Annotated in this window: 51 protein-coding genes and 2 pseudogenes; 16 read left to right on the forward strand and 37 right to left on the reverse strand. The window is 70.7% G+C overall.

Annotated elements, in window-relative coordinates; all coding sequences use genetic code 11:
• Nucleotides 1-584 (forward strand): annotated as a pseudogene (locus RMT89_RS27510) (PP2C family protein-serine/threonine phosphatase); the annotation flags it as partial.
• A 3-nt stretch (nucleotides 585-587) separates the two neighbouring features.
• On the opposite strand, the gene RMT89_RS27515 reads toward RMT89_RS27510, so the two are convergent.
• From RMT89_RS27515 to RMT89_RS27565, 11 genes are all read right to left on the reverse strand, one after another.
• The gene (locus RMT89_RS27515) at nucleotides 588-1403 is read right to left on the reverse strand and encodes an MEDS domain-containing protein (RefSeq protein ID WP_315886474.1); all 816 of its coding nucleotides are present in this window, start codon (nucleotides 1401-1403) and stop codon (nucleotides 588-590) included.
• Between the two features lie 85 nt (nucleotides 1404-1488).
• Nucleotides 1489-2094 (reverse strand): hypothetical protein, encoded by a 606-nt coding sequence (locus RMT89_RS27520; protein WP_315886475.1) that lies wholly within the window; start codon nucleotides 2092-2094, stop codon nucleotides 1489-1491.
• The gene (locus RMT89_RS27525) at nucleotides 1994-2887 is read right to left on the reverse strand and encodes an FkbM family methyltransferase (protein WP_315886476.1); all 894 of its coding nucleotides are present in this window, start codon (nucleotides 2885-2887) and stop codon (nucleotides 1994-1996) included. The genes RMT89_RS27520 and RMT89_RS27525 overlap by 101 nt, the downstream gene beginning before the upstream one ends.
• Complete coding sequence (locus RMT89_RS27530; RefSeq protein WP_315886477.1) at nucleotides 2884-3111, reverse strand: Trm112 family protein; 228 nt, start codon at nucleotides 3109-3111, stop codon at nucleotides 2884-2886. The genes RMT89_RS27525 and RMT89_RS27530 overlap by 4 nt, the downstream gene beginning before the upstream one ends.
• Nucleotides 3108-4019, reverse strand: a complete 912-nt coding sequence (locus RMT89_RS27535; protein WP_315886533.1) for a hypothetical protein — start codon at nucleotides 4017-4019, stop codon at nucleotides 3108-3110. Before RMT89_RS27535 ends, RMT89_RS27530 begins: the two co-directional genes overlap by 4 nt.
• 27 nt (nucleotides 4020-4046) lie before the next feature.
• Nucleotides 4047-4790 (reverse strand): class I SAM-dependent methyltransferase, encoded by a 744-nt coding sequence (locus RMT89_RS27540; protein WP_315886478.1) that lies wholly within the window; start codon nucleotides 4788-4790, stop codon nucleotides 4047-4049.
• Nucleotides 4787-6151 carry a condensation protein gene (locus RMT89_RS27545; protein WP_315886479.1) on the reverse strand — a complete coding sequence of 455 codons (1365 nt, stop codon included), beginning with the start codon at nucleotides 6149-6151 and terminating at the stop codon, nucleotides 4787-4789. Before RMT89_RS27545 ends, RMT89_RS27540 begins: the two co-directional genes overlap by 4 nt.
• The gene (locus tag RMT89_RS27550; protein WP_315886480.1) at nucleotides 6148-10428 is read right to left on the reverse strand and encodes an alpha-(1->3)-arabinofuranosyltransferase family protein; all 4281 of its coding nucleotides are present in this window, start codon (nucleotides 10426-10428) and stop codon (nucleotides 6148-6150) included. The genes RMT89_RS27545 and RMT89_RS27550 overlap by 4 nt, the downstream gene beginning before the upstream one ends.
• Entirely contained in the window at nucleotides 10425-11102 is a 678-nt protein-coding gene (locus RMT89_RS27555) for a class I SAM-dependent methyltransferase (RefSeq protein WP_315886481.1), read from the reverse strand. The genes RMT89_RS27550 and RMT89_RS27555 overlap by 4 nt, the downstream gene beginning before the upstream one ends.
• A 53-nt stretch (nucleotides 11103-11155) precedes the next feature.
• Nucleotides 11156-12307: a glycosyltransferase family 4 protein gene (locus RMT89_RS27560; protein WP_315886482.1), complete on the reverse strand. Its 1152-nt coding sequence runs from the start codon at nucleotides 12305-12307 to the stop codon at nucleotides 11156-11158.
• Nucleotides 12308-12532: 225 nt separating this feature from the next.
• The gene (locus tag RMT89_RS27565) at nucleotides 12533-13510 is read right to left on the reverse strand and encodes a DUF3068 domain-containing protein (protein WP_315886483.1); all 978 of its coding nucleotides are present in this window, start codon (nucleotides 13508-13510) and stop codon (nucleotides 12533-12535) included.
• 247 nt (nucleotides 13511-13757) lie between these two features.
• Between RMT89_RS27565 and RMT89_RS27570 the strand changes: the two genes are divergently transcribed.
• Nucleotides 13758-13910 carry a hypothetical protein gene (locus RMT89_RS27570; RefSeq protein WP_015660618.1) on the forward strand — a complete coding sequence of 51 codons (153 nt, stop codon included), beginning with the start codon at nucleotides 13758-13760 and terminating at the stop codon, nucleotides 13908-13910.
• 3 nt (nucleotides 13911-13913) lie between these two features.
• Nucleotides 13914-15161: a helix-turn-helix domain-containing protein gene (locus tag RMT89_RS27575; protein WP_315886484.1), complete on the forward strand. Its 1248-nt coding sequence runs from the start codon at nucleotides 13914-13916 to the stop codon at nucleotides 15159-15161.
• A 65-nt stretch (nucleotides 15162-15226) separates the two neighbouring features.
• Here RMT89_RS27575 and RMT89_RS27580 read toward each other — a convergent pair whose 3' ends face one another.
• The 12 genes from RMT89_RS27580 to RMT89_RS27635 form a co-directional block, all read right to left on the reverse strand.
• Nucleotides 15227-16336: an MBL fold metallo-hydrolase gene (locus RMT89_RS27580; RefSeq protein WP_315886485.1), complete on the reverse strand. Its 1110-nt coding sequence runs from the start codon at nucleotides 16334-16336 to the stop codon at nucleotides 15227-15229.
• Nucleotides 16337-16498: 162 nt separating this feature from the next.
• The gene (locus RMT89_RS27585) at nucleotides 16499-17788 is read right to left on the reverse strand and encodes a helix-turn-helix domain-containing protein (RefSeq protein WP_315886486.1); all 1290 of its coding nucleotides are present in this window, start codon (nucleotides 17786-17788) and stop codon (nucleotides 16499-16501) included.
• A gap of 31 nt (nucleotides 17789-17819) precedes the next feature.
• A complete protein-coding gene (locus RMT89_RS27590; protein ID WP_315886487.1) occupies nucleotides 17820-18719 on the reverse strand; it encodes an ABC transporter permease in 900 nt (299 codons plus the stop codon).
• Nucleotides 18706-19494: an ABC transporter ATP-binding protein gene (locus RMT89_RS27595; protein ID WP_315886488.1), complete on the reverse strand. Its 789-nt coding sequence runs from the start codon at nucleotides 19492-19494 to the stop codon at nucleotides 18706-18708. The genes RMT89_RS27590 and RMT89_RS27595 overlap by 14 nt, the downstream gene beginning before the upstream one ends.
• 18 nt (nucleotides 19495-19512) lie before the next feature.
• A complete protein-coding gene (locus RMT89_RS27600) occupies nucleotides 19513-20646 on the reverse strand; it encodes an ABC transporter substrate-binding protein (RefSeq protein WP_315886489.1) in 1134 nt (377 codons plus the stop codon).
• Nucleotides 20633-21886: a GTP-binding protein gene (locus RMT89_RS27605; protein WP_315886534.1), complete on the reverse strand. Its 1254-nt coding sequence runs from the start codon at nucleotides 21884-21886 to the stop codon at nucleotides 20633-20635. The genes RMT89_RS27600 and RMT89_RS27605 overlap by 14 nt, the downstream gene beginning before the upstream one ends.
• A 133-nt stretch (nucleotides 21887-22019) precedes the next feature.
• A complete protein-coding gene (cysD, locus tag RMT89_RS27610) occupies nucleotides 22020-22928 on the reverse strand; it encodes a sulfate adenylyltransferase subunit CysD (protein ID WP_315886490.1) in 909 nt (302 codons plus the stop codon).
• Entirely contained in the window at nucleotides 22925-23473 is a 549-nt protein-coding gene (gene cysC / locus RMT89_RS27615; RefSeq protein WP_315886491.1) for an adenylyl-sulfate kinase, read from the reverse strand. The genes cysD and cysC overlap by 4 nt, the downstream gene beginning before the upstream one ends.
• Complete coding sequence (locus tag RMT89_RS27620) at nucleotides 23470-24582, reverse strand: sulfotransferase (RefSeq protein ID WP_315886492.1); 1113 nt, start codon at nucleotides 24580-24582, stop codon at nucleotides 23470-23472. The genes cysC and RMT89_RS27620 overlap by 4 nt, the downstream gene beginning before the upstream one ends.
• A 107-nt stretch (nucleotides 24583-24689) precedes the next feature.
• Nucleotides 24690-25775, reverse strand: coding sequence for a 3-oxoacyl-[acyl-carrier-protein] synthase III C-terminal domain-containing protein (locus RMT89_RS27625; protein ID WP_315886493.1), 1086 nt, complete (start codon nucleotides 25773-25775; stop codon nucleotides 24690-24692).
• A 351-nt stretch (nucleotides 25776-26126) separates the two neighbouring features.
• Nucleotides 26127-28508 (reverse strand): MMPL family transporter, encoded by a 2382-nt coding sequence (locus tag RMT89_RS27630; RefSeq protein WP_315886494.1) that lies wholly within the window; start codon nucleotides 28506-28508, stop codon nucleotides 26127-26129.
• 116 nt (nucleotides 28509-28624) lie between these two features.
• Complete coding sequence (locus tag RMT89_RS27635; RefSeq protein ID WP_315886495.1) at nucleotides 28625-29350, reverse strand: DUF2993 domain-containing protein; 726 nt, start codon at nucleotides 29348-29350, stop codon at nucleotides 28625-28627.
• Between the two features lie 74 nt (nucleotides 29351-29424).
• Here RMT89_RS27635 and RMT89_RS27640 point away from each other — a divergent pair, with 74 nt between their 5' ends.
• The 3 genes from RMT89_RS27640 (at nucleotide 29425) to RMT89_RS27650 (ending at nucleotide 31797) form a co-directional block, all read left to right on the forward strand.
• Nucleotides 29425-30045: a TetR family transcriptional regulator gene (locus RMT89_RS27640; protein ID WP_315886496.1), complete on the forward strand. Its 621-nt coding sequence runs from the start codon at nucleotides 29425-29427 to the stop codon at nucleotides 30043-30045.
• A gap of 139 nt (nucleotides 30046-30184) precedes the next feature.
• Nucleotides 30185-30958 carry an IclR family transcriptional regulator gene (locus RMT89_RS27645; RefSeq protein ID WP_315886497.1) on the forward strand — a complete coding sequence of 258 codons (774 nt, stop codon included), beginning with the start codon at nucleotides 30185-30187 and terminating at the stop codon, nucleotides 30956-30958.
• Entirely contained in the window at nucleotides 30955-31797 is an 843-nt protein-coding gene (locus RMT89_RS27650; protein ID WP_315886498.1) for an SMP-30/gluconolactonase/LRE family protein, read from the forward strand. The genes RMT89_RS27645 and RMT89_RS27650 overlap by 4 nt, the downstream gene beginning before the upstream one ends.
• 84 nt (nucleotides 31798-31881) lie before the next feature.
• Here RMT89_RS27650 and RMT89_RS27655 read toward each other — a convergent pair whose 3' ends face one another.
• The 3 genes from RMT89_RS27655 to RMT89_RS27665 are packed head-to-tail and all read right to left on the reverse strand — an operon-like array spanning nucleotide 31882 to nucleotide 35103.
• A complete protein-coding gene (locus RMT89_RS27655) occupies nucleotides 31882-33285 on the reverse strand; it encodes an FAD-dependent oxidoreductase (protein ID WP_315886499.1) in 1404 nt (467 codons plus the stop codon).
• Nucleotides 33278-34507, reverse strand: coding sequence for an MAB_1171c family putative transporter (locus RMT89_RS27660; protein ID WP_315886500.1), 1230 nt, complete (start codon nucleotides 34505-34507; stop codon nucleotides 33278-33280). The genes RMT89_RS27655 and RMT89_RS27660 overlap by 8 nt, the downstream gene beginning before the upstream one ends.
• The gene (locus tag RMT89_RS27665; RefSeq protein ID WP_315886501.1) at nucleotides 34504-35103 is read right to left on the reverse strand and encodes a toxin-antitoxin system, toxin component family protein; all 600 of its coding nucleotides are present in this window, start codon (nucleotides 35101-35103) and stop codon (nucleotides 34504-34506) included. The genes RMT89_RS27660 and RMT89_RS27665 overlap by 4 nt, the downstream gene beginning before the upstream one ends.
• Nucleotides 35104-35339: 236 nt before the next feature.
• Between RMT89_RS27665 and RMT89_RS27670 the strand changes: the two genes are divergently transcribed.
• The 7 genes from RMT89_RS27670 (at nucleotide 35340) to RMT89_RS27700 (ending at nucleotide 42022) form a co-directional block, all read left to right on the forward strand.
• A complete protein-coding gene (locus tag RMT89_RS27670; protein ID WP_315886502.1) occupies nucleotides 35340-36689 on the forward strand; it encodes an extracellular solute-binding protein in 1350 nt (449 codons plus the stop codon).
• Complete coding sequence (locus RMT89_RS27675; protein ID WP_315886503.1) at nucleotides 36686-37627, forward strand: sugar ABC transporter permease; 942 nt, start codon at nucleotides 36686-36688, stop codon at nucleotides 37625-37627. The genes RMT89_RS27670 and RMT89_RS27675 overlap by 4 nt, the downstream gene beginning before the upstream one ends.
• Nucleotides 37624-38481: a carbohydrate ABC transporter permease gene (locus RMT89_RS27680; RefSeq protein ID WP_315886504.1), complete on the forward strand. Its 858-nt coding sequence runs from the start codon at nucleotides 37624-37626 to the stop codon at nucleotides 38479-38481. Before RMT89_RS27675 ends, RMT89_RS27680 begins: the two co-directional genes overlap by 4 nt.
• The gene (locus RMT89_RS27685; protein ID WP_315886505.1) at nucleotides 38478-39449 is read left to right on the forward strand and encodes an arabinan endo-1,5-alpha-L-arabinosidase; all 972 of its coding nucleotides are present in this window, start codon (nucleotides 38478-38480) and stop codon (nucleotides 39447-39449) included. The genes RMT89_RS27680 and RMT89_RS27685 overlap by 4 nt, the downstream gene beginning before the upstream one ends.
• Before the next feature lie 105 nt (nucleotides 39450-39554).
• A complete protein-coding gene (locus RMT89_RS27690) occupies nucleotides 39555-41069 on the forward strand; it encodes an alpha-N-arabinofuranosidase (RefSeq protein ID WP_315886506.1) in 1515 nt (504 codons plus the stop codon).
• Between the two features lie 10 nt (nucleotides 41070-41079).
• Nucleotides 41080-41538 (forward strand): Rrf2 family transcriptional regulator, encoded by a 459-nt coding sequence (locus RMT89_RS27695; RefSeq protein ID WP_315886507.1) that lies wholly within the window; start codon nucleotides 41080-41082, stop codon nucleotides 41536-41538.
• A 265-nt stretch (nucleotides 41539-41803) separates the two neighbouring features.
• Nucleotides 41804-42022, forward strand: a complete 219-nt coding sequence (locus RMT89_RS27700) for a TSUP family transporter (RefSeq protein ID WP_315886508.1) — start codon at nucleotides 41804-41806, stop codon at nucleotides 42020-42022.
• Here RMT89_RS27700 and RMT89_RS27705 read toward each other — a convergent pair.
• The 3 genes and pseudogenes from RMT89_RS27705 to RMT89_RS27715 form a co-directional block, all read right to left on the reverse strand.
• Complete coding sequence (locus RMT89_RS27705) at nucleotides 41989-42252, reverse strand: DUF397 domain-containing protein (protein WP_315886509.1); 264 nt, start codon at nucleotides 42250-42252, stop codon at nucleotides 41989-41991. The two genes, RMT89_RS27700 and RMT89_RS27705, sit on opposite strands and share 34 nt — an antisense overlap.
• Nucleotides 42249-42383, reverse strand: a pseudogene (locus tag RMT89_RS27710) (transcriptional regulator); the annotation flags it as partial. The gene RMT89_RS27705 and the pseudogene RMT89_RS27710, both read right to left, overlap by 4 nt.
• A gap of 170 nt (nucleotides 42384-42553) precedes the next feature.
• Nucleotides 42554-43288: a helix-turn-helix transcriptional regulator gene (locus RMT89_RS27715; RefSeq protein ID WP_315886510.1), complete on the reverse strand. Its 735-nt coding sequence runs from the start codon at nucleotides 43286-43288 to the stop codon at nucleotides 42554-42556.
• 131 nt (nucleotides 43289-43419) lie between these two features.
• Between RMT89_RS27715 and RMT89_RS27720 the strand changes: the two genes are divergently transcribed.
• Together RMT89_RS27720 and RMT89_RS27725 are read left to right on the forward strand one after the other, a co-directional pair.
• Nucleotides 43420-43887, forward strand: a complete 468-nt coding sequence (locus tag RMT89_RS27720) for an ATP-binding protein (protein WP_315886511.1) — start codon at nucleotides 43420-43422, stop codon at nucleotides 43885-43887.
• Between the two features lie 187 nt (nucleotides 43888-44074).
• On the forward strand, nucleotides 44075-45073 hold the full coding sequence (locus RMT89_RS27725) for an arabinan endo-1,5-alpha-L-arabinosidase (protein ID WP_315886512.1): 999 nt from the start codon (nucleotides 44075-44077) through the stop codon (nucleotides 45071-45073).
• 55 nt (nucleotides 45074-45128) lie between these two features.
• Here RMT89_RS27725 and RMT89_RS27730 read toward each other — a convergent pair whose 3' ends face one another.
• The 8 genes from RMT89_RS27730 to RMT89_RS27765 form a co-directional block, all read right to left on the reverse strand.
• Nucleotides 45129-46595, reverse strand: a complete 1467-nt coding sequence (locus RMT89_RS27730; RefSeq protein ID WP_315886513.1) for a histidinol-phosphate transaminase — start codon at nucleotides 46593-46595, stop codon at nucleotides 45129-45131.
• A gap of 126 nt (nucleotides 46596-46721) precedes the next feature.
• Nucleotides 46722-47867, reverse strand: a complete 1146-nt coding sequence (locus tag RMT89_RS27735) for an aldose epimerase family protein (protein WP_315886514.1) — start codon at nucleotides 47865-47867, stop codon at nucleotides 46722-46724.
• A 56-nt stretch (nucleotides 47868-47923) separates the two neighbouring features.
• Complete coding sequence (gene mmsB / locus RMT89_RS27740; RefSeq protein ID WP_315886515.1) at nucleotides 47924-49168, reverse strand: multiple monosaccharide ABC transporter permease; 1245 nt, start codon at nucleotides 49166-49168, stop codon at nucleotides 47924-47926.
• Nucleotides 49165-50715 (reverse strand): multiple monosaccharide ABC transporter ATP-binding protein, encoded by a 1551-nt coding sequence (mmsA, locus tag RMT89_RS27745; RefSeq protein ID WP_315886516.1) that lies wholly within the window; start codon nucleotides 50713-50715, stop codon nucleotides 49165-49167. Before mmsA ends, mmsB begins: the two co-directional genes overlap by 4 nt.
• A gap of 32 nt (nucleotides 50716-50747) precedes the next feature.
• Complete coding sequence (gene chvE, locus RMT89_RS27750) at nucleotides 50748-51866, reverse strand: multiple monosaccharide ABC transporter substrate-binding protein (RefSeq protein ID WP_315886517.1); 1119 nt, start codon at nucleotides 51864-51866, stop codon at nucleotides 50748-50750.
• Nucleotides 51867-51956: 90 nt separating this feature from the next.
• Complete coding sequence (locus RMT89_RS27755; RefSeq protein WP_315886518.1) at nucleotides 51957-52919, reverse strand: hypothetical protein; 963 nt, start codon at nucleotides 52917-52919, stop codon at nucleotides 51957-51959.
• Nucleotides 52920-53243: 324 nt separating this feature from the next.
• Nucleotides 53244-54278: an alcohol dehydrogenase catalytic domain-containing protein gene (locus RMT89_RS27760; RefSeq protein WP_315886519.1), complete on the reverse strand. Its 1035-nt coding sequence runs from the start codon at nucleotides 54276-54278 to the stop codon at nucleotides 53244-53246.
• Complete coding sequence (locus tag RMT89_RS27765; protein WP_315886520.1) at nucleotides 54275-55438, reverse strand: mandelate racemase/muconate lactonizing enzyme family protein; 1164 nt, start codon at nucleotides 55436-55438, stop codon at nucleotides 54275-54277. The genes RMT89_RS27760 and RMT89_RS27765 overlap by 4 nt, the downstream gene beginning before the upstream one ends.
• Nucleotides 55439-55729: 291 nt before the next feature.
• Between RMT89_RS27765 and RMT89_RS27770 the strand changes: the two genes are divergently transcribed.
• Nucleotides 55730-56527 carry a hypothetical protein gene (locus RMT89_RS27770; RefSeq protein ID WP_315886521.1) on the forward strand — a complete coding sequence of 266 codons (798 nt, stop codon included), beginning with the start codon at nucleotides 55730-55732 and terminating at the stop codon, nucleotides 56525-56527.
• Nucleotides 56528-56548: the final 21 nt, after the last annotated feature.

Genomic DNA, 56548 nt, shown 5'->3' on the forward strand with positions numbered 1-56548 from the left:
CCAGGAGGCCGCGCACGGCATGAGGGAGGACGCCGGTACGACCCTGACGGCCCTGCTGTGGACGGGCTCCGGTCTTGCCCTCGTCAACCTCCTGGAGGAGGCGCTCCAGGAGGCCGCGCACGGCATGAGGGAGGACGCCGGTACGACCCTGACGGCCCTGCTGTGGACGGGCTCCGGTCTTGTCCTCGTCCACATCGGCGACTCGCGGGCGTATCTGCTGCGTCACGGGGGCCTGTTCCGGATCACCCACGATCACACGGTGGTGCAGTCCCTGATCGACGAGGGCCGTCTGACCCCGGAGGAGGCCGTGACCCACCCGCAGCGCGCCCTGCTCCTGAAGTCCCTCTCCCCGGCGGCGGAGCGCCCGGATCTCCGCCTCCAGGACGCCGCACCTGGGGACCGGCTACCTGCTCTGCTCCGACGGCCTCTCCACGGTGGTCCCCGACGCCCGTATCCGCGACATCCTCACCACGGCCCCCGACCCGGACACCGGGGCCCGGTCCCTGATCGCCGCGGCGAACGAGGCGGGCGGCCCGGACAACGTCAGCTGTGTGGTGGCGGATGCGGTGGAGACGGGGGTCTGACGCTCACCTCACCGCCTCCTCCACCACGTCCAGCACCATCTGCGGCACCCCCTCCGCACCGAGCTGCCGCAGGACCAGCGCCAGCAGTTCCCCGCAGCGGACGGTGACCTCGCTGCCGGGTGGGAGGGAGCCGGCGAGGGCGATCAGCTGCCAGGCGCAGGAGGCTTCCATGAAGCACAGGTCGCGCAGGTCGAGGACGGTACGGGTGTCCTTGCGGGACACGGCCGCACGCAGGATCTCGACGAAGTCCGTGCGGGTGGCCGGGCCGTCCGTGACCCGGAGGGGATGCACCCGGGCCATGTCGTCCAGCAGGGTTCGGCCGAAGCGCTGTCGGTCGTACCAGCAGATCGCGGTGAACAGCGGGTCCGCGAAGAGCGGGGCAACCGAGGCCTCGTAGTCCAGCAGGATGTCGTCGTCGAGGCCCGTCTTCGGTGCCCAGCTCATGTCGGCCGCCACCCGCAGCCCGGCCCAGCCCTCCTGGTGGGCGCGTTCGACCTCGGCCCGGTAGGCCTCGATCGTGCGCTCCTTCTGGAAGCGGCCGTCGGGGAGGTACATCTGCGGGGTGCGCTTCAGTGAGAGCTGGCCGTTCGCGCGTGCTTGCGTGGCCTCGATCCCGCCCTGGTCCAGGAGGGCGACCACCTCGTCGTCCTGGAGGTCGTCCGGGTCCATGACCAGCAGGACCTTCTCCTGGCGGGCGAGGCTGGTACGGGTGTAGGCGGTGAACACCGCCCACGACGACTCGCCGTCACCCACCTCCAGACAGGCGTGGTCGCCCAGTTGCAGCCGCTCGACGGGGACGGTCCGCTCGGGAAGCTCCATACGGCGACATTAGGCACAGCCCGGGCGTGGCCTCCCGGATGATCGGCGATGTTCGGGTCGGGGGTGCCTTTCGGATGAGGTGAAGTCAGGGCTGATCAGTTGCGTTCGTATCCATACGGTGATCGACCGCCACCCGTTGCAGCAGCCCCCACGAGAACTCCGCCACGCACGCGTGCCGTGCACCGTCCGCGTCCGGGGCCGTGAACGCCAGGCCCCAGCGCGTGGGCGCCGAGCCCTCCAGCGGGCGGGCGGGAGCGAAGGCGCGGGCCGCCTCGTCGACCGTGCAGGACCAGGGGGTCAGATCGTCCAGGGTGCGCAGGAGCGGGGGCTCGGCGCCGGGGGCCCGGACCAGCCATGCGTTCCATACGGCGCCGTTCGGGGCCAGCAGCACCTCGAAGCGCAGGGTGGGCCAGAGCGGGAGCGGCCACAGCAAGGCCTCGCACTCCAGGTCGCCCACCTTCCGTGTGATCACCGACTCGGGTGTGCCGAGGACCGAGCGGTAGCGTGAGGCCGCGCGGGAGCGGGGCGAGCGGACCATGGCCTGCCACTTCTTGTTCGCCTCCCGCATGTCGGTGATCGAGACGCCCAGTTCACGACGGGCGTCCTCCACCAGGTCCGGGTTGTGGTCGGCCATACGGCGCAGCAGGACGAGCTGGAAGTGGAGCGGGCCGAAGGGGTTGGTGGACGGCATGCGATCCATGGTCGCGCACCGGTCCGCCGGGGCGGCGGCCGTCCGGCAGGAACAGGACCGAGTTGACGTACCGCGGGCCGCCGCCGGGCAGGACGCGGCGCAGCAGGCCCCGGGAGACGACGTGCTGGGCCTCGGCCTGGTGGGCCTTGAGCGGGAAGCCGGCCAGCGGGACCCAGCTGTCGCCGGGCAGCACCCAGCCGGTGTAGCGCAGCAGGGAGAGGTAGGTGACCACCGGGGCGATCGGCTGGATGCGGCACTCCAGTTCGACGAACAGGGCCGGGCGGTCGCGGGCCAGGATGCCGGTCGCGCCGCGCAGGACCGCCAGTTCGCTGCCGTCCACGTCGATCTTGATGAAGCCGACGTCCCGCAGCCCGAGTTCGTCGAGGGTGACACAGCCGACGTCCAGGGCGCGGCCGTGGATGTCCCGGCGGACCAGCGAGGACACACCCCGGTCGCCCCCGTCGCCGGACGGCAGCCAGAGGCGGGCGGTGCCGGGGCGGTCGGAGGCGGCGGCCTGGATCACCCGGACGTTCGGCGGGGCGCCGGAGGCGAGGAGCTTGGCCAGGCGGGGGACCGGTTCGACGGTCACCACCTGGCGGGCGCGCCGTGAAAGACGCCGCGTCCACGGGCCGTACCAGCCGCCGACGTCCACCGCCGTGCCGCAGGACGGCGGGCAGAGCTCGGCGAGCCGGGCCAGCTCGGGTTCGAAGCGGGGGTAGACGGCCCGGGCGGTCGCGGCGACGAGCCGGACCGGAAGGAACGGGGCCAGGCGGGCCGCGAGGGTCGTGGTCATGTCACCATCCGTTTGAGGAGCGCCTCGTGCTCGTCGTCGCCGACCTGCTCCCCGGAGGACGGCAGCAGTTGCGGGATGCCGTCGATGACCGGGTAGCGGCGGCGCAGTCTCGGGTTGTAGAGCGCCTCGCCCGGATCGGCGGGACCGTCCGGCGGGAGCAGATGCAGCGGGCCCTTGTCGAGCGGGCAGGCCAGGATCCGCAGCAGTGGGTCGTCGGGGTTCATGGCGGGGTCAACTCCTTGGTGCCGATGGGGGGTTGGGTGCGCGCCGGCTGGTCGTGCCGGGGCATGGACAGCAGTACGGCGATGGCGAGCGCGATGCCCGCGATGCGCAGCGTGAGCCGCAGCGGGTCCTCCGGCAGCGCCTCGCCGAACGAGAGCGTGCCGAGCACCGCCGTATAGAGGCAGGTCACGGTCGTGCACACCGGCACGATCAGCGAGGCCCGGCAGCGCTGCAGCGCCGCCTGCGACATCACCAGGCCGAACGCGCCGGTGAACAGCAGCAGATACGGATAGGGCGAGCGCAGCAGACCGAGCAGCGCGCCGCCGAGCCCGTCGGCCGTCAGATGGCTCGACACCCCCTTGATGGCCAGCGAGCTCACCCCGTACAGCAGGCCCACCGCCACGCCGTACTCCACTCCGGTGGTCGGCAGCCGGTGCCGGTGCCGGGTGCGCCGCTCGGCGGAGTTGTACAGCCACACGCCACCGGCCAGCGACGGCACGCACACCAGCAGGATCAGCGGATACGGCGCCTCCTGGCTGACCGTCTCGGAACCCTCGCGCAGCGACAGCACGACCATCAGCAGGGCGGCGAGGATCGCGGCGAGCGCGTACCGTTCCCGGCCGCTGGTCTCCTCGCCCAGCAGGCGGGCGGAGAGCAGCACGAGCAGGACCAGGCCTGAGACGAACAGGCCCTGGGCGGCGGCGATCGGCAGCGTGCGGTAGACGGCCAGCTGGGCGGCGAATCCGGCGGCGAGGGCGAGGGAGCCGCCGATCCAGAGCGGGCTGCCGAGCACCAGCCGCAGCAGCCGCGCGGGTTGCCGGATCGTCACCTCGGGCAGGGCGGCCAGGGCCCGCTTCTCCAGGACGAATCCGGTGCTGTACAGGACGTTCGCCAACAGGGCCGCGGCCACTCCCCACCACATGGTCTGCGTCCCTTCCTAGGTCTTGCGCGCGGGTGTCTTCTGGGCGTGCAGCAGGAGGATCGAGGCGAGCGGGGGTCTGGAGCAGGCCAGCCGGTCGAGCGGGCGCAGCGGACGCGGTACGCCGTGGAAGGGGGCGCCCGCCAGGCGTACGACCTCGAAGCCGGAGGCGGCGACGAACTCCCGTAGTGCGCGGACCGTGTAGAGGCGCAGATGGCCGACGACCTCCTTGCCCGGGCGGCCGTGGATGGCGCGGAGGCTCACTTCCGAGAACACCGGCTGGACCCCAGCGAGCAGCAGGGCGCGGTTGTACCAGGCGGCCAGGTTCGGGGTGGACAGCATCAGATGGCCGCCCGGACGGAGAACACGGCGGATCTCGTCCAGGGCGGCGTCCGGGTCCACCAGGTGCTCGATCACCTCGCTGAACAGCACGGCGTCGGCGGACTCCGACCTGAACGGCAGGCCGCCGTCGGTGAGTTCGCCCCGGACGGGGGTGCACGCGAGGCGGGTGCGGGCCCGGCGCAGGGCGTCCTGGGACCAGTCGACGCCGATGATGCGGTGGCCGGGCAGGAGGGGGGCGGCCACGGCGGCAGCGGTGCCGTCGCCGCAGCCGATGTCCAGGATCGTGCTCGGGGCGGCGGTGCCGAGGGCCGCCGCCAGCATGCGGGCCTGGCGGAGGCTGCGCGGGGTGCCGGAGGAGACGGGGACGGCGGGGTCCTCGTAGAAGTCCCGTAGGTCCTTGGGGGGTGCGGTGGTGGTCACTGGGGGACCTCCGTGGTGTGCAGGTAGTGCTCGAACAGGTCCCGCAGGTGGGCGCCGTCGCCGTGACTGAGCAGGGCGCGGGACCAGCGCAGGGCCAGGTGCAGGCGGCCCGCGGTGGAGGCGGTGGTGACGGTGAGGCCGCGGGGCATTCTGGCGGGGGCCGAGAACCAGACCGCGTGCGCGCGCCCGGCGTCCTCGCCGAAGTCGAGGGGGTACGGGATACGGCCGATGTTGCTGAGCAGGGTCGTCGACGTCCAGGGGGCGGCGGCTCTGCGCAGGCCTCGGGTGAGAGCGGCTCGCCAGGCCACGGGGGTGACCGGGGCGGTGAGCAGGGCGGCGCCTCGGCCGAGTTGGGGGCGGGGGAGGGATTTCAGGGCGCGGGTTCTGGTGGCGGTGCGGCTCAGCAGCTCCGTCATGTCGGTCGTCTTCAACTCGCCGGGGCTGAAGGGGACTTCGACGAGCCTGGTGCCGTTGCCGATGGGCATCGTGGTGTCCCGGGGGCGGTCGTCCACGGGCATGGTGATGCGCAGGGGGCGGGGCGGGGCGCCGTGTTCGCGGTTCCAGTGGGCGAGGGTCAGGGCTGTGGTGACCATGAGCTGGTCGTTGACCGTGTACGGGGCGCCCTGGGGGCGGTTCGGGAGGGGGAGCTCGGTGACGAGCATGCCGTTGCCGGGGGAGGGCTCGGGGGTGCCGGGGGCCACTCGGGCGGGGCGGGACCAGTTGGAGGGGGTGCCGGTGGGCGGACGGGGGGTTTCGGGGGGCCGGACCGGGGGTGCGGCGGGGGAGTTGTCGCGGCCGCCGTACAGCTCCGCTGCGGTGGCGAGGACGCGGAGACAGGCGGGGCCGTCCAGGGCCGTGTGGTTGATGGTGAGGAAGAGGACGGTGTTGTCACCGAGAGGCGCGCCGCCGGCGGAGGCGGGCGAACCCACCTCACCCACGGCGTCCGTCGCCTCGCTCCCCTCCGCCGGCCCCGCCCCCTCCACCACCTCCAGCCGAATCGGCGGCGAGGCCGCCAGCGGCGGTACCGCCGTCAGCGCCCGGGTCCGGGCGTCCCGGAGTGCGTCCGGCCCCGGGGAGGGGAAGCTCACGACCTCCACGTCGGGTTCCCCGGTCAGCTCCCATTCGTAGCGCCGCCGGTACCACCGCCCCGGCGCCTCCCGCATCAGGATCCGCGGATGGCGCCGCAGCGCCTCGACGAAGGCCGTGCGAAGGCGGTCCGAATCCAGGCGCCCCGGCAGATGCACCTCGATGTGCACCGTCTCCGGCTCCTCCTCCTGGAGACAGTGCCGGGCGACCTCGTCCACCACCGGGAACGGGATGCGCTCGGGTGTCCGACCGGCCCGATGGTCCACGGCCGTCACGTCGGCTCGCCCCTCCCCGTGGTGTCGGCGGGCTCCTGCGGCTTGCGGAGCGGGATGCGCCGGGTCGGCGGATCCTCCTCCGGGCCGGTGGCGTGCGGCGGCGACTGGGAGGGCGGCAGTACGGCGGTCGAACCGGGCTCGCTCGGCACCGCCGTCGTACCACGGACCTCCTCCGCCTCCTCCTCCCGCTCGCCCACGCTCACCAGCGCCGCGAACAGCCCGATCAGCGCCAGCAGTTGAGCCGTAGGGCCAAAGGCCCCCGTCGACTCCCGCACCGGCTCCCCGGCCCCCACCGCCGCCACGACCCCGGCCGCCGCCAGCGCCAGCAGCGCGATCGGCACCAGGAGTTCATGCCGTCGCCGGGCCAGCAGCGCCAGCGCCGGTACCAGCAGCGCGAACCAGCCCGCGATCACGGCCGCGACCAGCGTCAGCGCCACCGTGCCGAGCCACAGGCCGGGCAGCGGCGGCAGCGGCTGCGGGTCGTCCGGGTTCGGCTCGCGGCGCCGCCACAGGGCAAGGCCCACCAGGGCCGCGAGGCCCACCCCGCTGCCGATCAGCCCGGCCTCGTAGGTCACCGCCGGTTCGTACGACAGCTCCACCGTGCCGCCCTCCCCGGCCGGGATCCGCCAGCCCTGCTGCCAGCCGTCCAGGCGGACCGGGGTCAGCTCCTTGCCGTTCAGCTCGGCGCGCCAGCCGTCGTTGAAGTTCTCGTACGTCGTCAGGTAGGCAGCCGCGCCCGAGCCGACGGTCACCTCGCGGAGGTCGCCCAGCCAGTCCCGTACGCCCAACTTTCGCCCGGCCGCGGGGGATTCGGGGATCGTGCCGCGGGTCAGGGTCACCGCCGTCACGACGAGCGGACCGGCGTCTCCGGCCTCGACCCGGTGCGATCCGGACGGCAGTTCAAGACCTGCCTCCGGGCACGGGGTCACCTTCACCGGGCGGCGTTCCATCAGGTCCCGCACGGTCCCCCGCACGCTCGTCTCGTACAGCTCGCCGTCCACCGCCAGCACCGGGCCCTCCCCGCAGGGCAGGGAGAAGGTCCGGCCGGCCTCCGGCTTCGGGGTGCGGTAGCTGTCGAGGGCCGGGATGTAGGCCTCCGTAAGGCCCACCGGCAGCTGTACGTCCTCGTCGGCGAACGGGTTGTACAGGGTCAGCGGGGCCGTCTCCGTGATGGTGATGTCCAGCCGGTCCGTGGTGATCGGCGGGAAGCGGACGTTGCCGTTCTCGTCGACGCCCGCGATGACCGCGCCGTCCGGGGAGCTGATCTGGACCTCGGAGGGGCGGCTGGACAGGCCGCCGGCCGGGGGCAGGACGATCTCGCCCACGGGCTGCTTGCCCTCCCAGCTCAGACGGATGGTGGGGCGGTCGCCCGCGATCCAGGCCGTGGTCAGGTCGCCGTCCGTCAGATTGCGGGCGGACAGGCCCGCGCCCAGCCGCGCCGTCGAGTCCGCCGTCGCCACGATCCGGTCCCGCTGCTCCGGCGCCACCTCGTAGAGCAGCCGGTCCAGCGCCTCACCCGGCACCGGAACCGCGCTCGCGCCGATCTCGTACGTCCCCGCCGTCCCGGTGGAGAAGCGACGGTGCAGCCCCGCCTCGGTGCCCGTGGCGGACAGGCCCGTGGGGTCGGCCGGGCGGGACAGGGAGATGATCTCGGCGGTGGCGGAGGAGTTCTCGGCGTCCGTGGGCAGCCGCAGCAGGCGGGTCACCTGGACGTCGGGCAGGGTGATCTCGGAGAAGCCCGCGCCGGTCAGGCCCGTGCGGCGCGCCACCGAGTCGACGATCGTCAGCTTCATCCAGTCCGTCGCCCCGGCCGGTGCCTTGATGCTCTGGGTCAGACCGTTGGGCTCCAGATAGCTGGTCCTGGCCCCCTTCTCGGTCTCCACCCGCACCCGCGTCGGCGCCGGCCGCACACCCTCCTGAGGCAGCGGCGTCACCTTGAACGCGGCCGGCATGTCGTACTCCTCCGAGAACCCGATCCGCAGCCACTCGCCCTCGGCCGAGCTCTGCGAGCCTTCGGTCCAGGCGGTGTCCTGGTTGCCGTCGAAGGCGTTCACCGGGTCGTACTGCGGCAGATGGAACAGCCAGCTGCCGTAGGAGGACGCCGACACCGAGCGGGCGCCGCGCAGTTCGGCGACCGTCTGATGGTCCAGGCCCTTCGAGGGCAGGATCTGATGCGGTTTCTCACCGGGATCCTGGGCGGCGCCGGGCGCGTTGCGTTCGTCGCGGGTGTACGTGTACGACGTGTTGGCGTTGACGAGACCGAACCGGGTGTCCGCGCGGCGCAGCCCGTCACCGACCACCTGCACCGGCGGGGAGCCGAGCCCCGGGTGGTTGTCCCCGGTCAGCACGCTCGCCCGGCCGCGCAGCTCACCGGCGACCGGCAGCAGCGACTCGGGCCCGCCGGAAACGACGGCGGTGTCCGCGACCGGACTCAGCCCCGCCTGCCTCGGCCGCGGCACGTCCTGGGGCGGCTGGTAGATCTCCACGGCCCGCTGCCTCGGATACAGGCCCTCCACCTGGAGCGGGGTGCCCGGGGCGATCACCCCGCCGGTCATGAGGGGCCCGTAGCCCTTCACCCGCTGGTAGCCGGACTGTTCGAGGGTGCGCTTGACGATCGTCGTCGGTACGTTGCCGATCTGGTCGGGGTCGAGATCGTTGCGGACGACGACGTAGTAGATCCCTGCGCGGCTCAAGTAGTCGCCCAGGCCCGGTACTTCGGCTCCGCTGGTCAGCGCCTGCTGTACGGCGTCCATGGCGCGCCGGTTGCCGGGGGTGCCGAACGGGACGTAGTCGCGTTGCGCCCAGCGGGAGTCGGCGACGACGTCGAGCGGCTGGTCGATGGGGGAGCCCCAGGTGTAGATGCCGTGCGCGGTGGCCGGGACGACCAGGACCCGCGCGTCCGGGGAGAACTCCTCCATCCAGTCCGCCGTGGCGGACCAGTAGTCGGGTATCTCCTTGAACGAACCCGGGTTCAGGATCGAGCCGTTGAGGTACGGCCACATCAGCCCCGGAAGCACGAGGACGGCCGCGATCAGCGGGGCGAACCGCCGGCCCGGCACCGGACGGGCACCGCGCGCCTCGGCTGCCACACCGACCAGATGCGCCAGGCCCAGGACGAGGGCGAGGGCGAGGCCGGTCTGGAACTTGTAGATGTTGCGGAAGGGGACGAGGCCGCCGTCCAGCCAGTCCTGCACCACCCCGTGGAAGGGGGCGCCGAACGCGCCGCCGTACCCGGCGAGCAGGACCAGCGCCACCGTCAGCACGGTCAGCACCAGCCAGCGCCGCTCGGGCATGTCCCGTCTCGCCAGGCCCGCGAGCCCGAGCCCGGCCGCCAGCGCCGAGCAGACGATCACCACCACCGAGGAGGCCACCGCCCAGCCGGCCGGCAGCCAGGCGTCCCCGAAGTGCAGATAGGCCACCCAGTTCCCGGACCCGCGCAGCGCCTCCGTCGCCGCCATGGTCTCGGTCGTGGTCTGTGAACTCTCCACGTACGGAAGGAAGTTCTCGCCGTAGGCGCCGAGCAGCAGCAGCGGGATCCACCACCAGGCGGTCGCCAGGATCACCCCCGGCACCCACCAGGCGATCAGCTTGCGCTGCCGTGGACCCGGCGGGCGGGACAGCAGATACAGCCCGACCGGGACCAGTGAGGCCAGCGTCGAGGCCGCGTTGACGCCGCCCATGAACGGGATGATCAGCGCCGAGCGCACCGCGGCGACCCGGGCGCTGTAGCGCTCGTCGACCAGCGGCAGCAGTACCCACGGCAGGAACGCGCCGGGCAGCGCGGCCGCCGACGTGGAGCCGACGACGATGGTGAACACCGGCCACAGCGCGTACGTCACGGCGGCGAGCAGCCGGGAGGCGCCGTTGCCCACCCGCAGCCGCTCGGCCAGACGCAGGGCGCCCCAGAAGGCCACGGACACGATGAGCGACAGCCACAGCCGTTCCGCCAGCCACACCGGCAGCCGGATGAGATCGGCCAGCCAGTAGAACGGCAGCATCGGCCACAGATAGCCGGCGTACTGGTCGGAGATGCCGCCGAAGCTTCCCTGGTCCTGCCAGAGCTGGCCCAGGTCGGACAGGAACCGGCCGGGGTCGACGGTCACCCCGAGCTTGGTGTCGAAGGTCTGCCTGCCCGGGTGCACCACGAGCAGGAGCACGAACACGACGGCCCAGAATCCCAGCAGCCAGCGCCGCGACCGCGGACCCTCCGGGGGGCCCGTCATGATCGCGGTGGTGGGGACGGCTGCCGGAGGAGGAGCCTGGACCGTGGTCGTCATGAGGGACACCGCCGGAGGATGAGGAGGAGGTTCCAGGTGGCGAACTCGCGGATGCCGGGCGCCTTGACGACGGTCTCCGCGAGGAAGGGCCAGTAGCGGGAGCGCGCCGAGACGACCGTGACGTCGTCGCGGGCGCGGACCCGCCGCAGGGTGGGCCCGATGTGCACGGCGAACAGGTTCTCGCCGAGGGTGTGCTTGGCGGGCCTGCCGGTACGGCGCCGATAGCGGGCGCGGGCCCGCTCGGCACCCAGGTAGTGCCAGGGGGCCCACTCGTGCCCGCCCCACGGCGACAGCCAGTTGGTGAACGACACGTAGATCAGCCCGCCGGGCCGGGTCACCCGGACCAGCTCGCTGAGGAAGGTCCCCGGGTCGGCCACATGCTCCAGCACATTGGAGGAGAAGGTGACATCGGCGACCCCGTCGTACAGGGGGAGCAGATAGCCGTCGGCGATGACGCTGCCGTCGGGGGGTTTCTCGCCGAGCTCGGTCGGATCCGGCTCGAAGAGATACGCCTGGGCGCCGCGCCGCCGGAACTCCTCGGTGAAGTACCCGCTGCCTCCGCCGACATCGACGACGGTGCGCCCGGTGACGGGTCCGTCGTAGGCCTCGACCTGGTCGACGGCGTCACGGGCGAGCAGTGCATAGCAGGCCTCGGGGTCCTGCTGCTCGCGCATGAAGGCACGGAACAGGCCCAGAGAGCGGCGGAATGAGGGGTCCTTCACCGGAGTCACGACGCCCAGCCCCGCACGGCCTCCGCCGCGACCGCCCGGAACTGCCTCACCGTACGGTCCCACCGGTACCCGGCCGCATGGTCCCGCGCGGCCTTGCCCATCAGCTCCCGCCGATGCCCGGACAGCGCCAGCGTGCACCACGCGGCGGCGAACGAGGACTCACCGGAGGCGAGCAGGCCGGTCTCCCCGTCGATCACGGAGTCCCGAAGTCCGGGCACGTCAAAGGCGATGGCCGGGGTCTCGCGCGCGGCCGCCTCGGTCACCACGAGACCCCATCCCTCCACCGCGGAGGGATGCAGCAGCAGCCAGGCCGCGCACAGCAGCCGGTGCTTCTCGGCCTCGGTCACATGGCCGGTGAACTCGACGCCGGGACCGGCGAGTTGCTCAAGGCGCCCGCGTTCCGGGCCGTCTCCCACGATGAGAAGCCGGCCGCCGGTGACCGGACGCACCCGCTCCCACAGCCGCAGGAGCAGATCGATCCGCTTGTACTCGACGAGCCGCCCGACGGCGACGAACAGCGGCTCGGAGGAGCGGTCCGCGCGCGGACCGGGCTCCTCCACACCGTTGTGGACGACCCGTATCCGCTCCCGCTCGACCCCGATCGCCCGCAGCGCATGCGCCGTGGACGGGGACACCGCGACCAGCAGACCCCGCTGCTGCGCACCGGTCAGCGCCCAGTGCTCCAGTCTTCGCCCGATACGGGCGGCCGGGGCCAGAGGTCCCCCGAACCGCATCCGCCACAGGTCGGTGTGGACATGGTTGACCAGGCACAGCGTGGGGCCGCGGTGCCACAGAGGGGCCAGATACGGCACCCCGTTGCAGACCTCGACCAGCAGATCGGTCTCGCCGACCTGGCGGGCGAAGGCGGAGCGGGCGCGCAGGTAGTGGCTGTGCGTGCCACCCGCGGAGACGACCCGGTAGTCGCGGTAGGCCGCGGGGCCGCCGCAGAGCAGGGTGACCTGGTGGCCGAGGCGGGTCAGTCCGTCGGCGAGCCGGTCGACGAGCAGTTCGGAGCCGCCGGCGGACTGGTTGCCGAGGTCTCGATGGGCGAGGAAAACGATTCGGCGCGGCTGTGGGGGGAGCGCCGGGGGGTGCTGCGGCACCGTGGGGGACGCGGCGCGCAGCGAGGACGGCACGTGCTGGGGCATCGGTGCTCCAACATGTCTCGGGGTGCGGAACTCAGCGTGGGGGAAGAAGATGCCGATTGGTCACGGCTGGGGCGAGATGGGCGTTTCTGTGGGGGAACCGGGAGCTTCCTGCGTACGGGCTGTGGACGGGTTGTGCTCGGGTGGGGTGGACAGTTTTCGCCCAGCCGTTCGTCACGGCTACTCACCGAAGTGACAATTTCGGGCTTTATTAGAGCTGACGTAATGTCACATCGTGAGCGGAGGCTGAGGCAATTCGGATGAACCGGGACGCTGCCTCCCTCGTACCACCAAAACGATCCCGGCCACGGCCAGGACGAACCCCACCACACCCGCACCGATCGGCAACGTCCGCCCCACCAGCTCCAGTCGCCCGCTGTCGTCCTCCGCCTTCGACACCGCCTCCTTCTGCGTCTCGGTGGTGAACGCGATCTTCCGGCTGTCCAGCAGCACCGCCGCGTCCTTCTCGCCGCCGGGGGCGCGCAGGGTGCGGCGCGGGCCGGTCTGCGCATACAGCACACGGCCGGTGGCCTGGTCGACGACCAGCTCCACGCCGTGGTTGGCGTACCACTCCTCGGCCAGCACCTGCGGTGTGTCCGGCAGACCGACGAGCCGGCCCGGCACCAGTCGCGTCCCGGTCTTGGTCGGCGGCACCGTCGCGGTGAACCGGTAACCGGTGTACCCCTGAACCTCCTTGGTACCCCGGTAACTCATCGTGACCGTCCCGCCGAGGGTGTTGTCCCACCACCGGTAGTCCCGCTTCTGCACGTCGAAGGGGAACTTCAGATAGGCCTCGCCCTCGATGTACGGCTTCTCCTCGCAGCAATGCACTGGCCGGGTCGTCTTCCGGTCCATCACCCAGCGGTGCGGTACGTAGTCCAGCGCGTCGTACGGATCCGCGGCGGGCAGCGACTTGTCGGTGTCGACGGTGGTGATCACATCCCACACCGCATTGCCGCTCTTCTCACTCTCCGCGACATTCCCGCGCACCCGCTGGGTGACGGTGATGGTCTGGCCCGCCACGGTCTCGATCTTCTCGGTGTCGAAGACGCTGCCGGTGCCCTTGTAGACGGCGGTGGTGTCGATGTCGATCGGGTTCACGGCGGCCCGTGGCTCGACGTACCAGGCGAGCATGGGTGCCAGTACCAGCAGGAACGTGCCGAGACCGAGCAGGATCAGCGACAAAGGTGAGGCTGTACGGCGCATCCGGGCACTCCAGAGGCTCGGGACGACGCGACGTGGGGGGTGGCCGCGCCGAGGGGGAAGGTGCGCGTGCGGGAGGGGTGCGGCACGGTCCGACGCACGGCACCCGTCTGGGCCGGGAACCGTAGGCGCCCCTTGACGAGGTGTCAATGTCGTGTCGACACTGGGGCCGACAGGCAGGGACGGAAAGCCCGGGTGGGGCGACCGAACAGCGGTTGTACGGAGTGTGTACAGAGAGGCTGACCCTGCGATGTCCAGACTGCTCGCCGCCGCGCTGACCGTAGCGCTCGCCGCCGCCCTGGCGGTGGGAGCCGCGCTCGGCGTGGTCGCCCTGCTGGAGGCCACCCCCGACCAGCCGAACAACCCCCTGATCACCTACGAACAAGCCGGCCAGGGGAGTTGAGCCGTGCCGTCCGCCGCTCGCACCGACGCCGTCTCGACCCGCTCGGCCTGGCACGACGTCCCCCGCCTCCAGGTGCGCCGCTTCGCGGCCATCGCCATGGCGGAGGCCCCGGCGCTGGCCGAAGAGATCATGACCGAGATCCGCCGCGAGTACCCCCATCTGCCGGTCGTCCTCGACGAGTCGGGCGAGCCGATGGCCCTGATCGGCATCCGCCGGGCGATCGAGGTCTTCGTCCAGCACCTGGAGACGGCGGAGGGCCGCCCGAGGGTCCCGCCCGGAGTGTTCCAGGACTTCGGCAGGGGCGAGGGCCTGAACGGCCGCAGCCTGGACTCCCTCCAGGCGATCTACCGCATGGGGGTACGGCTGGCCTGGCGCCGTTTCGCCGACATCGGCCAGCGCGTGGAGATCCCGCCACCGGCGATGTACGAACTGGTCGACGCGGGCTACGAGTACCTCGACGGCCTCGTGGACCAGTCGGTACGCGGCTACGCGGAAGCGGCGGCGCGCCAGGCCGGGGAGCGACTGCGCCTCCAACGCCGCCTGATGGAACTGCTGTTGGCGGAGCACCACCGGGGCGACCCGGCCGAGGCACTCACCGAACGGGCCGCCCGGATCGGCTGGTCCGTCCCCGGAAAGGTCGCGGTGGGCGTCCTGCTCCGGCCGGCGAGGGAGGCGGTGGCACCGGCGGTGGGCCAGGGCGTGCTGCTGGACATGGAATACGAGCAACCGCGCATGGTAGTCCCCGAACCGGACGCCGCGGGCCGCTCGGAGCTGCTGCACCGGGCCCTGACGGGCTGGTCCGGCGCGATAGGTCCCCCGGTCCGGCTGGCGGACGCGGCGAAGTCGCTGCGCTGGGCGGAGGCGGCGGTACGGCTGATGGAACGCGGCCTGTTACCGACGGGCGAGGTCGTGTACTGCACGGAGCACACGGAGGCGCTGGTGCTGCTCCAACCGGAGGAACTGCTGGACGACTTGGCCCTGCGCTGCCTGGCCCCCCTGGCCCACTGCGGCCCGACCCACGGCCGCCGCCTCGCGGAGACGTTACTGGCGTGGCTGGAGACGAGGGGCGGAGCGCCGGAGGTGGCGGCCCGTCTGGGCGTCCACCCCCAGACCGTCCGCTACCGCCTGCGCCAGATCCGCGAGCTGTGGGGCGACGAGATAGACGACCCCGACCGCCGCTTCGAGCTGGAACTGGTGTTGCGGGCACAGCGGTTGCGGGGCCGTCTTGGTCAATTCCGACGCGGTCAGTAGCCGTAGCGGCTCTTCGGATGGCGCCTCCGGGGCACACGGCTGGTTTCAGCACGAGTTGCGCGGCCTCAGGTCCGCCGGGATCCCACGGGCAGCCGGGCGAGGTCGTTGCCCACGATCACGCGGCCCGAGTAGCCCCTGCTCGCCTTGGTGTGCCAGGTCGAGTCGGAGACGACGTTCGTGGCGCCGGGGACCAGGTGGCTCAGCACCAGCGTGCCGACGCCGGCGCGTTCGGCGAGCGGGCCGACCCGAGTCGCGTCCGTGTGGCTGATCTCCATGTGCCGCAGCTGCGCCGGCCTCAGCCCGCCCAGGGCCAGCGTGTCCAGGTCCATCACCTCGTGCACCAGCACGTCCGCGCCCCTGGCCAGCCGCGCCACGTTCGCGCACGGCGCGGTGTCGCCGCTGAACACCACCGAGCCGTCGGCGGTGTCGAAGCGGTAGGCGAAGGAGGGGAACACCGGCGGATGGTCGACGAGCACCGCGGTCACCCGGACCCGGTCGTCCCGCATCACCTCGAACGGTTCCATCGGAGGAGCCATCAGCTTGCGCGGCCCCGCACCCTTCGGCAGCGCGAAGCGCACGTCGTGCGGCCGGATCAGGGTGCGGATGTCGGGCCAGCCCTCGCTGCGCATCCGTACGTTGATGTCGTACGCGGTGGCGGCGATGTGCCCGGCGATCAGGTCTTCCGTGCCGGGCGCGGGTTCCGACGGGCTGACGGTGCCGACCGATCGGCCCTTCGGCCAGACCGCGGGGAGGTTCCCGGCGGAACCCGGCCCGTAGACGTCCACCGGGCCGTCCAGCGGCTGGAACCCGCCGAAGCGCAGCCACAACAGGGCGTACAGGTCCGACAGATGGTCGGAGTGCAGGTGCGTGACGAAGATCGCCGCGAGCTGCCCGGCCGTCAGCCATGCCTGCGCGTACCGGCCGAACATGCCGGGGCCGCAGTCCACGAGGTAGGCCCGGCCGTCGACGACCAGCGCGGACGCGATACCGGCGCGACCGTGCATGGGGACGGGGCCGCCGCTGGTGCCGAGCAGGATCAGCTCGGTGCCACGGCTCGGCCCGGGCGCGGCGTGTGCGGGGTGCGGGGCCAGGGCGGCGGCCGTGGTGAGGGTGGAGGCGGCAGCGGCGGTGCGCAGGACCGTCCGGCGGGTCGGGGCGGCGGGGGATGAGGGCATGGCGGATCCCGGGGCGGTGAGGGGGTGACGGCTGCGGGTACGCGATGGGGGCGCGTGTCACGTGCTGTTGGTCTTCCGTTGCAGTGAACGGCGGCGCCGCCTTCAGGGCTTTGGGCCGGCAGCCCAAACTCCGGCCGCTGTTTGGGATGCGGGGCCCACTGCCTACGCTGCTGCCCCCAGCAGGCGGACGATCTCCAGCGCCATCCGCAGTTCCAGCGCATCCTGCTCCAACGGCCGCCCCAACAGCTCCAGGGCCCGCCGCACCCGATACGTCACCGTGTTGCGCGCCACGAACAACCGCTCGGCCGCCCCCTGTGGACTGCGCCCCTCGGCGAGATACACCCGCAGCGTCTCCCGCAGCTCCCGCACCCGCGGATCATCTGCCCCGAGCGCTCCCAGCACCCGCGCCGCGAACCATCGCGCATGCTCCGCGTCGGCCGTGAGCAGCGCCGCCGTGCTGATGTCGGCGTAGTCGCACAGCCAGCCCGTACGGCCGAGGCGGGCCACGCGCTCGGCTTCCCGGGCGCCACGGTGGCTGCGCCGGAAGCCCTCGGCGCCGTATCCCACGGGCCCCAGCGCCGCCCGCAGCGGTCTGCGCTCGGGGACCAGAGCGGGCAGCCCGGCCAGCGCGTCGCGGGCCGGTTCCGCCGACCAGCAGGCCCACGCCCACAGTTCGGTGGGGCCCGCCGTCACGGCCAGCAGGCTCTCCCCGCCGGCCGCGCGGCACAACTCGGCGGCCAGTTGGCGCAGTTCGTCGGGCGAGGTGTCATGGGAGCGGGAGGTGACGATGAACGCCACGTGGTGCCGGGCCAGTTCGTAGCCGAGTGTGCGCGCGGCGACCGTCCCGCCGATCAGCCGTCCGGCCAGCAGGTCGTCCACCGTGCGGCGGCGGGCGGCCTCGGTGCTGCGCCGCCACCGGTCGCGTTCGGCGACGTACTCCTCGGCGAGCCGGCTGGACTGCAAGTCGGCGTAGACGAAGAGCAACTCGCTGATCCGGTGGACTTCCTGGGCGCGGATGTCCCCGGGCTCCTTGTCGAGCGCCTCCATCAGCCGGGCGTGCAGGTAGGCATGGCCGAGCCGGACGCCGCGCAGCACCCGGTCCAACGGGACGTTGCGGCGGGCCAGTTCGGCGTTTGCGGCCACCGCCTCCGGTGTCACCAGCGAGCCGGTCGGCTCCGGTTCGGTGGCGAGTCCCCGCAGGGCCGTCAGGACGGTGGCCTCCACCGCCCTCTGGAACGGCGGGTGTGCGCCGGGGGTGCCGTGCTCGGGCACCTGGCGCACGATGTGCGCCGCCATGTCGCGGGCCACCTCGACGGCCCAGCCGACCGGTCCCGGACCCAGCGGCCGTTCGGCCACCGCCAGCGTCTCCGGTGGACACGCCGGTTCCGGCGCCACGACGGACGGCGCCAGCCGGAGCAGCCATGAGGATTCCGAACCGGCGTGCTCGCTCATCGGGTCAGTACAGCAGCCGGCGCCCCCCTCGTCACGACCGCGCCCCCGCAAGACCTCGCGACCGCAGCACCCTCCGCTCCAACGGCGCGAACAGCAGCAGGTCCACGGCGATGCCGACCACCAGGATCTCCCCGATGGTGGCGAGAACCAGGGCCATGTCCTGGTAGGTACGGGCGTTCTCCAGCAACTGTCCGAGGCCGAGGCCCAACTCCGGGGAACTCGCGATGAGTTCGGCCGCCATCAGGGACCGCCAGGAGAACGCCCAGCCCTGTTTGAGCCCGGCCAGGTAGCCGGGCAGCGCGGCCGGCAGCAGGACGTGCCGGACCCGGGCGGGCCCGGTGGCGCCCAGCACCCTTCCGGCCCGCAGATACAGGGGCGGCACCTGGTCCACGCCCGCCAGCAGCCCGTTCGCGATGGACGGTACGGCGCCCAGCAGGACGACCGCGTAGATGGTGGCGTCGGTGAGCCCGAACCACACGACCGCCGCCGGTACCCACGCCACCGACGGCAGCGACTGCAGCCCCGACAGCACAGGGCCGATCCCGACCCGCAGCGACCGCACCGCGCCGAGCAGCAGTCCCAGCGCCGTGCCGATGACGACGGCCGCCGCGAACCCGAGGGCGCCGCGCTGCATGCTCGTCCACACCGTGGAGAACAGCGTGCCCTCGTACCACTGGTCCGACAGCGCCCGCCACACGTCGGCGGGTGACGGCAGCAGGTAGTCCGGCTTGACCTCGGCTTCGTAGGCGACCTGCCAGGCGAGCAGGACGAGGACGGCGGCGGCCACGGGTGGCAGCACCCGTTCCCGCAGGATCTGCCGTACGGGTGTCCGGGCGGGGCCGGCGGGTGCGCTGTCCAGCGCGTCGAGACCGGCCTCGACGGACGTGGTCTCGTTCACCTTGCGGGGCGCGACCGTCTCACCGGCGACCATGGCGGCGTATCTCCTCCCGTAGGGCGTCGGTGACCAGGGACGTCAGGGCGGCTTCAGGGGTGCCGGTGGCGGCCCACTCGCGGGCGATCCGGCCCGGCCGGGAGGACAGCAGCACGACCCGCTGCCCGAGCCGCACGGCCTCGCGGACGTTGTGGGTGACGAAGAGGACGGTGAGGTTGTTCTCGGTCCAGATGCGGGTGAGCTCCTCGTGGAGCACGTCCCGGGTGATGGCGTCGAGCGCGGCGAACGGCTCGTCCATCAGCAGCACATCGCTCTCCTGGGCGAGCGCGCGGGCCAGGGCCACGCGCTGGCGCATACCGCCGGACAACTCGTGGACACGCTTGCCGTAGGCGTCCTTCAGCCGGACCAGTTCGAGGAGCCGACGGGCCTCCTCGGGTCGCTCGCGCCGGGCCACTCCGCGCAGCCGCAGGGCGAGTTCGACGTTCCGGCCCGCGGTGAGCCAGGGGAACAGGGCGTGGTCCTGGAACATCAGCGCGGGCCGTCGGCCGCCGGTGACCTCGATGGCGCCCGCGGACGGCCGGTCGAGTCCCGCCACCAGGTTGAGCAGGGTGGACTTGCCGCAGCCCGAGGCGCCGAGGACACAGACGAACTCCCCGCGCCCGACGGTCAGTCCGATGTCGTCCAGGACCGTCTGACGCCGCCCCCCGGTGTCGAACCACTTGGAGACATGGGTGAGCCCAACGGCCGGCTCCTCCACCTCGGCCAGGGCGGTCGGGCGGGCCGACGATACGGCCCGCAGCGCTGTTTCCGACATGAGATCAAATCCTTCGGTTCAGGTGGTCGGAGTGGCCGCGACACCGAGTCCGGCGTCGTCCACGGCCGGTTCGCCCCGCTGGGCGAGGACCCGGTTGAGGAGGCGCAGATCGACGATTCCGTCCAGGGCCTCACGGCTTCCGTCGAGCAGCCCGAGCCGGTCGGCCCGGTCCGCCTCCTCGGCGAGCGTCGCGGCGAGCGGATCGTCGGTGAGGCTCACATGCCGCCAGGCCGCGTCGAGGACACCGGGCTCCAGTGGCCGGCCGGTCACGGTCGCGATGGCGTCGTTGACGGCGGCCTTCCCTTGGGCGGGGTCGCTCTTCAGCCAGGCGCCTGCGCGGACCGAACCGCGCAGCACGGCCTCGACGACGTCCGGATGGTCGGCCAGGAACGACGGGGACACCACCACCAGGGCGGTGACGAACGCGCCGTCGTCCCACAGGTCCGACTCGTCGAGGAGCACCCGTCCGCCGGCGGCGACGAGCTGCGCGGCCACCGGCTCCGGCACCCACGCTCCGTCGATCGTGCCCCGCCGGAAGCTGGTCGGGATCTCCTTGGACGACTGCCGTACCACCGTGACGTCACCGCGCCCGGTGCGCGGATCCACCTCCCAGCCCTGCTCGCGGATCCAGTGCAGCAGCGCGACGTCCTGGGTGTTGCCCGCCTCCGGCGTCGCGATCCTGAGCCCCCGGACGTCGGTGCCGCGCACCTTCGCGTCGCCGTCGACGACCAGCGCGACCCCTCCCGAGGCGGCGCCCGAGACGATCCGCAGTCCGCGTCCCTCGGACCGCAGATAGCCGTTGACGGCGGGCGACGGTCCCATCCACGCGATGTCCACGGCGCCCGCGTTCAGCGCCTCCAGCGCCGACGGGCCCCCGTTGAAGACCTGCGTGCGCAGCCGGGTGCCGCCCAGCTCGCGAGTGAAGAAGCCCTTCTGGACACCGGCCAGCGCGGTGGCATGGGTGACGTTGGCGAAGTAGCCGACGGAGACCTCGTCCGCCGACAGCGGTGGTCCGGTGCCCACGGCCGGTGCCACCGCCCCCGGCGCCCGGGACCCGTAGCCGCAGCCCGCCGCCAGAAACAGCAGCAGGAGCAGCGCGAGGGCCGCGCGGAGCGGACGCCGGGAGCGGGGGAACATCTCAGGCAGCCGCATCGGGGGGTCCCGGAGTGGTCGCGCCGACCATGCCCGCGGTCAGCGTGGCGCCGTCGGCCGGGTCGATCAGTACGAAGGAGCCGGTGCGCCGGCTGTCCTCGTACCGGTCGAACGCCAGCCGTTCGGCGGTGCGCAGGGCGACCTGGCCGATCTCGTTCAAATCGAGCCGTCCCGGCCCCGGGATCCGGCGGACCACCGCGCGCACGGTGCGCGTGGTGTGCTTCAGGAGCACGTGGTCCCCGGGTTTCAGTGGCCGCTCGTGCAGATGGCACACGGCCGCTTCGACATCCCGGGACACCGTCGGAAGCGCCGCCGCCGGGACGATCAGGTCACCCCGGGAGATGTCCAGGTCGTCGGCGAGCCGCAGCGCGCCGGACTGCGGCGAGCGGATCAGCTCGGCCGGGGCGCCCAGCACATCGATGCCGGTGACGGTGGTGGTGCGCCCGGACGGCAGCACGGTGACCCGGTCGCCCACCCGTAGCGCACCGGCGGCGACCTGACCGGCGTAGAGGCGGACGTCTCCGGAGCGGATGACGTACTGGACCGGGAACCGGGCGGGTCCGTCGGTCACCTCGTCCGCGACGGGGACGTTCTCCAGGTGCGCGAGGACGGTCGGGCCTTCGTACCAGTCCATGCGCGTGGACTTCTCGACGACGTTGTCACCGGCGAGCGCGGAGATCGGGATGGCGGTGACCTCGGGAATGCCGAGCTCGGCGACGATCCGGTCGAACTCCTCGACGATGCCCCGGAACACTGACCGTTCGTAGCCGACGAGGTCCATCTTGTTGACGGCGAGGACCACGTGCGGCACCCGCAGCAGCGCCGCGACGGCCGCGTGCCGCCGGGTCTGCTCGACCACGCCCTTGCGGGCGTCGACGAGGATCACGGTCAGCGTGGCCGTGGAGGCGCCGGTGACCATGTTGCGGGTGTACTGCACATGTCCGGGGGTGTCGGCCAGGATGAACCGGCGCCGGGGCGTGGCGAAGTAGCGGTAGGCGACGTCGATGGTGATGCCCTGCTCGCGCTCGGCGCGCAGCCCGTCGGTGAGCAGGGCCAGTTCGGGGCCCTCGCCGGAGGACGCGCGGGCGACGGCCTCCAACTGGTCGGCGAGGACGGACTTCGAGTCGTGCAGCAGTCGTCCCACGAGGGTGGACTTGCCGTCGTCCACCGAGCCGGCGGTGGCCCAGCGGAGCAGGTCCGCCTCGGCCGCGGTCGCTTCGGACGGCTGGGCGGTGGCCATGGGGTTCACAGGTCCTTTCCGCGCTCCGGACCCGGCGGTCAGCCGGGACCTGGCTTCCTGGAAGATGCCGCGCACCATCAGCGCGGCGGTGGAATGAGGGGGATGGCCGAGGGCCGTCAGGTCGGCGGTCACGTCAGAAGTACCCCTCGCGTTTGCGGTCCTCCATCGCGGCCTCCGACAGCCGGTCGTCGGCGCGGGTGGCGCCGCGCTCGGTGAGCCGGGAGGCGGTGATCTCGACGATCACCTCGTCGACCTCGGACGCCTCGGACAGCACGGCGCCGGTGCAGGACATGTCGCCGACGGTGCGGTAGCGCACCCGGCGCTTCTCCACCGGCTCACCGTCCCGCGGGCCGCCCCAGTCGCCCGGCGCCAGCCACATCCCGGACCGCAGGAACACCTCCCGCTCGTGCGCGAAGTAGATGGACGGCAGCTCGATGCCCTCGCGGGCTATGTACTGCCACACGTCCAGCTCGGTCCAGTTGGACAGCGGAAAGATGCGCACATGCTCGCCGGGCAGGTGACGGCCGTTGTACAGCTGCCACAGCTCGGGCCGCTGGCGGCGCGGGTCCCACGTACCGAACTCGTCCCGCAGGGAGAAGACCCGCTCCTTGGCCCGTGCCTTCTCTTCGTCGCGCCGCCCGCCGCCGAACACCGCGTCGAACCCGCCGCCGCTGATCGCCTCCAGCAGCGGCAGCGTCTGGAGCGGATTGCGGGTGCCGTCAGGGCGTTCGCGCAGCACACCCCGGTCGATGTAGTCCTGTACGGACGCCACATGGAGGGTGAGCCCATGTGCGGCCACCACATGGTCCCGGTAGGCGAGCACCTCGGGGAAGTTGTGCCCGGTGTCCACATGCAGCAGCGCGAACGGCACCGGCGCCGGTGCGAACGCCTTCAGCGCCAGATGCAGCATCACCACGGAGTCCTTGCCGCCGGAGAACAGCAGCACCGGCCTCTCGAACTCGCCGGCCACCTCCCGGAAGATGTACGCCGCCTCCGCCTCCAGGACGTCGGTGTGTCCGAGCCGCGCGGCGACCGTCGTCACAGCACCCCCCGTTGGGCCATCAGCGCGTGCACGGCGTTCACCGACTCGTCCACGGACTGCAGTTGGGTCTCCACCTTCGCGTCCGGGTTCTGCGGAGGCTCGTAGGGGTCGTCGATGCCGGTGAGACCGGACAGCCGCCCGGCGCGGGCCTGCGCGTACAGGCCCTTCACATCGCGTACGGCACACACCTGGAGCGGCGTGGCGACATGCACCTCCAGATACGGGGTGGCGCTCGCCTCGTGCCGCTTGCGGACCGCCTCCCGGCTGTCGGCGTACGGCGCGATGACCGGGACCAGCACCAGGATGCCGTTGCGTGCCAGCACCTCGGCGACCAGGCCGATGCGCTGCACGTTGGTGTCCCGGTCCTCGCGGGTGAAGCCGAGGCCGGCGCTGAGGAAGGTGCGTATCTCGTCGCCGTCGAGCACTTCGACCCGCCGCCCCTCCCGGGTGAGGCGGCTTGCCAGTGCCTGGGCCAGCGTCGTCTTGCCGGAGCTGGGCAGCCCGGTCAGCCACACCGTGGCGCCCGGGGTCGGCGGGGTCCTCATGCGCTGCTCCTTGCCGTCGTGCCGGCCACGGGGACGACACCGTGCGCGGCGAGCACGGAGAACCCGGCGGCGCACGCCTGGTCCAGCTCCGCGCGCTCGGCGTCGGGCAGGTCGCGCCAGGACGACGAGGGCGCGCCCACCTTGGCCGCGCACCGGCGCTCCCAGTCGCTGTCGACGAAGTCCGCGCCGAGGAACTCGCCGATACGGTGCAGGGACTCCTCGGGCGCGGCGAGCAGGTCCTCGTACCACAGGTGCAGCACGTTCTCCTGCGGCAGCACGGACATCGCCTCCATGCCGCGCTTCATCTCGTCGGCCCAGTACGTGCCGAACAGCGAGACCGGGAGCCGGTAGTCGCGCACGGCGTCCGCGTCGAAACGATCCGGCAGGAACGGCAGCAGCTCCTCCGGTACGAAGCCCAGGTCCCGTTCGGCGTCCGGCCCGGGAGTCTCGGCGTACGGGTCGTGGCCGAGGGTGAGATGCAGTGCCATCACCACCGCCGCCATCCGGAAGCCGGTGTGACGGCTCATCGACAGCGCGGTGTCCCGGCCGTCGCGCACGATGTGCAGATAGCGGGCGTCGGGGAAGTGCTCGCGGAACTGCCCGGCGAGGATCAGCGAGCCTCCGCTGCGCTCGGCCCACAGGGTCTTGCCGAAACGGGTGCACAGCCAGGCGAACATGCGCCGGTAGTGCTCGCCGGCCCGGGCGTCCGGGAACTCGGCGACGGCCGCCCCGAGTTCGTCGTAGAGCTCGTCGGGGGTGTCGGAGAGGTGGGGGAGGGTGGTCATCAGGACGGCCGGGATACCGGTGGCGGCCTGGAAGCGGGTGGTCGGCGAGGGGCGGTAGAGGACTTCCCTGGGGGCCAGGCCGTGGGCGCCCAGCAGTCGGTTGACGGTGTTGCGGGAGGACAGGACCTCCCAGAACTCCGCCGCCGTGAGGGGGCCTTCGGGGAAGACCCGGGCGGTGATCCGGTACATGTCCGTGAGGTGGTTGAAGAGCTCGCTCAGGCTGAGGGCCTGCGGGTGCTCGCGCAGCAGCTCGGAGACCAGGGTCGAGCCGCAGCGTCCGGTGCCGGTGACGAAGACCTGGCCCGGTGAGGTCGGAGTGGGCATGGCGCAGCTGTTCCTTCCGTGCGTCCTTGGGGCGGTGTCCGTGGGTCGTGCGGAAAGGTGCTTCGGGCGGGCCGACGGAGTGCGGTCCGTCGGTGCCCCGGCCGGTGTCAGGACCGGCGCAGCAGGGCCGCGTACAGCGTCAGGCCAGGTCCGAAGGCCATGGCGACCACCGGTCCTTCGGTGCGGGGCAGGCGCTCGAGGACCATCAGGACGGTGGGCGAGGAGCAGTTGCCGCACTCGTCGAGGACGCCGTAGGAGGCGTCGAGCGCGCCGGCGGGCAGTTCGAGCCGCTCGCCGACGACCTCAAGGATGCGCTTGCCGCCCGGGTGCACGGCCCAGCCGGTGACCTCCTCGGGCTTGAGGCCGTGCGGGGCGAGCAGCTGGTCGCGGACCACCTCGCCGACGTGCTGCGCGAGGACGTCGGGCACCCTCGGCGAGAGGCCCATCTTGAAGCCGAGATCGGTGATCTGCCAGCTCATGAGGTCGGCGGTGCTGTGGTCGGTGACCGCGACGACGTCGATGACCTCGAAGCCGGAGCCGGCGTCGGGCTCCAGGACGACGGCCGCGGCGGCGTCGGCGAACAGCGCGTGCGCCACGATCTGTTCGATGTCCTGGGTGGGCGGCTGGACGTGCAGCGAGGTCAGCTCCAGGCAGAGCAGCACCGCCGGACGGCCGCGCGAGGCGACGAAGTCGGAGACGGCGCCGAGTGAGGGGACGGCGGCGTAGCAGCCCATGTGGCCGATGAACAGCCGCTGGACCTTGCTGCTCATGCCCAGCTCGTCCGCGAGCCGTAAGTCGAGGCCGGGCGTGGTGTAGCCGGTACAGGAGGCGACGGCCAGCATGCCCACGTCCGACGGGGCCAGGCCCGCGGACTCCAGGGCCGCGGAGACGGTGCGCTTGCCCAGCGGCACGGCCTCCTCGATGTAGCGCTCCATGCGCTGTCCGGTGCTCCAGCCGGACACTTCCCGCTCGGCGCGCGGGTCCACGGCCGTGGAGCGGGAGCTGATTCCGGAATTCTCGAATATCCGGCGTGCCAGCGGGAAGCCGTCGTAGTGCTCCAGGAAGAATTCCTTCCAAAGGTCGTCCTGGCTGGTCCGGGTATCCGGAAAGGAATGCGAGGACCCGGTGATGACGGGGCGCGCGGCGGCGCGCAGCCCATGGCGGGCAGGGGCGATTTTCTCTTCGAGGTGCATGCGTGTTTCCCTTGGCTTTCGGGTGGCGTAATAGAGGGAATCGTGCGTGCCGATGGAAGCCGACCCGGCTTCTTTGCACAGGTCAGGCCATCCAAGTGAACATGCGCCAAACGGGCGCATGGAAGATGGAAAGAAGAGTGGTCAGACTCTCCCCCGTTCGATCCGGATCCGATCCGGTGACCTCAGTCAAACACGGGAGTTCCGGTGGAATCAAATATTCCAGGGTAAATTTCCTCGCCGGTAACATTGAGCGGCGCAAAAACGTCGGCCTGCCTCCGGGTAAACCCGGAAGGCAGGCCGACGTCGTGTTATTCGGTCCGGTTCTGATGTCTGGAATCAAATCCTGGTAATTCAGCCAGAGCCGGCATTGATTTCGGTCAGGGGCCGCGCGGGTTCGGTGCGGGCCGGCTGGTGCAGCCGTGCGCCCTCGATGTCCAGATCGGGCAGCAGCCGGTCCAGACCGCGTGGCAGCCACCAGGCGCCGCGTCCCACCATCGCCAGGACCGCCGGTACCAGGGTCATCCGTACGACGAAGGCGTCCACGAGCACGCCGAACGCCAGTGAGAACGCGATGGGTTTGACGATCGCGTCCTCCGTCGTCACGAAGCTGGCGAAGACGAAGAACATGATGAGCGCCGCCGCCGTCACCACCCGCGAGGCCTGTCCGGCCCCGTCGACCACCGCGTCCCTGGCCCGGCCGGTGCGCACCCACTCCTCGCGCATGCTGGACACCAGGAAGACCTCGTAGTCCATGGCGAGTCCGAAGAGCACCGCCATCAGCACGATCGGCAGGAAGCTGACGACGGGTCCGGTCCTGGCCACGCCCAGCGCGTCGGCGAGCCAGCCCCACTGGAACACGGCCACGACCGCACCGAAGGACGCCGCCACCGACAGCAGGAACCCGACGGTCGCCTTGACCGGCACGACCAGCGAGCGGAAGACCAGCAGCAGAAGAATCAGACAGAGCCCGACGACGACGGCCGCGTACGGCAGCAGTGACGCGCTCAGCCGGTCGGAGACGTCGATCCCGATCGCCGTGGTGCCGGTGACGGACACGGCGGCGCCGGTCTCCCGCTCGATGGCGGACGCGTCGCCGCGGATGGTGTCCACGAGGTCCTGCGTGGACTCGTCCTGCGGTCCGCCCTCGGGCACGACCTGGATCACCGCCCGCCCGGACTCCGGCGCGTACTGCGGCTGACCGACCTTGACCACTCCCGGCAGCTCCTGCAGCCGTCCGGCCACCGCGGCCGCCTGCTGCTGCCCGGCCTGCCCCTGGGTGTCCGCCTCGGCGAGCACGAGCAGCGGCCCGTTGAAGCCGGGCCCGAACGCCTCGTCGACGGTGTCGTACGTCTCGCGCTGCGACGTCCCGTGCGCCGCCGTGCCGTTGTCGGGCAGCGCGAGCCGCAGGTCGGCGGCGGGCAGCGCCAGGGTCACCAGGGCGGCGACGGTGCCGACGACGACGAGCAGCGGGCGCCGGGTGACGAGCCGGGCCCAGCGCTGCCCCATGACGGAGGCCTTTGCTGCGGCCTGCTCCGTGGCCTGCTGCGTGGCTTCTCCCGAAGCTTCTTCCGTGGCCTGCTGCGTGGCTTCTCCCGTAGCTTCTTCCGTGGCCTGCTCCGTGGCTTCTCCCGAAGCTTCATCCGTGGCCTGCTCCGTGGCCTTTTCTGTGATCCCCGCAGGAACCTCCCCCGCGGCAACAGCCGCCCGCCGCGCGGCCCGTGACCCCGGCCGGGGCGCGAGCCGTGCGCCCGCGAGGCCGAACAGCGCCGGCAGCAGCGTCACCGCGACCAGCACGGCGATGAGCACCGTCGCCGCCGCACTCAGACCCATGACCGTCAGGAACGGGATACGCACCACGACCAGCCCGACCAGCGCGATGACGACCGTCGTCCCGGCGAAGACCACCGCGCTGCCCGCCGTCCCGACCGCCCGTCCCGCCGACTCGCGCGGTTCCATTCCCTGGGCGAGCTGGGTCCGGTGCCGGGACAGCACGAAGAGCGCGTAGTCGATGCCCACCGCAAGACCGAGCATGAGCGCGAGGCTCAGCGCGGTCGACGACACCGTCACCCCCGAGGACAGCGCCAGCAGCCCGGCGAGCCCGGTGCCGATGCCGGCGAAGGCGGTCAGCAGCGGCATCCCGGCGGCGAGCAGCGAGCCGAAGGTGAGGGCGAGCACCGCCAACGCGACCACGACACCGAGGAGTTCGAGGACGCTGGGGGTGAGTACGCCGTTGCCGTACGCCTGACCGCCGACGGAGACCTCAAGACCCGCCTCCTCGGCGGCCTTGGTGGTCTCCTCCAGCGAGTCGAGCGTGCCGTCGTCCAGGTCGGAGCGGCTGACGTCGTAGTTGACCTGGGCGAGTGCGGTGCGTCCGTCGGGGGTCACCGTGCCGGCCTTGTCGGGCGGGATCACCGCGGCGACCTGCGGGGCGTCCTGCGCGGCGGCCAGGGTCCCCTGGATGCCCTGCGTGGCCCTTGGGTCGGTGACCTTGGCGCCCTCGGGCGCGGTGAACACGATCTGGGCGCTGGTGCCCGCGGCGGCCGGGAAGTCCTCGGCCATCGTGTCCTGCGCCCGCTGGGATTCGGAGCCGGGAATCGTGAACTCGTTGTCGAGCTTGCCGCCCACGACGAGCAGCGCGCAGACGGCGCCGGTCAGCACGGCGAGCCAGGCCGCCAGGACGAGCCGCCGACGGCGGTAGGCGCCGAGACCGAGCCGATAGAGCCAAGTCGCCACGGAGATGCTCCTCGTGCAGTAGTTGCAAGTGCGGTGGGGGGGAGTGGGGGCGTCGGACGGGGGACGGGTCAGGCGTTCACGGTCGTACTGGGTCAGGCGTTCACGGTCGTACTGGGTCAGGCGTTCACGGTCGTACTGCCTCCCGCCAGCTCCAGGCGCAGCCCGTCGGCGGTGACGTCGAGCCGTTCCGGCTCCAGGCCGAGGGGCAGTCCCGACAGGTCGACCTCCTGCGGGGCGTCCCCGAGCAGTTGCCCGGCGAGGGCCTCCGGGACGACGCGATCGCCGACGCGCACGGTGGTGCGCTCGAACCGGATGCCCTCCTGCTCAAGGACAGGCCGGAAACCGACGGAGATCCGTCCGGCCGGCCCGGCGTGCACCACCAGCTCGCCCGTTTCCTGATCGGTGGTGACCGCCGCGATGTTCAGCGCGCCCTCGGTCATCGTGGCGACGGCACCGGCCAGGGCCGTGTCCGTCAGTTCGGCGCTGACCTGGGTGTCGGCCACCGACAGTCCGTCGCCGGTGCGGACCACATCGGCGAGTTCGGCGTGCAGGTCCACCCCGGAGAACCGGCGGAACGTCGCGCCCTCGCCGGAGACCTCCACGCGGGGGAAGGACCCACGGGCCAGTTGCAGCATCACCGGTGTCGGTCCGAAGCCCACGTCAAGGCTGGTGTCCAGGCGCTTCTCCATGCGGTCCGCGAGCCGGTCGGCCGCCTGCTGACGTGCCACCGCCTCGACGGCACCCCCGGTGACCAGCACGGCGCCGACCACGCCCAGGGTGATCAGGCGGGCCCTGCGGGAGATCCGGCCACGGAGCACACGCCCCCTCCCAAAAAGTGTCATGACTGACAGCATACAGAACCTGTCATGACTGACAGATTCTGGACCGTCGGTTTTCCGCCTGAGATACTCCGCACATGGCAACCCTCGACACCTCCACCGCGGAGCCACGCGGGCGTCGCGAGGCGCACAAGGCGGCGACCCGCAAGGCCCTCCAGGAGGCCGCCCACCGCATGTTCGAGGAGCGTGGCTACGCGCAGACCACCGTGCGGGACATCGCGGCGGCCGCCGGGGTCACCGAGCGGACCTTCTTCCGCTACTTCCCCTCCAAGGAGGACCTGGTCCTCGACGAGGTCCTCGACCTCATCCCGGTCATGCGGGCCCATGTCGTGGCCCGCCCCGCCGGCGAGGACTCCTATACCGCCGTCCTGGGCGCCTGTCTCGACCTCATCGCCGACGGCGCCCCCGCCCTGATGTTCAGTGGGCCGCCGCAGCGCTTTCCCGGCCGGTCGGTGCGCCAGTTCCTGCCGGTGCTCAGCCAGTTCGAGGACGGTCTCGCCGACGCCCTGCGGGAGCGGCTCGCCGAGCATGATCCCGACCCGGCCACGCCCCTGCGCGCGGCCGTGCTGGCCCGGGCCGCTGCCGGCGCGATGCGCTCCGCGCTGTTCGCGTACGCCGGTCTGCCGGAGGAGGAACGCACGCCCGCCGTGGCACACGAACTGCTGGCTTCCGCGTTCGAGTACCTCCGGGAGTCATGAGCGCGCGACACCCGGACACCGGGTCGCCGCAGGCCCATTGCCCAGGCAAACCCACCATGAGTAGCCTATGTTCGTCATTCCGATCGGCTGTTGAAATTTCGAACACAGCCCTACAGACATCAAAGGGAGGGGGCCGGACGTGGGACGCCTCGTACCTGCCGTGACCCGGGCTCTCGACATCCTTGAGCTCTTCCTCGACGGGGACGGCACACTCTCCGCCCCCGACATCGTGCGCAAGCTCCAGCTCCCGCGCACCACCGTGCACGAACTCGTCACCACGCTCGCCGCGCGGTCCTACATCGTCCCGGTGCCGGGGCAGCCGGGCCGCTACCGGCTGGGCGTACGGCCGTACCAGCTCGGCAGCCGGTACGCCGAGCAGCTCGACCTCGCCGCCGAGGGCCAGCAGGTGGCCCGGTCGGTCGCCGAGACCTGCGACGAGACCGTACACGTGGCGATCCTCGAGGGCACCGACGTCATCTACATCGCCAAGGTCGACTCCACGCACGCCGTGCGCATGGTGTCGGCGGCCGGCCGTCGCCTGCCCGCCCACTGCACCTCCGTCGGCAAGATGCTGCTGGCGTCCCTGCCGGAGCCGGAACTCACCTCGCGTATCCCGGACAACGCCGAGCTGGTCGCGATGACCCCCAACAGCATCACCGACCCGGCCGTTCTGCGCGAGGCCCTTGCCGGGATCCGCACGCGCGGGATCGCCGTGGAGAGCCGCGAGTCCAACCCGGACGTCTCCTGCGTCGCCGCCCCGGTACGGGACCGCACCGGCCGGGTCGTCGCCGCGCTGTCCATCTCCGTGCCGATGATCCGCTGGAGCGAGGAGCGCAAGGCGGAGCTGGAGCAGCTCGCCGCCAAGGGCGCCGCCGAGCTCTCCGAGCGCCTCGGCCACCGGAGCCCGGCATGACGTACGAAGTGGCCGTTCGCGCGGAAGCGACTCTCGGTGAAGGGCCCACCTGGGACCCCGTCACCGGCCGGCTGATCTGGATCGACATCCTCGGCTCCCGTGTCCACACCTACGATCCCTCCTCCGGCCGTCGCACCGGCCGGACCACCGACCAGCACGTCGGCGCCGTCAAGCCCCGCGCGAACGGCGGCCTCGTCCTCAACCTCCGCGACGGCGTCGCGGTCCTCGACCCCGACGGCTCCTTCCGCTGGCTCCACCACGAGCCCGTGCCGGGCCGCCGAGCCAACGACGCCGCCGTCGCCCCCGACGGCTCCCTGTGGGCCGGCACGATGCGCTACGACGAGGCCCCGGGCGGCGGCACCCTGTCCCGGATCGGCTCCGACGGCTCCGTCACCGCCGTCCTCGACGACGTCGCCGTCAGCAACGGCACCGGCTGGAGCCCCGACGGCCGTCGCATGTACTACATCGACTCGCCCACCCGTCGTGTCGACGTCTTCGACCATGCGGACGGGGCCGTCACCCACCGCCGTCCGCTGACCGAGATCGAGGACGGCGCCGGCTTCCCGGACGGCCTCACCGTCGACGCCGACGGCTGCGTGTGGGTGGCGCTGTGGGACGGCGGGGCGGTACGGCGGTACACGCCCGACGGCAGGCTGGACCGGGAGATCACCCTCCCCACCCCCCGGATCACGGCCTGCGCCTTCGGCGGCGCGGACCTCACCGACCTCTACATCACCACGGCCCGGGTGGGCCTTGAGGCCCCGCATCCGGTGGCGGGCTCGCTGCTGGTGGTGCCGGGGGCGGGCAAGGGACTGCCCCAGCAGCCGTTCGCCGGGTGAGCGGACCGGCCCAGGGGCGCGGGGGTGTCATGTGCGGCTCCGCCGCGTGCCGGCGACCAGCCCCCTGAACCCGCAGCCGAACGGCTACTGCAGCCCCGCCCGCTTCAACTCGTCAGCAGTCAAAGGGGGCTCGGTCAAACCCGGCTTCAACGGCCCCACGACCGCCGCCAACAGCACCGGCGGAGTCAACAGCACCTCCGCCCGCCGCTCCAGTGATGTCACGTCCGTCATGCGGCGGGCGATCCGCCCGTTGCCCGTGGCGGTGTACATCAGCCGGTCCACGTAGGCGGCGACCAGACGGTCCCGCAGCGTGGGACCGTTCTCCGTCGCGCCCGGGTAGAACACGTCCTGGCTGATGGCCAGGTCCCAGGCCGCGCCGACCGGCCGGGCGACCGCCTTCTGGACACGACGGGACAGCCCGGGCGCGCCCCAGCCGTGACGCTTCGTCAGTTGCCGTAGGAGCAGTGCGCTCTGGGCGGCCACGGACAGGCCATGGCCGTAGATCGGGTTGTACGCGGCCACCGCGTCGCCGAGCACGGTGAAGTTCGCGGGCCAGGTGGGCATCCGCTCGTAGAAGTAGCGGCGGTTGACGGTGGCGCGGGTGAACGCCACGTCGGACAGCGGCTCGGCCTCCCGCAGCAGGTCGCCGATGAGCGGATGGCGCAGTTCCTCGCGGGCGAAGCGGACGAAGTCGTCGTTCGACGGGGAGGGCTCGCCGCCCCGGGTGCCGTTCACGGTGACGATCCAGCGGCCGTCCTCGATGGGCAGCAGGAAGCCCGCCCGGCCCGGTCCGCCGGTGTGCGGGTCGGGCTGCACGTTGACGACCGGGAAGCCGTCCCGGGCCGCTTCGGGGGCGAGGTAGAGCCGGCTCGCGTACGCCAGACCGGAGTCGACCTCGCGCCGCTCGGGCGCGGGCAGCCCCAGTTCCGTCAGCCACCGGGACGCTCCGGAACCCCGGCCGGTGGCGTCGACGACCAGGCCCGCGTCGATGGTCCGTTCGCGGCCGTCGCCCTCGCGTACCCGGACCCCGGTGACGGCCTCCGGACTGCCCGCGAGGCCCAGGACCTCGGTGCCCTGGAGCAGCTGGACCCGCCCGTCCGCGAGGACCTGCGCACGGATCGTCGCGTCGAGCAGGTCCCGCCCGGCCAGGATCACATGGTGGGACTCGGGCCAGCGCCGGAACCAGCCCTGCGACGACAGTCCGACGACGTCCGTGGTGACCGGCGAGCGCCGTGCCCCGGCGTCCCGGAGCAGACCGGTGACGCCCGGCAGCAGCCGCTCCAGAGCCCGCACACCACCGGACCACAGCATGTGGGCGTGCCGGGCCTGCGGCAGCCCTTTGCGCGGCTCGGCTCCCGAGGGCAGCTCATCGCGTTCGACGACGAGGACCCGGTCGGCGAGGCCGGTCAGCGCCCGCGCCGCGAGCATGCCCGTGTGGGATCCCCCCAGGACTACGGCGACTCTTGCGGTGGAGGGGCGTTCACTCATGCGCGGACATGCTCTCTGCCGGGACGGCCGCGCGGGCGCGGACCGCCTTGATTTCGTCGGGTCTGCGCAGGGCCTGGGCCACGGCCTGGATCTCCTGCAGCAGGTAGGTGGTGTCGGGGTCGCCGGGGCCGTCGCTCTCCGGGCGGCGGCGCTTGGTCTCGACGGCGTCCAGGATGGTCACGGCGGCGGCGAGGGCCTGTGCCCGGCCGTGCCCGAAACCGAGGGCGAGGGCCGCGTCGTGGGACCGGACGCGCAGGTCCTCGTCGAGGAACCGGGACAGTTGCAGGAGGGCGTCGCGGATGAACGTCTCCCGGCGGATCAGTCGCATCTCGGGGGTGGAGCGCAGGGCGAGTGGCTCGCGGCTGCCCGCGACGGTCCGCATCAGCCGGGCGAGAGGCTTGAGGTTGCGGTGCCGGCGGCGGACCAGCCAGCGCTCGTGGAGGTACTGGCCGGCGTGCGGGACGATGAAGCCGGTCGCGACCAGAGTGGCGGCGATGCAGGCCGCCGAGGGCGCGATGTTGGTGTTCAGCCAGTCCAGGTCGTGGCCGGTCCAGCGGGCCACCACGGCCGTGAGCTTGGCGGCGCTGAAGAGCAGGTTCGTCGCGTAGCCGATCCCCAGGAACCTCAGGCCCCAGCGCAGCCAGGCGTCGAGTCCGTCGGTGCGGATCCAGTTCCAGACGAGGCGGGCCGTGACCGAGCAGGCCACGGTGTGCGCGACCAGGTAGAGGAGGATCTCCTCGCGCATGAACGGGGTGGTGGCGTAGTACGTGTCCAGGTCCCGGGTCCGCTCCACGGGCACGTCGGCGAGCGCGAACAGCACCCACAGCGCGACGACGACGCCCGCGTAGACGGAGACCACCCACCGGGTCGCGCGCCGGGTCTGCGCGCGGCGGTCGCTGCGGCCGTTGCGCCAGTGGACGACCAGCAGCAGCCAGGACGCCGACAGCGCGGTGAGCAGGGAGTACACCCAGGGCGCCGCGATGTTGGGCACTCCGGTGACCCGGTTGGTCCAGGCGATCGTGCTCGGGGCCGCGAAGACGAACACCGCGCAGGCGAACAGCAGCAGGCCGCCGACGGCGCGCAGCATCGGGTCCCGCCACAGCTTGACGATGCTGGGCAGTTTGATGGCCAGGGCCGCGGACAGGACCACGGTGGGCAGCCAGAAGGAGATGTACAGCCCGCTGAAGAGGTTGCCCGTCGCGAGCGAACCGGTGTGGGTCACCGCTCCGCACCCCTGCGTCCGCGATAACCCATGGACCGCTCCAGCGGGTTGAGGGACATACGACCGCCCCGGCCCGAGAGGTACGGGTGGAACGCCGCCGCCAACCGGTGCCCGAAGTCGTCCGCCTCCGCCTCGTCCGTCGCCCGGGAGCCGTCGCGCGCGGCCACCGTGAGGGCGATGTCGTCCCAGCCGGGCCGCCCGGCGAAGGCGTGTGCGGCGGCCGTACCCATGCCGTGGTCGTGCCGGTGCCCGGCATGCAGATGCCACAACTCATGGCCCAGGATGACCAGTTGCTGCATGGCCTCGGCCCGTTCCTCGACGATGACCAGGTCGAAGTCCTGGAACTCCACCCACAGGCCGGTGACTTCGATCTCGTCGGGGAACCGCTCGAAGCGCAGTTCGACGGGCCGTCCGCCGCGGCGGGCCGTCACCTCCTCGCACAGCGCCCGGCAGACCTCGTGCACCCCGGCGGGGGGAGTGGGTCTGGACCGCAGCGCGGCGTTCAGTTCGCCCGTCAGCCGACGCATCGCGGAGCCGGTTCTCGCGCGCCGCAGCGCCGCGGCGACCCGCCCCGCCCTCTTGCGCGCGATGTCCATCGATCCCCCTTCTTGCCGTCACCCGGCAGTCCGTCCGAGCGTACGCGGCCGGAACTGGCCACGTCATGCGTTCCGATGACCGTTTGTCCAAGTGAGAACGACCGCTCGCGGTTCTGGAAATCTTGTCCCAGCCATTGACTGGAAACCGCTTCCTATCTACGGTCCCGTTCGAAGTTACGGGCACCTTTCGAAATACCGAACCACCTGAACCTCTTCTCCGACTGTAAGGGCAGGCAATGGGACGACCTGACCTGAATCGCAGGCAACTGCTCGCCGCCGCCGGCGGTTTGGCCGTCGCCGGAAGCTTCGGCTTCGCGGCCCTCGGGACCGGGGCCGACGCACTCGCCTCCGGCGCCGACACCCGGGTGCGCTACTGGAACCTCTTCAGTGGCGGCGACGGCTCCAACATGATCGCGATGCTGGATGCCTTCCGTAAGGAGAACCCCGGCATCGCGGTCAAGGACTCCACGCTCCAGTGGGGCAACCCCTTCTACACCAAACTCGCCATGGCGGCAGCCGGCAACCGGGCCCCCGAGCTCGGCGTCATGCACATGGGCCGGGTCGCGGGCTTCTCACCGGGCCGGCTCCTCGACCCGTGGGACGAGGCCCTCCTCGCCGGCTACGGGGTGCGCAAGGAGGACTTCAACCCCGCGCTGTGGAACCGCGGTGTCATCGACGGCAAGCTCTACGCCCTGCCGCTCGACATCCACGTCCAGCTCTGCTTCTACCGCAAGGACGTGCTGAAGCAGGCGGATCTGCTCGGCGACGACGGCCGGATGATCCCGGTCACCTCCACCGACGAGTGGTTCGACGTCCTGAAGAGGGCCAAGGCGGTCCAGAAGAAGGGCCTGCAGACCATCGGCCTGTGGACCAACGACCAGAACTTCCAGTGGTGGTTCTTCGTCGCCTTCTACACCCAGCTCGGCGGCCAGTGGTTCAACGACGACAACACCGAGGTCCTCTTCGACTCCGACAAGGCCACCCAGGTCCTGGAGTTCCTCCGGCAGCACGTCACCGACGGCTATGTCATCCCCGGTGCCCCCACCGGCGAGCAGTTCATCAACGGCGCCCCCTTCACCTGGGAGGGCAACTGGTCGGTGCCGGTCTTCTCCGGCGCGAAGCTGGACTACGGCGCCACCCCGCTGCCCGCCGTCTTCGGCAAGCAGGCCACCCACGCCGAGTCGCACGCCTTCGTCCTGCCGCACCAGGCGGGCCGCGGCGGCGCCACCAACGAGGCCGCGCACAAGCTGGCCGCGTACGTCGTCCAGCACGCCCAGCAGTGGGCGGCCGGCGGCCACATCCCCGCGTACACCCCGACGCTCGCCACGGACGCGTACCGAAAGCTCACCCCGCAGAACGAGTACGTGAGCGCCATGGACCACCAGGCCACCGAGCCGAAGGTGTGGTTCGCGGGCTCCACCGGCGTCCTCGCCCAGGACCTCGGCCCGGTCGTCGTCTCCTCGACGATGGGCTCCGCCAAGCCGGCCGCCGTCGCCGAAACGATGAGGAGCCGCCTCATCAAGCTCCTCGCCTCGAAGAACCCGATGGACGGCAGGACCGCCGCGCAAGGAGGTGCGGTCGCATGACGACGACCAGTGCTGAGACCGTCATCTCACCGGCGCGGGCGAAGACGGCCGCGGCCGGCGCGACCGTCCGCCGCAAGCAGGGCTTCCAGCACGGGGGTTGGTTCATCGCCCCGTTCCTGGCCCTGTTCGCGCTGTTCGTGATCTGGCCGCTGCTGCGCGGCCTCTACCTCAGCTTCACGGACGCCAACATCTCCGGCGAGGGCGCGAGCTTTGTCGGCCTCGACAACTACCGTGACGCGCTGAACGACACGGCGATGTGGGACGCGCTCGGCCGCAGCGCGTACTTCACGCTGCTCGTCGTGCCCTGCATCACGGTCCTGGCCTTCCTGCTCGCGATGCTCGCGCACCACATCGAGCGCGGCAAATGGCTGTGGCGGCTGTGCTTCTTCGCGCCGTTCCTGCTGCCGTCGACGGTCGCGGCCAACATGTGGCAGTGGCTGTTCACCCAGGGGATCGGCCTGTTCAACGAGACCTTCGGTCTGACCACACCCTGGCTCACCGACAAGTCGTACGCCATGCTCGCCATCGTCATCACCACCCTGTGGTGGACGGTCGGCTTCAGCTTCCTGCTCTATCTCGCCGCGCTCCAGGGCATCCCCGAGCACCTCTACGAGGCCGCCAAGCTGGACGGCGCGAACGCCTGGCACCGCATCGTCCACATCACCCTGCCGATGCTGCGCAACATCACGGGACTGGTGATCGCGCTCCAGATCCTCGCCTCGCTCCAGCTCTTCGACCAGGCCGTGGTGATGATGGACTTCGGTCCGGGACCCGAGCTCAGCACCAGGTCGTTCGTGCAGTACACGCTCGAACAGGGCTTCACCAGCTACCGCGTGGGCTACGCCTCCGCGATGTCCATCATCTTCTTCGTGATCATCGCGGCCGTCGCCCTCGCGCGGATGGCGCTGCTGCGCAACCGTGAGGAGGCCACCCGATGAGCACCGCTCAGATCCGGGTCAAGTCCCGCAAGCCCTGGACGCCCAGCCAGATCGTGCTCACGCTGATCGGCGTCGCCGTCTCCGCCGTCTTCATGGCGCCGATCGCCGCGGCCCTGCTGACCTCGCTCAAGTCCGAGGCCGAGGCGGCCGAGATCCCGCCGCACTGGCTCCCGGAGGTCTGGACGGGCCAGGCGTGGAAGTCGCTGTGGGAGACCGGCAACGTCACCAACTGGTTCGTCAACTCCCTGGTCGTCTCGGTCTGTGTCACCACCATCGTCCTGGTCGTCAGCGCGCTCGCCGGATACGGCTTCGCCCGCACCGAGTTCCGCGGCAAGAACGTCCTGCTGGGCGTGGTGATGGCGGGCCTGATGATCTCCCCGGCGGTCCTCGGCGTTCCCCTGTTCACCACGGTCCAGCAGATGGGGATGGTCGACACCTACTGGGGCATGATCCTGCCGCAGTGCGCGCCGGCCGCGATGGTCTACATCCTCTACAAGTTCTTCCAGGGCATCCCGCGCGAGCTGGAGGAGGCCGCGTTCATCGACGGCGCGGGCCGCTGGCGGGTCTTCTTCACCATCGTCGTCCCGCTCGCCCGCCCCTCCCTCGCGGCGGTCGGCATCTTCACCTTCATCGCCTCGTGGAACAACTTCCTGTGGCCGTACATGGTGACCAACAACCCCGACCTGATGACCATGCCGAACGGCATCGCGACCGTCATGAACTCCTACGGCATCCAGTGGGCCCAGCTCATGGCCGGCGGCCTGATGGCGGGCCTGCCCCTCATCGTCGTCTTCGTCTTCTTCCAGCGGCAGATCGTGGCGGGCGTCGCCCACACGGGATTGGCGGGACAGTGACCATCCGCAGAACCCTCACCGCCGTCGCGACGGCGGCCGTCCTGGCCCTGCTGCCCAACGCGGCACAGGCGGCGGAGAGTTACCCCGACCCCCGGCCGGTCACCGGCCAGCAGATCATCCACGACCCGACCGTCATCCGCCTCAAGTCCGGTGAGTACGCCGCCTATTCGACGGGCGGAGTGATCGGCGCCCGCCTCTCGAAGGACGGCAAACAGTGGGACGACGCGGGCAACGCCTTCGCCGAGCCCCCGAGCTGGTGGTACGAGTACAACAACACCGGTGACCCCTGGGCCCCGGACATCTCCTACCGCGCGGGCACGTACTGGCTGTACTACGCCGTCTCGTCCTGGGGCACCAACCACTCCGCGATCGGGGTGGCCACCTCCCCCTCCGGCCTCCCCGGCACCTGGACCGACCACGGCAAGGTCTTCAGCTCCGAGAAGACCGACGACTGGAACGCCATCGACCCCGCCCTGATCAAGGCGGACGGCAAGCTGTGGATGTCCTTCGGCTCGTACTGGACGGGCATCCGCATGGTGGAGCTGAACCCCGCCACCGGCAAGGCGGTCGAGGGCGCCACGGTCCAGCACCTCGCCACCCGCCCGGACCTCCCGTACGCCGTCGAGGGCCCGTACATCGTCAAACACGGCCGCTACTACTACCTCTTCGCCTCCTACGACGCCTGCTGCTCGGGCGTGAACTCCACCTACAAGATCAAGGTGGGCCGCTCGACGGACATCAAGGGCCCCTACGTGGACAGCACGGGCAAGCCGATGCTGGAGGGCGGCGGCGACCTGGTCCTGGAGGGCCACGGCCGCTTCATCGGCACCGGCGGCCAGTCGGTCTTCCAGGACAAGGGCAGCGACTGGCTGGCCTACCACTACTACGACGCACAGGACAACGGCACGCCGAAGCTGGGCCTGAACAGGCTGAGCTGGAAGGCGAACGGCTGGCCGAGCGTCCTTTAGGGGCGCGGGGCCGTGTCGATATGCGGCTCCGCCGCGTGAGCGCGACCAGCCCCCACGCACCCGCAGCCGCCGACAACGCAGAACCACCTCCTTCGAAAGGCGACCATGCACACCGCCCGCTTCACCCTCGACCCGGCCTTCACCGTCGGCGAAGTGAACCCCCGCCTCTTCGGCTCCTTCGTGGAACACCTGGGCCGCTGCGTATACACCGGCATCTACGAACCGGACCACCCCGCAGCCGACGAAGCCGGCATCCGCCAAGACGTACTGGACCTCGTCCGCGAACTCGGCGTCACCGCCATCCGCTACCCCGGCGGAAACTTCGTCTCCGGCTTCAAGTGGGAAGACTCCGTGGGCCCCGTCGAAGACCGCCCCCGCCGCCTGGACCTCTCCTGGCACTCGACGGAGACCAACCGCTTCGGCCTCTCCGAGTACATCGCCTTCCTGAGGAAGATCGGCCCCCAGGCCGAACCCATGATGGCCGTGAACCTCGGCACCCGAGGCGTCGCCGAGGCCATCGAACTCCAGGAGTACGCCAACCACCCCTCCGGCACGGCACTCTCCGACCTCCGCCGCAGCCACGGCGACAAGGACCCCTTCGGCATCCGCCTGTGGTGCCTGGGCAACGAGATGGACGGCCCCTGGCAGACCGGCCACAAGACGGCCGAGGAGTACGGCCGGATCGCCGCCGAGACGGCCCGCGCCATGCGCCAGATCGACCCGGCCGTCGAACTCGTCGCCTGCGGCAGCTCCGGCCAGTCGATGGAGACCTTCGCCGCATGGGAGGCGACGGTCCTCAAGGAGACGTACGACCTCGTCGACTACATCTCCCTGCACGCCTACTACGAGCCCGTCGACGGTGACGTCGACTCCTTCCTCGCCTCCGCGGTCGACATGGAGTCCTTCATCGAGAACGTGGTCGCCACCTGCGACCACATCGGCGCCCGGCTGAAGTCCAAGAAGAAGATCAACCTCTCCTTCGACGAGTGGAACGTCTGGTACCTGTCCCGCTGGCAGGAGCAGGCGACCACGTTCGGGCAGGACGACTGGCCGGAGGCCCCCCGGCTGCTGGAGGACAACTACAGCGTCACCGACGCCGTCGTCTTCGGCTCGCTCCTGATCGCCCTGCTCCGGCACGCGGACCGCGTCACGGTCGCCTGTCTCGCGCAGCTCGTGAACGTCATCGCCCCGATCATGACCGAGCCCGGCGGCCCGGCCTGGCGGCAGACGACGTTCTTCCCGTTCGCGCAGGCCGCGCGGTACGGCCGCGGCCAGGTCCTCGACGTACGGGTGGACTCGCCGACGTACGGGACGAGGAAGTACGGCGAGGCCGATCTGCTGCACGCCACCGCCGTACGCGCCGAGGACGGCACGGTCACCGTGTTCGCGGTGAACCGCGGCCGCACCGAGTCGCTGCCGCTCGAAGTCGCGCTCACCGGACTGGACCTCACGCGGATCATCGAGCACAGCGCGCTCGCCGACGCCGACCCGGACGCCCGCAACACCCTCGACGAGCCCGAGCGCGTCACCCCGCACCCGGTCGAGGGCGCAGCCCTCCAGGACGGCACCCTCACCGCCGTACTGGAGCCACTGTCCTGGAACGTGATCCGGCTGGGGTGACAATGGTCGTATGAGGATCTCGGCACGGGCGGACTACGCGGTACGAGCGGTACTGGAGCTCGCCGTACGGCACGACGACGGCCCGGTGAAGGCGGAGACCATCGCCACCGCGCAGGACATTCCGCACAAGTTCCTGGAGGGCATCCTCGGCGACCTCCGCCGCGCCGGTCTGGTCGACAGCCGGCGCGGCGGCAACGGCGGCTACCGGCTGGCCCGGGACGCGTCGGCGATCACCGTCGCCGATGTGATCCGGGCCGTCGACGGCCCCATCGTCTCCGTGCGCGGGGTCCGCCCGACCGGTCTGTCCTACGCCGGTTCGGCCGAGCCGCTGCTGCCGCTGTGGATCGCGCTGCGCGCCAACGTCCGCCGGATCCTGGAGGGCGTCACCATCGCGGACATCGCGGGCGGCACGCTGCCCGAGTCCGTCGAGCTGCTGGCCGCGGAACCCGCCGCCTGGGAGAACCCTTAGGGGGTGTTTTGAAAGTCCCGCACAGCACCCACGGCGCCCGGCACGCACCCTCGCCGCACCGGCCAAAGACCCAAGTACGTCCAGTACGAGGGCCTTCGTCCGGCACGCCGAGGGCACGCACCGAACACCGCGGGCACCGCACAGGACTTTCAAAACACCCCCTAGAGCCCTTTCTCAGCTCGCACTCAGCTTGATCCCCCAGCGTCCCGTCCCGTCCATTCCTACTCACCCGGTAGGAAACCCAGGGACAGGACGGTTACGACCCATGCGCACGCTGATACTGCTCGCCCTCGCGGGCCTGGGCGCCCAGTTCGTGGACGGCAGCCTCGGCATGGCCTACGGCGTCACCTCGACCACGCTGCTGCCGGCCATGGGCACCAACCCGGCCGCCGCCTCGGCCACCGTCCACCTCGCCGAGATCGGCACCACCCTGATGTCGGGCGCCGCGTATCACATCGCGTGGAAGGAGTGCCCCTCCGCCTGACCGGCGAGGAAGTCCGCCCAGACGGTGGGGGAGAGGGTGAGCTGCGGTCCCCGCCGGTCCTTGGAGTCGCGGACGTGGACGGTGGCGGGGGTGACGGCGACCTCGACGCAGTCGCCGGAGCCGCTGCTGCTGTAGCTCGACTTGTGCCAGGAGAGGGCCACTTCGACGCAGTCGTCGCCGGAACCGCCGCTGTAGCTGCTCTTGAACCAGGTCAGTTCGGACGTGCTCATAGGTCTCCTCGCATCCGCTGCAACAGGCCCATGGAGTCTGTGAGAGTGAGAGCCTGTGAGCGCATCCTGGCATACCGCATCTGGAGCATGCTGACCACCTTTGGGTCAGCGATGAACTGGCCGCTTTCCTGGGTCGCGTCCCGCGAGGTGGTGTAAGCGATCATGCGCTTCGCCTTCCGGTACCTGGCTCGCGATGATCTCTCCGTTGGCGCGGCACGCGAAGTGGCCCGGTCAGGCGCGGGGAGTGCCTCAGCCGGTCGAAGTACCCGGCGTGACCTGCGAGTTCCGGTCCGTTGATCGGCTACACCACCCGGCGGGACGCCATCCTTTCCTGCCCCTCGCAATAGGCGAACCACTGGTTCTCGGGGGTCTCCAGCAGCCGCATCGGGCCGTCCAGCCTCGCGTGGGTCTCCTGCTCCGTCGGCATGATCTGGAGCTCCACATTCCGCAGTTGGGCGATCTCCAGCACATGGTCGATGAGGTCCCGCGTGACCGCCACCCCACCCGTGTGCCGCCGGAACAGATGCTCCTCCAGGATGAAGGCGAACGCCGTGTTCGGCCGCTCCCGCAGCAGCCGTTGCCGTTCCGCCCGCGCGCTCCACTGCGCCTCGATCTGTTCGTCACTCAGCGGCGGAAGCTGGTTCGTGAACAGAGTCCGCGCATACGTCTCCGTCTGCAACAGCCCTGGAATCAACCGGCATTCGTACGTATAGAGCGTGATGGCGGTGGCCTCCAGCTGGGCCCACCGCCGAAACCAGGCCGCCAACCCCGGTTGCCGAGCCAGATGCCTCTCTGCCTTCCTCAGCGCACCCGTGTTCCCCAGCACCCCCTCCGCCCGCTCGCCGAACCGCGGATCCGGCATCCGCCGCCCCTGCTCGATCGACGCCACCGTGTGTTTCGAGAGCCCCACCCACTCCCCGAACTCCTCCCGGCTCAGCCCGGCATGCTCCCGCAGCGCCTGCACGACCGCCCCGAACGTCCGCAGACTGCCCGACGACTCCGGCTCCCCACCCGTCCCCACCGCACCATCGACCACCGTCGGTCACCTCCCGCGACCCATGGTTACGGTCAGTCATGCGTACTGTCCACCCCGTCACCGCGTACGCTCCCGCAGCGTACGCGCCGCCGACCTGGTGAAGTGCCGTGCGTGGGCGACAGATTGGGCGCATGACCGCACCGCGCACCTCCCACCCCCCGGTTACCGTAAGTGTGTTCACCCAGCGGCTCACCGCCACCCCGCGCGGCGCCCGCCTCGCCCGTCACCTCGCCCAGAGCCAGCTGCACGTCTGGGGCATCCCGCACGGCACCGACGTGTCGGACGCCGTTGCCGCGATCGTCGCCGAGCTGGCCACCAATGCCGTGACCCACGCCCGTGTTCCGGGCCGGGACTTCGAGCTGCGGCTGTCCCTCGTCAGCGGGAGTGTCCGAGTCGAGGTCAGCGACACCTGCGCCGAACGGCGACCACCCGAGCCCGCCGCCGTGAGGCCCCCGCACCCGCTCGACGAGTACGGCCGCGGACTCGTCCTTGTCCAGGCCTTCGCCGACCGCTGGGAGGTGCTGGAGCGGGAGCCTCCCGGCAAGACGGTCCGCGCCGAGGTGGACGTACCGAAGTGGCTGTCACTGTGGCGCCGTTGAAGACAGGAATGAATCGGACAGGAGGCCCCGAACCGCCGGCGTCTGCGGGTTTCCTCAGCTCGGCCTGCACAGCAGCGGCTTGTCCAGCTCGGCGCACGGGCGGTGGCCGTGGTGGCGCAGATGCTGCGCGAACCATTGACGCGCAAGGGGTTCGATTCTACGGTCCGGCCGTCCGAAGTAACGATCGTTGTTCGACATACAGAACAGGAGCGTTCGCGGGAGCCGCACCAGAACCGCTCTGCTCGCCCTCCCCGCCGCCGCGCTGCTGGCCCTCATCCCGTCCACTGCGTCGGCCTACCCCAACCCCGGCACCGTCACGGGCTCCACCGTCGTCCACGACCCGACGATGATCCGCACCTCGTCCGGGCAGTACCTGCTGTACGCCACCGGCGGTGGCATGGCCAGCAAGACGTCCGGCAACCGCATCGCCTTCAGCGCCGGCGCCGACGCCTTCTCCTCCCGCCCGAGCTGGTGGTCGACGTACTCCTCCGTGCCGGAGGCCTGGGCGCCGGACATCTCGTACCACGGCGGCAAGTACCTGATGTACTACTCCGTCTCGAAGTTCGGCTCCAACACCTCGGCGATCGGGCTCGCCACCTCCAGCACCGGCCAGCCGGGCAGCTGGACCGACCAGGGGACCGTCTACACCTCCGGCTCGTCCAGCGACTACAACGCCATCGACCCGAACCTCTTCGTCGACGGCGACGGCAAGTGGTGGCTGTCCTTCGGCAGTTGGTGGACCGGGATCAAGATGATCCAGATCAACCCGGCGACGGGCAAACAGCTCTCCACCAACACCACCCGCTACTCACTGGCCTCCCGCCCGACCGGCACCAAGGCGGTGGAGGCGCCGTACATCGTCAAGCGCAACGGCTACTACTACCTCTTCGCCTCGTACGACACCTGCTGCGCGGGCACCAGCTCGACGTACAAGGTGAAGGTGGGCCGCGCCACCAGTGTCACCGGGCCGTACTACGACAAGAACGGCGTGTCGATGATGAACAACGGCGGGACACCCGTACTGGAGTCGCAGGGCCGGTACATCGGCCCCGGCGGGCAGTCGATCATGAACGACGTCGACGGCGACCTGATCGTCTACCACTACTACGACGGCCAGGACAACGGCACGCCGAAGCTCGGCATCAACCTCCTGAACTGGAGCAGCGGATGGCCCGTCGCCTACTGACCTCGAATCCGCAGTGGCACCCCGCAAGCGCGGGCGAGCGCACCCACCCCTACGGTCACCCCATCCCGGCCGCGTTGGGCCACCCTCCGGCATGGGGCCACCCGGTGGCCGGGGCGGGGGCAAGCCCGGGCCCGGTAGTCCCACGGACCTGCGCCGCCGTGAGCCCGCCACGGGCAGGAACGCCAGGCGGCGTAGGCCCGGCGGCCGCCGCCGCAGGCATGGGCATCGGCATGGGGGCGGCCGGTGCCGGGGCCGGCATGGGAGTCGGCGCCGGCATGGGTGAAGGCATGGGCGACGGCATCGGAATACCCGCCCCGTTCGTCGACCCCACCAACCGATCCACGGCCGCCGTACCCGAGCTGTAGCTGGTCCCTGTAGCCAGCTCGGGCACGGCGGCCGCTCCCCTCCTGGTCCCGTAGAGCACCTGCTCCAGGCCGGACACCAGGCGACGCACGTCCACCTGGGGGCGCACCACGAGTCTCAGGAAGCGGCTGGACGACCCGATCTTGTTGCCGCACTCACGGACCAGGATCCGGTGCTCGGCGAGCAACCGGTCCCGGACGACGGTGCCTTCGGCACCCACGGGAAGCCGTACGAAAAGGAAGTTGCCCTGGGAGGGGTACACGGTCAGACCCGGCAGCGCGGCGAGCTGCGATGCCATGTCGAGCCGGTCCCGGCGCACCTGGTGCAGGCTCTCCGCGTACTCCGGACCGTGGTGCTTCAGCATGAACACCACGTGCTCGGCGAAGGCGTTGAGGTTCCACTTGGGGAGCATGGAACGGACCCGCCCCGCGAGCGCCGGGTTGGCGACCAGATACCCGAACCGTATGCCGTGCAGACCGAAGTTCTTGCCGAGGCTGCGCAGCACGATGACGTTGGGCCGCAGCATCGCCTCCTGCACCACCGAGGGCTCCGCCTCCGCGTCGGCGAACTCCAGGAACGACTCGTCGATGACGACCAGATCGAGATCGGCCATGGCGTCCATGAACTGCACGATGGCGTGCCGGTGCAGAAAGCCGCCGTCGGGGTTGTTGGGGTTGCAGATCACGGCGGCACGTGTGCCGCGGGCCCGGATGAACTCGGCGTACTGTGCGAGATCGAGGGCGAAGCCGCTGGACTCCTGGAGCGGAAACATGTCGACCCGCTTGCCGGTCTCCATGGGCTGGTCGGTCCAGCGGCCGAAGGTGGGGACGGGGACGGCGAGGGACTCGCGGACCAGCAGATGGTCGATCCAGGTGATCAGCTCGGTCGAGCCGTTGCCCATCGCGACGGCCTGCGGGGGGAGTTGGAGGAGGTTGCACAGCTCGGCCGTGATCGTGTCGGCGCTGCTGGGGTAGTACGTGATGATGTCGCGCAACCGGCCCGCCATGTCGTCGAACATGGCGGGCGTGGGGAAGTACGGGTTGCAGGGGATGCAGAAGTCGATCGGCCCGACCCCGTCACCGCCCTCACGGGTCAGCGACGCCATCGAGGGGCTGTGCGCCGCCGTGCTGCGGAACAGCGAGGTGACGTTCTCAGCCAAGGCAACCTCCGTCTGTGGGTGGCCCGTGCGGGGGAGCACGGGCCACCCTTGGATACGGATGCCTGTGTGGCGCTGTTCAACCTCTGTGAATCTCTTGGGAAGTTGTGAACAGGCTATGGTTCTGGCTCAGGCGCTGAACGAGTGCACCGTCGTCGTCCGGTACGTCTGACCCGGTCGCAGTGTGGTGGACGGGAACGACGGCTGGTTCGGCGAGTCCGGGAAGTGCTGTGTCTCCAGGCACAGGGCGTCACCCTGGCGGTAGATGGAGCCGCCGCTGCCGACGAGGGTGCCGTCGAGGAAGTTGCCCGAGTAGAACTGCAGGCCCGGCTCGGTCGTGGCGATCCTCATGGTGCGCCCGGAGGAGGGGTCCCGCAGCGTGGCCACCCACTCCGGCTTCGCGCTGATGCCCTTGTCCAGCACCCAGTTGTGGTCGATGCCCTTGCCGTACAGCAGCTGCTGGTGCGCGACCCGGATGTCCTCGCCGACGGTCTTGGTGCGGCGGAAGTCGAAGGGAGTGCCGGCCACCTTCGCCAGCTCACCCGTGGGGATCAGCCCCGAGTCGACCGGCGTGTAGCGGGAGGCGGCGATGGACAGCTCATGGTCGTAGATGGTGCCGCTGGACTCGCCGGCCAGGTTCCAGTAGACGTGGCTGGTGAGGTTGACGACGGTGGCCTTGTCGGTGGTGGCCTCGTAGTCGATGCGCCAGTCGCCGGAGCGGGTGAGGGTGTACGTCACCTTCGTCTTCAGCGTGCCGGGGTAGCCCATCTCGCCGTCGACGGACGTGTAGTAGAGATACAGGCCGACGTCGGAGCCCTTGGTGAACGGCTCGATGTCCCAGACGACCTTGTCGAAGCCCTTGGCTCCGCCGTGCAGGCTGTTCTCGCCGTCGTTGACGGACAGCTGGTAGTCCTTCCCGTCCAGGGTGAACCTGCCCTTGGCGATGCGGTTGCCGAACCGGCCGATCAGGGCGCCGAAGTAGGGGCTGGAGGAGACGTAGTCCTCGATGGTGTCGAAGCCCAGCGAGACATTGGTGTAGCGGCCGCGCCGGTCGGGGATCTCCAGGGACTGGACGATGCCGCCGTAGGAGAGGACCTTCAGCCGGGTCCCCCCGTTCTCCAGCGCCCAGCTGTAGATCTTCGTCCCGTCGGCGAGCTTGCCGAAGAGCGACTTCACCGGCCTGTGCCCTCCCGTGGCATGTGCGGTGCCGCTCAGAGCGGCGGTGACACCGGCGGCAGCGGCCCCGGCGATGACGGTGCGTCTGTTCAGTTCCATTGCAGCGGCTCCTGTGAAAGGAAGCGGGCCCCGCCTTCCGGCGGGGCCCGAGCGACTTACGAACCGACCTTGCGCTTGTTCCACACGTCGAACCCGACCGCGGCCAGCAGCACCATGCCCTTGATGACCTGCTGCCAGTCCGTGCCGATGCCGACGAGGTTCATACCGTTGTTCAGCACGCCCAGGACCAGACCGCCGATGATCGCGCCGAGCACGGTGCCGACACCGCCGCTCATCGACGCGCCGCCGATGAACGCGGCGGCGATGGCCTCCAGCTCGAAGTTGAGGCCGGCCTTGGGAGAGGCCGCGTTGAAGCGGGCGGCGAAGACCAGACCCGCCAGGGCCGCGAGCATGCCCATGTTCAGGAAGACCAGGAAGGTGACCTTCTTGTCCTTCACGCCCGACAGCTTGGCCGCGGGCAGGTTGCCGCCGATCGCGTAGATGTGGCGGCCGATGATCGCGTTGCGCATGAGGTAGCCGAAGCCGACCAGCAGCACCCCGAGGACCAGCAGGATGTACGGGGCGCCCTTGTAGCTGGCGAGCAGCATCGTCAGCGTCAGGATGGCGGCGCCGATCGCGACCAGCTTGAGCAGGAAGAGGTTGAGCGGTGGGACGTCCAGCGCGAACTCCTGCTGGCGGCGCCGGTCGCGGAACTCCTGGAAGAACACGAACGCGATCATCGCGAGACCGAGCAGCAGGGTGAGGTTGTGGTAGTTGGTGTTCGGGCCGACCTCGGGCATGAAGCCGTTGGAGACCTTCTGCAGCCCCTCCGGGAACGGGCCGAGGGTCTGGCCCTCCAGGAAGATCTCGGTCAGACCGCGGAAGATCAGCATGCCCGCGAGGGTGACGATGAAGGATGGTATGCCGCCGTAGGCGATGAAGAACCCTTGTACCGCGCCCGCCGCCGCGCCCATGGCGAGGCAGAGGATCACGGCGACCGGCCATGGGAGATCGTTCTTGACCATGAACACGGCGGCCATGGATCCGATGAACGCCGTCAGCGAGCCGACCGACAGGTCGATATGGCCCGCGATGATGACGAGCATCATGCCGATCGCGAGGATCAGGATGTAGCTGTTCTGCAGCACCAGGTTGGAGACGTTGCGCGGCAGCAGCAGGTCACCGTCGGTCCATACGGCGAACAGCACCACGATCAGGCCGAGGGCGATCAGCATGCCGTACTGGCGCATGTTGCGGCGCATGCCCTCCAGCACCAGCTGGAGCAGTCCGTCACCCGTGGCCGAACCGCCCTTGCCGGGCGGCGCCGGGGCCGGCGTCTTGGCGGTCACATCCGTGCTCATCGGGATACCTCTTTGTCCTTGGTCATCTGGCGCATCAGCGATTCCTGCGAGGCCTCGGCCCGCGAGAACTCACCGGTCAGCCGCCCCGCGGCCATCGTGTAGATGCGGTCACACATGCCGAGCAGCTCCGGCAGCTCGGAGGAGATGAAGACGACCGCCTTGCCCTGGGCGGCCAACTGGTCGATGACGGTGTAGATCTCGTACTTGGCGCCGACGTCGATGCCCCGGGTCGGCTCGTCCAGGATCAGCACATCGGGACCCGCGAAGATCCACTTGCTGAGGACGACCTTCTGCTGGTTGCCGCCCGACAGCTTGCCCACCGGTTCGAAGACGGTGGGCGCCTTGATGTTCATGGACTTGCGGAAGCCCTCGGCGACCTGCCGCTCCTCGTGCTCGTCCACCACGCCCCGCTTGGCGACCTTGCCCAGCGCGCTGAGCGAGATATTGCGGTTGATGGTGTCGATGAGGTTGAGGCCGTAGTGCTTGCGGTCCTCGGTGACGTAGGCGATGCCGTGCTTGACCGCCTCGGGGACGGACTTGGTACGGATCTCCGTGCCGTCCTTGAGGACCGTGCCGCCCGCGTACCGGCCGTAGGTCCGCCCGAAGACGCTCATCGCGAGTTCGGTGCGGCCCGCGCCCATCAGGCCCGCGATACCGACGATCTCGCCGCGCCGCACCTCGATCGACACATCGTCGACGACCTTGCGCTGCTGGTCGATGGGGTGGTGCACGGTCCAGTTGCGGATCTCAAGCGCCGGGGCCGCGCCCTCCTGCGGCCGGTGCGGGGTCCGGTCGGGGAAGCGGTGCTCCAGGTCACGGCCGACCATCCCGCTGATGATCCGGTCCTCGGTGGTCTCCTCGGCCTTCACATCGAGGGTCTCGATGGTCCGGCCGTCGCGCAGGATCGTCACCGAGTCCGCGACCTTGCGGATCTCGTTGAGCTTGTGGGAGATGATGATCGAGGTGATGCCCTGCTTCTTCAACTCCAGGATCAGATCGAGGAGTTTCCCGCTGTCCTCGTCGTTCAGGGCCGCGGTCGGCTCATCGAGGATGAGCAGCTTCACCTTCTTCGACAGCGCCTTCGCGATCTCCACCAGCTGCTGCTTGCCGACACCGATGTCGGCGACCCGGGTGTCGGGGTGATCGCTGAGCCCGACCCGGCGCAGCAGCTCGGTGGCGTGCCGCAGGGTCTCGGTCCAGCTGATGATCCCGCGGGTGGCGTGTTCGTTGCCGAGGAAGATGTTCTCGGCGATGGAGAGGTAGGGGATCAGCGCCAGTTCCTGGTGGATGATCACGATGCCGTGCTGCTCACTGGCCCGGATGTCCTTGAACTCGCAGGCCTCTCCCTCGAAGAGGATCTCGCCCTCGTACGTGCCGTGCGGGTGGACGCCGGAGAGGACCTTCATGAGGGTCGACTTGCCGGCGCCGTTCTCCCCGCAGATGGCGTGGACCTCGCCCTGCCGGACGGTCAGAGTGACGTCCGACAGCGCCTTGACGCCGGGAAAGGTCTTGACGATCGAGCGCATTTCCAGGACGGGTCCCGCCATGGTCGTGCCTTCCAATCAGTGGGAGTCGGCGGTTACTTGAGGTCGCTTTCCTTGATGTAGCCGGAGTCGACGACGACCTTCTGGTAGTTCGCCTTGTCCACGCTCACCGGCTCCAGCAGGTACGCCGGGACGACCTTGGAGCCGTTGTCGTAGGTCTTCTCGTCGTTGACCTCGGGCTTCTTGCCGTTGAGCACCGCGTCGACCATGTTCGAGGCCACCTTGGCGAGTTCGCGGGTGTCCTTGTAGACGGTCATCGACTGCTCGTCGGCGATGATCGACTTCACCGAGGCGACCTCGGCGTCCTGGCCCGTGACGATCGGCAGCGGCTTGGACTTGGAGCCGTAGTCGTCGGACTTCAGCGCCGACAGGATGCCGATGGAGATGCCGTCGTACGGCGAGAGCACCGCGTCGACCCGCTCGGACTTGTAGGCCGAGGTGAGGATGTCGTCCATGCGCTTCTGGGCGGTGCCGCCGTCCCAGCGCAGGGTGGTGACCTGGGTCAGGTTGGTCTGGCCGGAGCGGACGACGAGCTGCTTCTTGTCGATGTAGGGCTGCAGGACGTTCATCGCGCCCTGGAAGAAGTAGCGCGTGTTGTTGTCGTCGTTGGAGCCGGCGAACAGCTCGATGTTGAAGGGGCCCTTCGAAGCACCAGCGCCGTCCTTGAGGCCGAGCTTCTCGACGATGTAGGTGGCCTGGAGCTCGCCGACCTTCTCGTTGTCGAACGACGCGTAGTAGTCGACGTTCTCGGTGCCGAGGATCAGGCGGTCGTAGGAGATCACCGGGATGTCGGCGTCCTTGGCCTGCTGCAGGACGTTGTTCATCGACTTGTTGTCGATGGCCGCCACGATCAGGGCCTTCACACCCTGCGTGATCAGGTTCTCGATCTGCGAGACCTGCTGGTCGGGGTCGTCCTCGCCGTAGACCAGCCTGGTCTTGTAGCCCATGTCCTTGAGGTGCTTCTCCACGTTGGCGCCGTCGGCGATCCAGCGCTCGGAGGACTTGGTGGGCATCGCGATACCGATGGTGGCGCCTTCGGTGCTCCCCTTGCCCTCTTCGCCGCCGCCTTCGCTGTCCTGGCCGCAGGCGGTCAGGGTGAGGGCGAGGGTGGCGGCGGTGGCTATGGCGGAGAGTGCGGCTCTGCGGTTGCGCATGGTCATCTTCCTTGATGTCTCAGCGTGCAAGCGATGTGTGGGATTCTGTTTGGCTACGTCGCCTTGTGTGAAGAGGTGGCGTCGAAAACTTTATGAATATGTTTCGAAACGTCGGAGTTCGCCGGGCAGACGGGAGCCCAGCGGAGCCATGTCGCCGTCGGCGCCGTGCCGGGCGAGCAGGTCCAGGGCCAGGCGGCCGCGCCGCACGCGCTCCTTGGCGGTGGAGAGCGTGAGCTCCCGCAGGTGGTGGCCGTAGGGGTAGATCCCGGGCGTCTTGGACAGACCGAACTTCAGGTAGAGCGGTGCGCCGCGCCGGATCAGTTCGGCGACCTCGTACATCCGGACATATCCGCCGAGATCGTCGGGGGCCTCGATGTACATGTCCATCGGGGCGGCGGAGACCCGACGGATCTCCGTGAGATGGTCGAGCGTCAGATCGCTGGGCACATTGATCGAGTCGGCGCCCAGGTTCTCGTACACCGCGTACGCGGCCGGGTTGACCGGGCCGATCAGCGCGCTCACCTTGAGCGTGGTGTCGGCCGGGATGATCCCGGCGACCCGCGCCCGGTGCAGTGTCCACAGCACGCCCTCGTCGGCGACGAGCAGGCACTTGACGCCCAACTCCGTTGCCCGCACGGCGTCTTCGACGCAGCCGGCCACGGCGTCATGGCCACGGGCGCGCAGTCCGGCCCCCCGCGAGTCGGTGCGCGTGGAGCCGCCGATGTCCCAGGTGCCGCGTGGGCCGGTGAACAGGCAGAGTTCGATGTCGCGCTCGGCGGTCGCCTCCACCATCTCGGTGATCTCGGAGTCGGTCAGCATCCACACGCCGCTGCCCTGGCTGATCCGGTGGATCGGCACATCCAGGCGCGAGGCTTCCTTCAGGACGACGGCCAGCGCTTCGGGACCCTCGCACGAGGGGATCTCGGTGCGCCAGCGGCCGCCGCCCGGGAAGATATGGGGCGAGGCGTCGGCGGGGGAGAGGTCGGGCGCGCCCAGGCCGAGGGCGGCGAGCGTCTGCTCACCGGGTCGACGGGCTGCGGAAGCGTCGGTCACAAGCTGTCCTTCTTGTTCGATATTTCGGACGAAGTTCGCGGCTCTGGGTACGGAAAGGCTTGGATGTACGCCGGTGCGGGGGCCGTCAGGTAACCCCCGCACCGGCGTACGGCTGAAGGGCCTGCCCGGCGGATCAGGCCGGCGTCGCGGGCTCTGGCACGCACTCCCCCAGAGGGGGACCCCCAGCCGCGTTGTCGTCGGTCGCCGACGCTCCGCGTCGACTCCCTCCTCCGCCTTGCAACTGCACGCTCCCCCACGCTCGAACAACCTCGCGCGGGGGCACCCCCACCGACCCCGCTCGGCTCGGTTGCCATGCGCCGTTTGTCACACCCGGCCTGATCCGCCGGGCAGACCCTGGGGACGCAGGAGCACCTTGCCGACCTTGGGATCGCCGGACCCCACCAGCTCGATGGCCTGCGCGAACCCGTCCAGCGGCAGCTCGTGCGTGACCAGCGGCAGCGGATCGAGCAACCCGGCCGCGAACACCCGGGCCGTGTGCGCCCAGGCCTCCGGCGGCGCCCCGAAGACGGTGTGTACCTCCAGCTGCCGTACGACCAGATCCGTCGGGTCCAGACCCTCGGCGCCCGGCGCCGGGATACCCGTCAGGACCAGACGTCCGCCGCGCCTGAGCAGGGAGGCGGCGGTGCGCGCGGCGGACGCGGACCCGGCGGTCTCGATGACGACGTCGAAGTCGTCGGGGAGCTGCTGGTCCTTCGTACGGAAGTCGGTGGCGCCGAAGTCCTTCGACAGGGCGGCCCGGTCGGGCCGGGTGCCCACCACCAGCAGCTCGCCCGGCGATCCGGCCCGCAGGAACTGCACGGCGAACATGCCGAGCGTCCCGGTGCCGACCACCGCGACCCGCTCGCCCGGGCGGGCGTTCGCCTTGATCGCCGCGGCGGCGATACAGGCGGCGGGCTCCAGCAGCGCGGCCGCCGTCAGATCGCAGTCGTCCGGCAGCACGTGCAGCAGCCGGGCCGGCAGGGTGAGCGTGGTCGCCATCGCGCCGGGCTGGGTGAACCCGGTCTCCTCGTACCCGGCGGTGCACAGCGTGGTCTCACCGGCGTGACAGCGGTCGCAGACCTGGCAGTTGCGGAAGCCCTCGCCGACGACCTTGTGGCCGACGAGCGAGCCGGGCACCCCGGCGCCGACCGCCTGGACGGTCCCGGACCACTCGTGACCGGGGGTGAGCGGGTAACGGACGTACCCCTCGGGCCGGTTGCCCTGGTACACCTCGCGGTCGCTGCCGCAGATGCCGACCGCGTGGACGCGTACCAGCGCCTCCCCGGGGCCCGGCTCGCGCGGAGTGTGCTCGGCCAGCCGGTGCTCGCCGGGCGCCTCGATGACGACGGCGCTGCTCACTGGGTGCCCTTCGGCTTGCGCCGCTCCCAGCCCTCGGCCCACAGATCGAACCGGGCCTGCTGCTGCGGGAACTCGGCGGCGGCGTCGGCGTCGAACTCGACCCCGAGGCCGGGGGCGTCGGAGAGGTGGAAGCAGCCGTCCTCCGGGTTCACCTGCGGGGCGCCCTTGACGACCTTCTTGATCTCCGCGTCCGCGAAGTCGTTGAAGTGCTCCAGGATCTTGAAGTTCGGGGAGGTGAAACCGACCTGGAGGGAGGCGGCGGTCAGCACGGACCCGCCGACGTTGTGCGGGGCGACCAGCATGTAGTGCGTCTCCGCGGTCGCGGCCAGCTTGCGCGTCTCCCAGATGCCGCCGATGTGGCCGACATCGGGCTGGATGATGTCGACGGCCTGGCTCTCGAACAGCTCCCGGAACTCGATCCGGTCGTGGATCCGCTCACCGGTGGCGACCGGGATGTCGACTTTGGCGGCGACCTTCTCCAGCGCCTTGAGGTTCTCCGGCGGGCAGGGCTCCTCCAGCCAGGCGGGCTTGAAGGGCGCGAGCTCGTGCGCGAGCCGGACGGCGGTCGCCGGCGAGAACCGGCCGTGCATCTCCAGCATCAGCTCGGCGTCCGGTCCGATGGCGTCCCGCACGGCCTCGATGAGGGAGACGGCGTACAGCGTCTGCTGGTGGTCCAGCTCGAAGTGACCGGTGCCGAAGGGGTCGATCTTCAGCGCCCGGTAGCCGCGCTCCATGACCCCCTGGGCGGCCTTGTGGTACGCCTCGGGCGTCCGCTCGGTGGTGTACCAGCCGTTGGCGTACGCCTTGACCTTGTCGGTGACCTTGCCGCCCAGAAGCTGCCAGACCGGCACCCCGAGCGCCTTGCCCTTGATGTCCCAGCAGGCCATCTCGATGACGGCGATACCGGACATCACGATCTCACCCGCGCGCCCGTAGTCGCCGTACTTCATCCGGCGTACGAGGTCTTCCGCGGCGAACGGGTCGGAACCGAGAATGTGGTTGGCCTCGGCCTCTCTCAGATAGCCGATCAGCGCGTCGGTGTGGCCCAGCATCCGGGTCTCGCCGACTCCCGTGATCCCCTCGTCGGTGTGCACCTGTACATAGGTCAGGTTGCGCCACGGCGTTCCGACCACGTGTGTGCTGATTCCGGTGATGCGCACGGCAGTTGTCCCTCGCTGCGTCGTCGGCTCATTTGACGGTGCATCCGAGCGTGTTCGAAATTTCGTCACACGTTCGAAATGCTGACGTGACAGTAGGGAGGCGGTGGTGGGAGTGTCAATGGGTCGCACGCATAACGGTTTCGACACCGCTTTCGACACGGCTTTCGGTGGGCCATCGGTGACGGATGGGGCGTATACCTCAACCGGCGCGCCGGAAGGGGGAGTTCCGCACACAACCTTCACAGGCGGCCCTATGAACGTTATCTGTGCGGAACTTAGTCTTCCCGCGTCATGGACTACTGCCACCCGTGCCGACGGCACCTGAATGGCGCCCTCGCCTGCCCGGGCTGCGGCGCACCGGCCGAACAACTCCGCGCGTACGCGAGCGATGAGCCGACCTCGTACGACACGTACGACGCCGAGAGCGCGGCGGAGCCGGTCGGCGCGACCGAGGAGACCGGGCGACCCGGGGGCCGGGCGGCGGCGCGTCGGGCGGCGCGAGGACGGCGCGGACGGGGTGACGGCCACGAGGACTCCGCGGACTACGACGCCGAGGCCGAGGCCGAGGAGAGCGAGCCGGCGGCCGCCGGTACGAGCCGCCGCGACCGCAAGGCCGCCGCGCACCGTCGCCGCCGTCGCCGCACCCTGCTGATCACGGCGGGCTTCATCCTGGCCGCCGGTGGTCTGAGCCTCGCCGAGCTGGGCCTGGACGCCCCCGGTTCGCCCCCGGCTCCGGCCGCGGCGGGCGACACCTCGGCGGACGGGGGCTCGGAAGCGGAGGTCGGCGAAACGGCGGAGCCGATCAGCGGCGCGACGGACACGGTGTCGGGTCCGGCATCCCCGGATGCGCCGGCATCCCCCTCCCCGTCGAAGTCCAAGAAGGCCAAGGAATCCGAAAAGCCCGAGGACAAGCCGACGAAGGAAGCTCAGTCATCGGAGGCGGACGGCCCGGCTCCTTCGACGGCCCCAGACCCAACGACGGCCCCGGACCCGACCCCGACGGCGGACCCGACGACCCAGGAGCCGGAGCCGGAGCCGGAGCCGGAGCCGACAGAAACGTGCACGCGTTTCCTCTGGTGGTGCAGCTGACGGGATGTGCGAACCAGCGGC

Source organism: Streptomyces sp. P17 (genome assembly GCF_032436805.1).
Taxonomy (GTDB): Bacteria; Actinomycetota; Actinomycetes; order Streptomycetales; family Streptomycetaceae; genus Streptomyces.

What these genes read in the sequence shown, in the direction of transcription:
- RMT89_RS27515 (WP_315886474.1), bottom strand. Translation starts at nt 1,403, where the DNA reads ATGGAGCTTCCCGAGCGGACCGTCCCCGTCGAGCGGCTGCAACTGGGC.
- RMT89_RS27520 (WP_315886475.1), bottom strand. Translation starts at nt 2,094, where the DNA reads ATGCCGTCCACCAACCCCTTCGGCCCGCTCCACTTCCAGCTCGTCCTG.
- RMT89_RS27525 (WP_315886476.1), bottom strand. Translation starts at nt 2,887, where the DNA reads ATGACCACGACCCTCGCGGCCCGCCTGGCCCCGTTCCTTCCGGTCCGG.
- RMT89_RS27530 (WP_315886477.1), bottom strand. Translation starts at nt 3,111, where the DNA reads ATGAACCCCGACGACCCACTGCTGCGGATCCTGGCCTGCCCGCTCGAC.
- RMT89_RS27550 (WP_315886480.1), bottom strand. Translation starts at nt 10,428, where the DNA reads ATGACGACCACGGTCCAGGCTCCTCCTCCGGCAGCCGTCCCCACCACC.
- RMT89_RS27555 (WP_315886481.1), bottom strand. Translation starts at nt 11,102, where the DNA reads ATGCGCGAGCAGCAGGACCCCGAGGCCTGCTATGCACTGCTCGCCCGT.
- RMT89_RS27560 (WP_315886482.1), bottom strand. Translation starts at nt 12,307, where the DNA reads ATGCCCCAGCACGTGCCGTCCTCGCTGCGCGCCGCGTCCCCCACGGTG.
- RMT89_RS27565 (WP_315886483.1), bottom strand. Translation starts at nt 13,510, where the DNA reads ATGCGCCGTACAGCCTCACCTTTGTCGCTGATCCTGCTCGGTCTCGGC.
- RMT89_RS27570 (WP_015660618.1), top strand. Translation starts at nt 13,758, where the DNA reads ATGTCCAGACTGCTCGCCGCCGCGCTGACCGTAGCGCTCGCCGCCGCC.
- RMT89_RS27580 (WP_315886485.1), bottom strand. Translation starts at nt 16,336, where the DNA reads ATGCCCTCATCCCCCGCCGCCCCGACCCGCCGGACGGTCCTGCGCACC.
- RMT89_RS27585 (WP_315886486.1), bottom strand. Translation starts at nt 17,788, where the DNA reads ATGAGCGAGCACGCCGGTTCGGAATCCTCATGGCTGCTCCGGCTGGCG.
- RMT89_RS27590 (WP_315886487.1), bottom strand. Translation starts at nt 18,719, where the DNA reads ATGGTCGCCGGTGAGACGGTCGCGCCCCGCAAGGTGAACGAGACCACG.
- RMT89_RS27595 (WP_315886488.1), bottom strand. Translation starts at nt 19,494, where the DNA reads ATGTCGGAAACAGCGCTGCGGGCCGTATCGTCGGCCCGCCCGACCGCC.
- RMT89_RS27600 (WP_315886489.1), bottom strand. Translation starts at nt 20,646, where the DNA reads ATGCGGCTGCCTGAGATGTTCCCCCGCTCCCGGCGTCCGCTCCGCGCG.
- RMT89_RS27605 (WP_315886534.1), bottom strand. Translation starts at nt 21,886, where the DNA reads ATGGCCACCGCCCAGCCGTCCGAAGCGACCGCGGCCGAGGCGGACCTG.
- cysC (WP_315886491.1), bottom strand. Translation starts at nt 23,473, where the DNA reads ATGAGGACCCCGCCGACCCCGGGCGCCACGGTGTGGCTGACCGGGCTG.
- RMT89_RS27620 (WP_315886492.1), bottom strand. Translation starts at nt 24,582, where the DNA reads ATGCCCACTCCGACCTCACCGGGCCAGGTCTTCGTCACCGGCACCGGA.
- RMT89_RS27625 (WP_315886493.1), bottom strand. Translation starts at nt 25,775, where the DNA reads ATGCACCTCGAAGAGAAAATCGCCCCTGCCCGCCATGGGCTGCGCGCC.
- RMT89_RS27635 (WP_315886495.1), bottom strand. Translation starts at nt 29,350, where the DNA reads ATGACACTTTTTGGGAGGGGGCGTGTGCTCCGTGGCCGGATCTCCCGC.
- RMT89_RS27640 (WP_315886496.1), top strand. Translation starts at nt 29,425, where the DNA reads ATGGCAACCCTCGACACCTCCACCGCGGAGCCACGCGGGCGTCGCGAG.
- RMT89_RS27650 (WP_315886498.1), top strand. Translation starts at nt 30,955, where the DNA reads ATGACGTACGAAGTGGCCGTTCGCGCGGAAGCGACTCTCGGTGAAGGG.
- RMT89_RS27655 (WP_315886499.1), bottom strand. Translation starts at nt 33,285, where the DNA reads ATGAGTGAACGCCCCTCCACCGCAAGAGTCGCCGTAGTCCTGGGGGGA.
- RMT89_RS27665 (WP_315886501.1), bottom strand. Translation starts at nt 35,103, where the DNA reads ATGGACATCGCGCGCAAGAGGGCGGGGCGGGTCGCCGCGGCGCTGCGG.
- RMT89_RS27670 (WP_315886502.1), top strand. Translation starts at nt 35,340, where the DNA reads ATGGGACGACCTGACCTGAATCGCAGGCAACTGCTCGCCGCCGCCGGC.
- RMT89_RS27675 (WP_315886503.1), top strand. Translation starts at nt 36,686, where the DNA reads ATGACGACGACCAGTGCTGAGACCGTCATCTCACCGGCGCGGGCGAAG.
- RMT89_RS27680 (WP_315886504.1), top strand. Translation starts at nt 37,624, where the DNA reads ATGAGCACCGCTCAGATCCGGGTCAAGTCCCGCAAGCCCTGGACGCCC.
- RMT89_RS27690 (WP_315886506.1), top strand. Translation starts at nt 39,555, where the DNA reads ATGCACACCGCCCGCTTCACCCTCGACCCGGCCTTCACCGTCGGCGAA.
- RMT89_RS27695 (WP_315886507.1), top strand. Translation starts at nt 41,080, where the DNA reads ATGAGGATCTCGGCACGGGCGGACTACGCGGTACGAGCGGTACTGGAG.
- RMT89_RS27700 (WP_315886508.1), top strand. Translation starts at nt 41,804, where the DNA reads ATGCGCACGCTGATACTGCTCGCCCTCGCGGGCCTGGGCGCCCAGTTC.
- RMT89_RS27705 (WP_315886509.1), bottom strand. Translation starts at nt 42,252, where the DNA reads ATGAGCACGTCCGAACTGACCTGGTTCAAGAGCAGCTACAGCGGCGGT.
- RMT89_RS27720 (WP_315886511.1), top strand. Translation starts at nt 43,420, where the DNA reads ATGACCGCACCGCGCACCTCCCACCCCCCGGTTACCGTAAGTGTGTTC.
- RMT89_RS27735 (WP_315886514.1), bottom strand. Translation starts at nt 47,867, where the DNA reads ATGGAACTGAACAGACGCACCGTCATCGCCGGGGCCGCTGCCGCCGGT.
- mmsB (WP_315886515.1), bottom strand. Translation starts at nt 49,168, where the DNA reads ATGAGCACGGATGTGACCGCCAAGACGCCGGCCCCGGCGCCGCCCGGC.
- mmsA (WP_315886516.1), bottom strand. Translation starts at nt 50,715, where the DNA reads ATGGCGGGACCCGTCCTGGAAATGCGCTCGATCGTCAAGACCTTTCCC.
- chvE (WP_315886517.1), bottom strand. Translation starts at nt 51,866, where the DNA reads ATGCGCAACCGCAGAGCCGCACTCTCCGCCATAGCCACCGCCGCCACC.
- RMT89_RS27770 (WP_315886521.1), top strand. Translation starts at nt 55,730, where the DNA reads ATGGACTACTGCCACCCGTGCCGACGGCACCTGAATGGCGCCCTCGCC.